At 71.5% G+C, this 47,202-nt stretch carries 45 protein-coding genes, 1 pseudogene and 1 riboswitch (1 of these 47 cut by a window edge); of the genes and pseudogenes, 34 read left to right on the top strand and 12 right to left on the bottom strand.

Going from position 1 to position 47,202, the window contains the following annotated elements:
* The 3 genes from glyA to gcvT form a co-directional block, all read right to left on the bottom strand.
* Window positions 1-201: the 5' end (the start) of a serine hydroxymethyltransferase gene (gene glyA / locus GTY47_RS38995; RefSeq protein WP_010041751.1), read on the bottom strand. Its footprint begins 1,074 nt before the window's first position; 201 of the gene's 1,275 nt are visible here — the first part of the coding sequence; its start codon is at window positions 199-201; its stop codon lies off the left edge, out of view.
* Between the two features lie 14 nt (window positions 202-215).
* A complete protein-coding gene (gene gcvH / locus GTY47_RS39000; RefSeq protein ID WP_010041753.1) occupies window positions 216-593 on the bottom strand; it encodes a glycine cleavage system protein GcvH in 378 nt (125 codons plus the stop codon).
* Window positions 594-695: 102 nt separating this feature from the next.
* Window positions 696-1,814 carry a glycine cleavage system aminomethyltransferase GcvT gene (gene gcvT, locus GTY47_RS39005; RefSeq protein WP_010041755.1) on the bottom strand — a complete coding sequence of 373 codons (1,119 nt, stop codon included), beginning with the start codon at window positions 1,812-1,814 and terminating at the stop codon, window positions 696-698.
* 167 nt (window positions 1,815-1,981) lie between these two features.
* Window positions 1,982-2,082, bottom strand: a riboswitch (glycine riboswitch).
* A gap of 182 nt (window positions 2,083-2,264) precedes the next feature.
* Here gcvT and GTY47_RS39010 point away from each other — a divergent pair.
* The 9 genes from GTY47_RS39010 (at window position 2,265) to GTY47_RS39050 (ending at window position 11,983) form a co-directional block, all read left to right on the top strand.
* A complete protein-coding gene (locus tag GTY47_RS39010) occupies window positions 2,265-2,927 on the top strand; it encodes an AAA family ATPase (RefSeq protein WP_010041758.1) in 663 nt (220 codons plus the stop codon).
* A gap of 67 nt (window positions 2,928-2,994) precedes the next feature.
* Complete coding sequence (locus tag GTY47_RS39015; RefSeq protein WP_010041760.1) at window positions 2,995-3,783, top strand: enhanced serine sensitivity protein SseB; 789 nt, start codon at window positions 2,995-2,997, stop codon at window positions 3,781-3,783.
* Window positions 3,784-3,863: 80 nt separating this feature from the next.
* Window positions 3,864-4,664, top strand: coding sequence for an enhanced serine sensitivity protein SseB C-terminal domain-containing protein (locus GTY47_RS39020; protein ID WP_010041761.1), 801 nt, complete (start codon window positions 3,864-3,866; stop codon window positions 4,662-4,664).
* Window positions 4,665-5,005: 341 nt separating this feature from the next.
* Window positions 5,006-6,004 (top strand): ABC transporter permease, encoded by a 999-nt coding sequence (locus GTY47_RS39025; protein WP_010041762.1) that lies wholly within the window; start codon window positions 5,006-5,008, stop codon window positions 6,002-6,004.
* 8 nt (window positions 6,005-6,012) lie between these two features.
* Complete coding sequence (locus GTY47_RS39030) at window positions 6,013-7,782, top strand: ABC transporter substrate-binding protein (RefSeq protein ID WP_173937241.1); 1,770 nt, start codon at window positions 6,013-6,015, stop codon at window positions 7,780-7,782.
* Between the two features lie 92 nt (window positions 7,783-7,874).
* The gene (locus GTY47_RS39035; protein ID WP_029181302.1) at window positions 7,875-8,885 is read left to right on the top strand and encodes an ABC transporter permease; all 1,011 of its coding nucleotides are present in this window, start codon (window positions 7,875-7,877) and stop codon (window positions 8,883-8,885) included.
* Window positions 8,882-9,964 carry an ABC transporter ATP-binding protein gene (locus GTY47_RS39040; protein WP_010041771.1) on the top strand — a complete coding sequence of 361 codons (1,083 nt, stop codon included), beginning with the start codon at window positions 8,882-8,884 and terminating at the stop codon, window positions 9,962-9,964. Before GTY47_RS39035 ends, GTY47_RS39040 begins: the two co-directional genes overlap by 4 nt.
* Before the next feature lie 14 nt (window positions 9,965-9,978).
* Window positions 9,979-11,100 carry a dipeptide ABC transporter ATP-binding protein gene (locus GTY47_RS39045; RefSeq protein WP_231911113.1) on the top strand — a complete coding sequence of 374 codons (1,122 nt, stop codon included), beginning with the start codon at window positions 9,979-9,981 and terminating at the stop codon, window positions 11,098-11,100.
* A 208-nt stretch (window positions 11,101-11,308) separates the two neighbouring features.
* A complete protein-coding gene (locus tag GTY47_RS39050) occupies window positions 11,309-11,983 on the top strand; it encodes a trimeric intracellular cation channel family protein (protein ID WP_010041776.1) in 675 nt (224 codons plus the stop codon).
* On the opposite strand, the gene GTY47_RS39055 is transcribed toward GTY47_RS39050, so the two are convergent.
* Entirely contained in the window at window positions 11,874-13,109 is a 1,236-nt protein-coding gene (locus tag GTY47_RS39055) for an alpha/beta hydrolase-fold protein (protein ID WP_010041778.1), read from the bottom strand. The genes GTY47_RS39050 and GTY47_RS39055 overlap by 110 nt on opposite strands.
* A 135-nt stretch (window positions 13,110-13,244) precedes the next feature.
* On the opposite strand from GTY47_RS39055, the gene GTY47_RS39060 reads away from it, so the two are divergent.
* The gene (locus tag GTY47_RS39060; protein WP_010041780.1) at window positions 13,245-14,105 is read left to right on the top strand and encodes a thioesterase family protein; all 861 of its coding nucleotides are present in this window, start codon (window positions 13,245-13,247) and stop codon (window positions 14,103-14,105) included.
* Here the strand turns inward: GTY47_RS39060 and GTY47_RS39065 are convergent.
* Window positions 14,092-14,676 carry a TIGR03086 family metal-binding protein gene (locus GTY47_RS39065; RefSeq protein ID WP_010041787.1) on the bottom strand — a complete coding sequence of 195 codons (585 nt, stop codon included), beginning with the start codon at window positions 14,674-14,676 and terminating at the stop codon, window positions 14,092-14,094. The two genes, GTY47_RS39060 and GTY47_RS39065, sit on opposite strands and share 14 nt — an antisense overlap.
* Window positions 14,677-14,777: 101 nt before the next feature.
* On the opposite strand from GTY47_RS39065, the gene GTY47_RS39070 reads away from it, so the two are divergent.
* Window positions 14,778-15,755, top strand: a complete 978-nt coding sequence (locus GTY47_RS39070; RefSeq protein ID WP_010041789.1) for a YafY family protein — start codon at window positions 14,778-14,780, stop codon at window positions 15,753-15,755.
* A gap of 117 nt (window positions 15,756-15,872) precedes the next feature.
* On the opposite strand, the gene GTY47_RS39075 is transcribed toward GTY47_RS39070, so the two are convergent.
* Complete coding sequence (locus GTY47_RS39075) at window positions 15,873-16,511, bottom strand: TetR family transcriptional regulator (RefSeq protein WP_010041791.1); 639 nt, start codon at window positions 16,509-16,511, stop codon at window positions 15,873-15,875.
* Window positions 16,512-16,627: 116 nt separating this feature from the next.
* Here GTY47_RS39075 and GTY47_RS40565 point away from each other — a divergent pair, with 116 nt between their 5' ends.
* From GTY47_RS40565 to GTY47_RS39085, 3 genes are all read left to right on the top strand, one after another.
* A complete protein-coding gene (locus tag GTY47_RS40565; RefSeq protein ID WP_010041793.1) occupies window positions 16,628-16,795 on the top strand; it encodes a hypothetical protein in 168 nt (55 codons plus the stop codon).
* A gap of 53 nt (window positions 16,796-16,848) precedes the next feature.
* Window positions 16,849-17,115, top strand: a complete 267-nt coding sequence (locus GTY47_RS39080) for a hypothetical protein (RefSeq protein ID WP_010041795.1) — start codon at window positions 16,849-16,851, stop codon at window positions 17,113-17,115.
* 149 nt (window positions 17,116-17,264) lie between these two features.
* On the top strand, window positions 17,265-18,434 hold the full coding sequence (locus tag GTY47_RS39085; RefSeq protein WP_010041797.1) for a cysteine desulfurase family protein: 1,170 nt from the start codon (window positions 17,265-17,267) through the stop codon (window positions 18,432-18,434).
* A gap of 28 nt (window positions 18,435-18,462) precedes the next feature.
* Here GTY47_RS39085 and GTY47_RS39090 read toward each other — a convergent pair whose 3' ends face one another.
* The gene (locus GTY47_RS39090) at window positions 18,463-19,128 is read right to left on the bottom strand and encodes a peptidoglycan recognition family protein (protein ID WP_010041799.1); all 666 of its coding nucleotides are present in this window, start codon (window positions 19,126-19,128) and stop codon (window positions 18,463-18,465) included.
* Window positions 19,129-19,187: 59 nt separating this feature from the next.
* On the opposite strand from GTY47_RS39090, the gene mnmA reads away from it, so the two are divergent.
* On the top strand, window positions 19,188-20,318 hold the full coding sequence (mnmA, locus tag GTY47_RS39095; protein ID WP_010041801.1) for a tRNA 2-thiouridine(34) synthase MnmA: 1,131 nt from the start codon (window positions 19,188-19,190) through the stop codon (window positions 20,316-20,318).
* Window positions 20,319-20,352: 34 nt separating this feature from the next.
* Here mnmA and GTY47_RS39100 read toward each other — a convergent pair whose 3' ends face one another.
* Entirely contained in the window at window positions 20,353-21,135 is a 783-nt protein-coding gene (locus GTY47_RS39100) for an alpha/beta hydrolase (RefSeq protein WP_010041804.1), read from the bottom strand.
* 61 nt (window positions 21,136-21,196) lie between these two features.
* Entirely contained in the window at window positions 21,197-21,520 is a 324-nt protein-coding gene (locus tag GTY47_RS39105) for a DUF427 domain-containing protein (protein WP_010041806.1), read from the bottom strand.
* An 81-nt stretch (window positions 21,521-21,601) separates the two neighbouring features.
* On the opposite strand from GTY47_RS39105, the gene GTY47_RS39110 reads away from it, so the two are divergent.
* The 10 genes from GTY47_RS39110 to gatB all read left to right on the top strand — a co-directional run bounded on the left by GTY47_RS39110 (window position 21,602) and on the right by gatB (window position 33,377).
* A complete protein-coding gene (locus GTY47_RS39110; RefSeq protein ID WP_010041807.1) occupies window positions 21,602-22,405 on the top strand; it encodes a class I SAM-dependent methyltransferase in 804 nt (267 codons plus the stop codon).
* The gene (locus GTY47_RS39115) at window positions 22,402-22,941 is read left to right on the top strand and encodes a TIGR00730 family Rossman fold protein (RefSeq protein WP_010041808.1); all 540 of its coding nucleotides are present in this window, start codon (window positions 22,402-22,404) and stop codon (window positions 22,939-22,941) included. Before GTY47_RS39110 ends, GTY47_RS39115 begins: the two co-directional genes overlap by 4 nt.
* Window positions 22,942-22,982: 41 nt before the next feature.
* Window positions 22,983-23,681: an SDR family oxidoreductase gene (locus GTY47_RS39120; RefSeq protein WP_029181303.1), complete on the top strand. Its 699-nt coding sequence runs from the start codon at window positions 22,983-22,985 to the stop codon at window positions 23,679-23,681.
* Window positions 23,682-23,710: 29 nt separating this feature from the next.
* Window positions 23,711-24,718, top strand: a complete 1,008-nt coding sequence (locus GTY47_RS39125) for a methionine synthase (RefSeq protein ID WP_010041810.1) — start codon at window positions 23,711-23,713, stop codon at window positions 24,716-24,718.
* A 15-nt stretch (window positions 24,719-24,733) separates the two neighbouring features.
* On the top strand, window positions 24,734-26,929 hold the full coding sequence (gene ligA / locus GTY47_RS39130) for an NAD-dependent DNA ligase LigA (RefSeq protein WP_010041811.1): 2,196 nt from the start codon (window positions 24,734-24,736) through the stop codon (window positions 26,927-26,929).
* A 256-nt stretch (window positions 26,930-27,185) separates the two neighbouring features.
* Complete coding sequence (locus GTY47_RS39135; protein WP_010041813.1) at window positions 27,186-29,483, top strand: bifunctional diguanylate cyclase/phosphodiesterase; 2,298 nt, start codon at window positions 27,186-27,188, stop codon at window positions 29,481-29,483.
* A gap of 325 nt (window positions 29,484-29,808) precedes the next feature.
* A complete protein-coding gene (gene gatC, locus GTY47_RS39140) occupies window positions 29,809-30,105 on the top strand; it encodes an Asp-tRNA(Asn)/Glu-tRNA(Gln) amidotransferase subunit GatC (RefSeq protein WP_004925108.1) in 297 nt (98 codons plus the stop codon).
* 6 nt (window positions 30,106-30,111) lie between these two features.
* Entirely contained in the window at window positions 30,112-31,611 is a 1,500-nt protein-coding gene (gene gatA, locus GTY47_RS39145) for an Asp-tRNA(Asn)/Glu-tRNA(Gln) amidotransferase subunit GatA (protein WP_010041820.1), read from the top strand.
* Window positions 31,608-31,847 (top strand): hypothetical protein, encoded by a 240-nt coding sequence (locus GTY47_RS39150; RefSeq protein ID WP_010041822.1) that lies wholly within the window; start codon window positions 31,608-31,610, stop codon window positions 31,845-31,847. The genes gatA and GTY47_RS39150 overlap by 4 nt, the downstream gene beginning before the upstream one ends.
* 15 nt (window positions 31,848-31,862) lie before the next feature.
* Window positions 31,863-33,377: an Asp-tRNA(Asn)/Glu-tRNA(Gln) amidotransferase subunit GatB gene (gatB, locus tag GTY47_RS39155; RefSeq protein WP_010041825.1), complete on the top strand. Its 1,515-nt coding sequence runs from the start codon at window positions 31,863-31,865 to the stop codon at window positions 33,375-33,377.
* A gap of 66 nt (window positions 33,378-33,443) precedes the next feature.
* On the opposite strand, the gene GTY47_RS39160 is transcribed toward gatB, so the two are convergent.
* Entirely contained in the window at window positions 33,444-34,253 is an 810-nt protein-coding gene (locus tag GTY47_RS39160) for a methyltransferase domain-containing protein (RefSeq protein ID WP_010041827.1), read from the bottom strand.
* 190 nt (window positions 34,254-34,443) lie between these two features.
* Between GTY47_RS39160 and GTY47_RS39165 the strand changes: the two genes are divergently transcribed.
* From GTY47_RS39165 to GTY47_RS39195, 7 genes are all read left to right on the top strand, one after another.
* The gene (locus GTY47_RS39165; protein ID WP_010041828.1) at window positions 34,444-34,854 is read left to right on the top strand and encodes a hypothetical protein; all 411 of its coding nucleotides are present in this window, start codon (window positions 34,444-34,446) and stop codon (window positions 34,852-34,854) included.
* Window positions 34,855-35,010: 156 nt separating this feature from the next.
* Window positions 35,011-37,257, top strand: coding sequence for an MMPL family transporter (locus GTY47_RS39170; protein ID WP_010041831.1), 2,247 nt, complete (start codon window positions 35,011-35,013; stop codon window positions 37,255-37,257).
* Window positions 37,235-37,810 (top strand): GNAT family protein, encoded by a 576-nt coding sequence (locus GTY47_RS39175; RefSeq protein WP_010041834.1) that lies wholly within the window; start codon window positions 37,235-37,237, stop codon window positions 37,808-37,810. The genes GTY47_RS39170 and GTY47_RS39175 overlap by 23 nt, the downstream gene beginning before the upstream one ends.
* A 35-nt stretch (window positions 37,811-37,845) precedes the next feature.
* Entirely contained in the window at window positions 37,846-38,376 is a 531-nt protein-coding gene (locus tag GTY47_RS39180; protein WP_040903413.1) for a hypothetical protein, read from the top strand.
* Between the two features lie 198 nt (window positions 38,377-38,574).
* Window positions 38,575-38,760, top strand: coding sequence for a hypothetical protein (locus GTY47_RS39185; RefSeq protein ID WP_010041838.1), 186 nt, complete (start codon window positions 38,575-38,577; stop codon window positions 38,758-38,760).
* 170 nt (window positions 38,761-38,930) lie between these two features.
* Window positions 38,931-41,999, top strand: a complete 3,069-nt coding sequence (locus GTY47_RS39190; protein ID WP_040903420.1) for a helix-turn-helix transcriptional regulator — start codon at window positions 38,931-38,933, stop codon at window positions 41,997-41,999.
* A gap of 58 nt (window positions 42,000-42,057) precedes the next feature.
* Window positions 42,058-42,237, top strand: coding sequence for a DUF6191 domain-containing protein (locus tag GTY47_RS39195; protein WP_202459186.1), 180 nt, complete (start codon window positions 42,058-42,060; stop codon window positions 42,235-42,237).
* Window positions 42,238-42,244: 7 nt separating this feature from the next.
* On the opposite strand, the gene GTY47_RS39200 is transcribed toward GTY47_RS39195, so the two are convergent.
* Window positions 42,245-43,417: a PQQ-dependent sugar dehydrogenase gene (locus GTY47_RS39200; protein ID WP_010041846.1), complete on the bottom strand. Its 1,173-nt coding sequence runs from the start codon at window positions 43,415-43,417 to the stop codon at window positions 42,245-42,247.
* A gap of 125 nt (window positions 43,418-43,542) precedes the next feature.
* On the bottom strand, window positions 43,543-44,541 hold the full coding sequence (locus GTY47_RS39205; protein ID WP_010041847.1) for an aldo/keto reductase: 999 nt from the start codon (window positions 44,539-44,541) through the stop codon (window positions 43,543-43,545).
* 77 nt (window positions 44,542-44,618) lie between these two features.
* On the opposite strand from GTY47_RS39205, the gene GTY47_RS39210 reads away from it, so the two are divergent.
* On the top strand, window positions 44,619-45,569 hold the full coding sequence (locus GTY47_RS39210; protein WP_029181304.1) for a 2-hydroxyacid dehydrogenase: 951 nt from the start codon (window positions 44,619-44,621) through the stop codon (window positions 45,567-45,569).
* Window positions 45,570-45,993: 424 nt separating this feature from the next.
* Window positions 45,994-47,202, top strand: a pseudogene (locus GTY47_RS39215) (phosphodiesterase); the annotation flags it as partial.

Consider the following 47,202-nt stretch of genomic DNA (forward strand, 5'->3'; position numbering starts at 1 on the left):
GCCGCCGTAGTAGCGGCGGCCCGGGTAACCCTCGGCGTACTTGTTGGTGAGGACCGAGCCCTGCGCCTCCATGACCGCGACCGGAGCGAAGTTCTCCGAGGCGATCATCTCCAGCGTGGACTGCTGCCGGTGCAGCTCGGCGTCGACCGCGGCGGCCACGGCCGGGTCGAGCTCGTGCAGGGGTGTGTTCAGGACGGACATACGGCTACGACTCCTCAGCCGGCGGAGAACGCGGTGTACTCGTCGGCGGAGAGCAGGTCGCCCGGCTCGTCCGTGACCCGCACCTTGAACAGCCAGCCGCCCTCGAAGGGGGCCGAGTTCACCAGCGACGGGTCGTTCACCACGTCCTCGTTGACCTCGGTGACCTCACCGGACACGGGGGAGTAGAGGTCGGACACCGACTTGGTCGACTCCAGCTCGCCGCAGGTCTCGCCGGCGGACACGGAGTCGCCGACCTCGGGAAGCTGGACGAACACGACATCGCCGAGCGCGTTGGCCGCGTGCTCCGTGATGCCGACCGTCGAGACGCCGTCCTCGGCGGCCGACAGCCACTCGTGCTCCTTGCTGTAACGCAGCTGCTGGGGGTTGCTCATGGCCTGGATTCTCCTGTACGCGCGGGAGTGCTGTGGAAGGGGGGACTGCTGGTGAGCTGGGACGACGGGCACGAGGCGGTGCCGCGGCCCTCCGGCCAGTGTCTACTTCTGACGCTTGTAGAACGGCAGCGCCACGACCTCGTACGGCTCGTGACTGCCCCGGATGTCCACACCGACACCGGCCGTGCCCGGCGTGGAGTACATGGCGTCGACGTAGGCCATCGCGATCGGCTTGCCCAGCGTGGGGGAGGGGGCCCCGGAGGTGACCTCGCCGATCACCTTGCCCTCGGCGACGACGGCGTACCCGGCGCGGGGGACCCGGCGGCCTTCGGCGATCAGGCCGACCAGGACGCGCGGCGGCTCGTGGTTCGCGTGCTCCGCGGCCTCACGCAGGGCCGCGCGGCCCACGAAGTCGCCTTCCTTCTCGAACTTCACCACCCGTCCGAGGCCCGCGTCGAAGGGGGTGAGGGAGGTCGACAGCTCGTGCCCGTACAGCGGCATGCCGGCCTCCAGCCGCAGCGTGTCCCGGCAGGACAGCCCGCAGGGGACCAGCCCGACGCCCTCGCCCGCCTTGGTCAGCGCCTGCCACAGCTCGACCGCGTGCTCCGGCTTCACGAACAGCTCGAAGCCGTCCTCGCCGGTGTACCCGGTCCGGGCGATCAGCGCCGGGACGCCCGCGACCGTACCGGGCAGCCCGGCGTAGTACTTCAGGCCGTCGAGGTCGGCGTCCGTGAGGGACTTCAGGATGCCGGGGGACTCCGGCCCCTGTACGGCGATCAGCGCGTAGGCGTCCCGGTCGTCGCGCACCTCGGCGTCGAAGCCGGCGGCGCGCTCGCTGAGCGCGTCCAGGACGACCTGGGCGTTGGAGGCGTTGGCGACGACCATGTACTCGGTCTCGCCCAGGCGATAGACGATCAGGTCGTCGAGGATGCCGCCGTCGGCCCGGCAGATCATGGTGTAGCGGGCGCGGCCCGGCTTCACGCCGCCGATGTTGCCCACCAGGGCGAAGTCGAGGAGGGCGGCGGCCTGCGGGCCGGTGACGGTGATCTCCCCCATGTGGGAGAGGTCGAAGAGCCCGGCCTTCGTGCGCACGGCGTTGTGCTCGTCGCGCTCGGAGCCGTAGCGCAGGGGCATGTCCCAGCCGGCGAAGTCGGTCATCGTCGCGCCGAGCGAACGATGCAGGGCATCGAGCGCGGTGTGGCGCAGTGGCGTACTGCTCATCGGGCGGTCGTCTCCAAGGGCATGACGGGCGAGGTCGTTCCTCCCCATCTGTCATCGGAACCTGAGAGGTTCGCCATGACCACAGGGGACACGGCTTGCACCTTGGGTGGAGCCACGCCACTTCCCGAAGCTGCGAGAGAAGGGTGCGGCCCGCTTTTCAGATGTGCCTCGCCCGCGCGGTAACGGGGCCTGAGAGATTCAAGGGAGGGACTTGCTCCTTCGGCGCCCCAGCGTCGGACGGTGCTGGGGACTCTCCCGCGCGGATTCAAACGGCCGGTATGCAGTTGGCGCGCACATCATTGCACGCATCGTCGCCGGGTGGCAGGGGGACCACCCTGTAGCAGGCCTGTTGCGGGAAGAGGACTAAAACCAGAGACATCGGGCATTACCTTCTCTTTACACTCGGCGGGGATGGGACTCCGTACCTGGCCCCAGGGGAGGACGATCACGGTGAACAGGACCACCGCCTACGCCACGACGTCGGGCATCGCGCTGCCCGAGCAGCCGGCCGCTCCGGCAGCCGCGGCCTGCGGCCCGCTGCCGGTCGTCCGCGATCTGCGCGAGCGCGCCGGCCGCGGCCCGCACGCGCTGCTCTTCGGCCCCCGCGACCTCGTCGTGGTCACGGGTCTGCCCGGCAGCGGCAAGTCCACGCTGATGCGGCGCACCGTGCCGGGCCGGCGCATCGACTCCCAGGACACCCGCGACCGCTGGGACAGCCGCATGCCGAGCTTCCTGCCGTACGGGTTCTACCGCCCGCTCGTCCGCCTCGCCCACTACGCCGGGCTGCGCCGCGCCCTGCGCACCGGCGAGGGCGTCGTCGTGCACGACTGCGGCACGCAGGCCTGGGTCCGCCGCTGGCTGGCCCGCGAAGCCCGCCGCCGGGGCGGCACCCTGCATCTGCTCATGCTCGACGTCACCCCCGAGGAGGCCCTGGCCGGCCAGCGCGACCGCGGCCGCGGTGTCTCGCGGTACGCGTTCCTGCGCCACCGCGCGGCGACCAACCGCCTGCTGCGCTCCGTGGAGCGGGGCGAACTGCCCGCGGGCTGCGGCTCGGCGATCCTCGTCGACCGGGACGCGGCGGGCACCCTGCGCCGGATCGGGTTCACGGGCTGACCGCCGCGGGCCGGTGAGCCGTTAGCCTTTTGAGCCTCAGCAGTGGTTCCAGGCAGGCGGTAGGCAGATGGACTTCCCGGCGGACTTCTCCGCGGACTTCCCGGCGCACACGCAGACCCACCCGCACGGCGGATGGCCCGGCAACGAACTGGAGGAGGTGCTCTCGGCCTCCCTCGGCGCCGGGCCGGCGGCCGGCGGGCGGATCGTCGAGGTGCTCGGCCGTAGTTTCGTCTGGGTCCCCCTGCCGAACGGCGGCGGCCCGCAGAGCGGCCCCCTGGATCTGCCCGGCATCGAGATCGAGGGCCAGGCGTATGTACCGGTGTTCAGCTCCGAGGAGCAGTTCCGCCAGGTCGTCGGCTCCCACATGTCGTACACGATCGCGCCCGCCGTGGAGTTCGCCCGCGGCCTGCCGCCGCACGCCGGAATAGCCGTCAACCCGGGCGGTGTGGTCGGCATACCGCTCCCGCCGCCCGCCGTGGCCGAGCTCTGCCGGGCCGGCCGGACCCCCTTGGACGGCCCCGCGAGCGGCGGCCGGGTCCGCCTCTTCGAGCCCGACTGGCAGGACGACCCGGTGGACTTCCTCGCCGCCGCCTCCGCCGAGTTCGAGGCGATCGGCGTCGTCCTCACCGCCCGCCGCTGCCTCGCCGCGATCGAGACCGCCGACCCGGTGATGTTCGTGGGCGTCGAACTCTCCCAGTGGGAAGGCGACCTGCGGGCCCTCCCCCTGGAAGCCCTCACCCGGGCCGTCACGACGTCCCCGGCTCCTTGGCCGGTCAACCTGGTGCTCCTGGACGTGACGGAGGACCCGGTGGGCAACTGGATGAGGGACCGGGTCCGGCCCTTCTACCAGCGGTAGCAAACCGGCACCAGGCCCCGAGCTCCCGGGCGGGCTTAAGCTAGGTCACGGTCGAGGCGTTGTACGAAGGGGCGGTAAAGGTGAGCGCGAGCGGCACGGCCGCGGCCGGACAGGTCGAGCACATGCTGCGCCAGGTCACGCCCGGGCGTTACGACGCCTACGAGGCACTCCTGCGCGCGCTCGCGACCCCGCACTCCGGCCAGATCTGGATGCTCCTCTGGCACGGCCAGGCGGGCTCCCCCGACGCCCAGTACGGGAACATGGAGGTCGACGGCTGCGGCTACGCCCCCTGTGTGACCTCCGCCCAGGAGCTCTCGGCCAGCGGCTGGAACCGCAGTTACGAGGTGATCGACGGAGTCGACGTCGCCCGGGCCCTCTACCCCGACCACTACGGCCTCTGGCTCAACCCGCACGCCCCCGGTGGCGGCGTCGGCATCCCCTGGCTCGACCTGCGCCGGATCGCCACGGGCCTGGACCGCCAGCCGGCCGGCCCGCTGCGGCTGTCCGAACCGGCCATCGAGATCCCGCAGTTCTACGCCCTGCTCGCGCAGAACGCCCACCGCACCCCGGCCGTCCGCTCGCTGCGCCGGGCCTGGGTGCAGCCCGCGCTGGGGGCGCCGTACCTCGCCATCGGACTGGATGTGTACGACACCTCGCCGCCGGCCGTGGATTCCGTGCGCGCGATGATGCAGCAGTCCCTCGGTGCCGTACCGGACGGGCTGCCCGTCTCGACCGTCGCCATGTCCGACGAGCACGACCCGGTCGCCATGTGGCTGCGCGCGAGCGCCCGCCCCTTCTACGACCGTGAGGCCCACGCCACCGCCCCAGTCCAGGCCCCGGCCTCGGGCTACGGCTACCCCCCGGTCCAGGGCCGGTACTGACCCACCTCCAGGCCGCCCCCACGGTCCCTGCTTCCCACCCTCAAACGCGACAGGCTCTCAGCTCTTCGCGCGTAGATAGGGGTGAAAAGCGCAGGTATGTCCTAAAATGCCCCTGTCTCAGCGCGTCCGACCCCCGCTACCCACTGTCCGGATAACGGAACCCCGCAGACAGCATCACGTTTACGCATCCTTTCACCGTCAAGTCTGGCAACAGATCGCCAAAGCGTTGAAGACTCCCCGCAAGACACGGGCCGGGTCGGTCTCGTGTACGAGACAAGCAAACCGCTACAGCGGCAGCCAGGGGCTCGGCGATCGCCGGCCCGAGAGGGGTCAATCGCACCGTGACCGCACCGATCGAGACCACCGGGGCGGAAGCCGGAGCACAGCCCGAGGCCGTGCTCTCCGGGGTCAAGAAGAGCCAGATCGAAGGGCGCTCGCTCACCCAGATCGCCTGGATGCGCTTCAAGCGGGACAAGGTGGCGATGGCGGGAGGCGTCGTCGTCATGCTGCTCGTGCTGATGGCGGTGCTCTCCAAGCCGATCCAGTGGATCTTCAACCTCGATCCCAACAAGTTCAACCAGGACCTCATCGACCCCGCGCTGCTCGCCCCCAAGGGCGGCTGGGGAGGCATGAGTTGGGACCACCCGCTCGGCGTGGACCCCCAGTACGGCCGGGACATGCTCGCCCGCATCATCGACGGCTCCTGGGTCTCCCTCCTGGTCGCGGGCGGCGCCACGCTGCTGTCCGTGTGCATCGGCACCGTGCTCGGTGTCGTCGCCGGGTACTACGGCGGCTGGGTGGACAGTGTCATCAGCAGGCTGATGGACACCTTCCTCGCCTTCCCGCTGCTCCTGTTCGCCATCTCGATCTCGGCCTCCGTGCAGGACGGGTTCTTCGGTCTCGACGGCCTGTCCCTGCGCATCTGCGTGCTGATCTTCGTGATCGGCTTCTTCAGCTGGCCGTACATCGGCCGCATCGTGCGCGCCCAGACGATGACCCTGCGCAAGCGGGAGTTCATCGAGGCCGCCACGAGCCTCGGGGCGCGCGGCCCGTACGTCCTGTTCCGGGAACTGCTCCCGAACCTCGTCGCGCCGATCCTCGTCTACTCGACGCTGATCATCCCGACGAACATCCTGTTCGAGGCCGCGCTGAGCTTCCTCGGTGTCGGTATCGCTCCGCCGCAGGCCTCCTGGGGCGGCATGCTCAGCAACGCTGTGGATCTCTACACGGCTGATCCGCAGTACATGTTCGTGCCCGGACTGGCGATCTTCATCACCGTCCTGGCCTTCAACCTGCTGGGTGACGGGCTGCGTGACGCCCTCGACCCTCGCAGCAAGTGATCCATCGAATGAGGGGGCTTCCTCAGGTGAAGACGAGAAGGGTGACCGCCGGCGTTGCGTCGGTCCTGGCACTGTCGCTGGGCGCTGCCGCATGTGGCGGCGGAGGCGACGACAACGACGGGAACGGAGGCAACGGCAAGAAGGACGCCGCGCTGACCTCGATCGTCAACCCGTCGAGCAAGAAGGGCGGGACGGTCACGTACGAGCACTCGGACGTGCCCGACTCCCTCGACCCCGGCAACACGTACTACGGCTGGGTGCAGAACTTCTCCCGCCTCTACGGCAGAACGCTCACCACGTTCAAACCGGCGGCGGGCAAGGAAGGTCTGGAGGTCGTCCCGGACCTCGCCGAGTCCCTCGGCAAGTCCAGCCCGGACGCCAAGACCTGGACGTACAAGCTGCGCGCCGGCGTGAAGTTCCAGGACGGCACCCCGGTGACGTCCAAGGACGTGAAGTACGCCATCGAGCGCTCCAACTTCGCGCCCGAGGCACTGTCCAACGGCCCGACGTACTTCAAGTCGTACCTTGAGGGCGGCGACAAGTACCAGGGTCCCTACAAGGACAAGTCCGCCGAGGGCATCAAGTCGATCGAGACGCCGGACGACCGGACGATCGTCTTCAAGCTGAAGCAGCCGTTCGCCGACTTCGACTACCTGGCGACGTTCTCGCAGACGGCGCCGGTGCCGAAGGCGAAGGACAACGGCGCGAAGTACGTGCAGAACATCGTGTCCTCCGGCCCGTACCAGTTCCAGTCCTACGAAGAGGGCCGCGGCGCCACCCTGGTGCGCAACCCGCAGTGGGACGCGAAGACGGACCCGATCCGCAAGGCGCTGCCGGACAAGGTCACGATCAAGTTCAAGGTCAACCAGGTCACGATCGACAACGACCTGCTCTCCAACAAGATCACGGCTGACGCGGCGGGCACCGGTGTGGCGCCGCAGACCCAGCCGAAGGTGCTGGCCGGCAAGAACGCGGGCCAGACGGACAGCTCGTACGCCGGCGCCACGCAGTACATCGCGCTGAACCTGAAGGTCGCCCCGTTCGACAACATCCACTGCCGCAAGGCCGTGCAGTGGGGCCTCGACAAGCAGTCGGTGCTGGACGCGATGGGCGGTACGCCGAAGGGTGACGTGGCGACCACGCTGCTGCCGCCGTCGGTCAACGGCTACACCAAGTTCGACACCTACGCGACCGAGGGTCACAAGGGCAACGCGGCCAAGGCCAAGGAAGAGCTGAAGGCGTGCGGCAAGCCGAACGGCTTCAACACGATCCTGACCGCCCGCTCCGACCGCCCCGCCGAGGTGGCGCAGGCCACGGCCGTCCAGGCGTCGCTGAAGAAGATCGGCATCAACGTCGAGATCAAGCAGTTCCCGGCCGGTAAGTACTTCTCCAACTTCGCCGGTGTCCCCAGCTACGTCCACGAGAACAAGCTCGGCATGCTCTCGATGGCGTGGGGTGCCGACTGGCCGACCGGCTACGGCTTCCTCGACCAGATCGTCAACGGCGCGGCCATCAAGCCCTCGGGCGGCAACAACCTGATGGAGCTGGACGACCCGAAGATCAACAAGGCCCTGACGGACGCGATCGCCAACACCGACGACGCGGCCCGGACCAAGGCCTGGGGCGAGATCGACAAGATGGTGCTCGACAACGCCTCGGTCGTGCCGGTCGTCTACCGCAAGAACCTGCTGCTCCGGCCGCAGTCCGCGACCAACGTCACGGTCACGCAGGCCTACCTCGGCATGTACGACTACCTGCTGATGAGCTCCTCGAAGTAACACCAGCAGGCCGGATCCTTTCGAAAGGCAGGTGAAGGCAACGGGTGGCCGCGGCGGATGATCCCGCCGCGGCCACCCGGGGCCGTACAGCTGTGGCTGCGTACATCCTCCGACGCGTCATGGGCGCGGTGCTGTTGCTGCTGGTGGTCAGCGCAGTCACCTTCGCCATCTTCTTCCTGGTGCCCCGCCTCGGGGGCCAGACGGCCGACCAGTTGGCCACCCAGTACGTCGGCAAGGACGCGAACCCCGAGTCCGTCGCCGCGATCAAGAAGAACCTGGGACTGGATCAGCCCGTCTACGAGCAGTTCTGGAACTTCCTGAAGGGCCTCGTGGCGGGTGCCGACTACCGGTTCGGCCCCGAGGCGACGCACTGCGGCGCACCCTGCTTCGGGTACTCCTTCAAGAGCCACATCGAGGTGTGGCCGCAGTTGGAGCAGCGGATCCCGGTCTCCTTCTCGCTGGCCGTCGGTGCGGCGGCGATCTGGCTGATCAGCGGTGTGACGACGGGCGTGATCTCGGCGCTGCGCAAGGGCAAGCCGATCGACCGCATCTCCATGTTCATCGCGCTCGCCGGCGTCTCGCTCCCGATCTTCTTCACCGGCCAGGTGCTGAACGCGCTCTTCGTCTACGAGATCCCCATCTGGGACAGCATCGACTACGTCCCCTTCACCCAGAACCCGGCCGAATGGGCCTGGCACCTGCTGCTGCCCTGGGTCAGCCTCGCCTTCCTGTTCTCCGCGCTGTACGCCCGGCTCACCCGGGCGGGCATGCTGGAGACGATGAGCGAGGACTACATCAGAACGGCCAGGGCCAAGGGCCTGAAGGAGACCACGGTCGTCACCAAGCACGGCCTGCGCTCCGCGCTCACGCCGATCGTCACCATCTTCGGCATGGACTTCGGCACCCTCGTCGGCACCGCGGTGCTCACCGAGACCGTGTTCTCCCTCCAGGGCATCGGCGCATACTCGGTACAGGCCATCAAGGACAACGACCTGCCCATCGTGATGGGCGTGACCCTGGTCGCCGCGTTCTTCATCGTCTTCTGCAATCTCGTCGTCGACCTGGTGTACGCCGCCATCGACCCCCGGGTGAGGTACTCGTGAGCAAGCTCGACAAAGCCGCGCTCGGCGAACCGGACACCGCCGCCCCGTCCGTCCCGGACGACGTGTTCCTGTCCGTCCGCGACCTGCGCATCCACTTCGACACGGACGACGGTCTGGTCAAGTCGGTGGACGGCGTCAGTTTCGACGTGCGCAAGGGCAAGACCCTGGGCATCGTGGGCGAGTCCGGCTCCGGCAAGTCCGTCACCTCGCTCGGCGTGATGGGCCTGCACCGCTCGGCGCGCGCTCACGTCTCCGGCGAGGTGTGGCTGGACGGCCAGGAGCTGATCGGGGCCGACCCCGACGACGTACGGCGGCTGCGCGGCCGGAAGATGGCCATGATCTTCCAGGACCCGCTGTCCGCGATGCACCCCTACTACTCGGTCGGGCACCAGATCGTCGAGGCGTACCGGGTCCACAACGACGTCAGCAAGAAGGTGGCCCGGCAGCGGGCGATCGAGATGCTGGACCGCGTCGGCATCCCCGAGCCCGCCAAGCGCGTGGACGGCTACCCGCACGAGTTCTCCGGCGGTATGCGCCAGCGCGCCATGATCGCCATGGCGCTGGTGAACAACCCCGAGCTGCTCATCGCCGACGAGCCGACCACCGCCCTGGACGTCACCGTGCAGGCGCAGATCCTCGACCTGATCCACGATCTGCAGAAGGAGTTCGGCTCCGCGGTCATCATGATCACGCACGATCTGGGTGTGGTCGCGGAGATGGCCGACGACCTGCTGGTCATGTACGGCGGCCGGTGTGTGGAGCGCGGTCCCGCCGAGGACGTGTTCTCCGAGCCCCGGCACCCCTACACCTGGGGCCTGCTCGGCTCGATGCCGCGCCTGGACCGCGAGGAGACCGACCGGCTCATCCCGATCAAGGGCGCGCCGCCCTCCCTCATCAACCTCCCGTCCGGCTGCGCCTTCAACCCGCGCTGCCCGTACGCGGACGTCCCGAAGGACAACGTCACCCGCACGGTCCGCCCCGAGCTGACCGAGGTCGGCGGCTCGCACTGGGCCGCCTGCCACATGACGCAGGAGCAGCGGGAGCGTATCTGGACCGAAGAGATTGCGCCGAAGCTGTGAGCGACGACAAAACGGTGAGCGAACCGGACACGAGCGGCAGCACCCTCACCCAGGACAGCGCCCCCGACGGCGAGGTCCTGCTGAAGGTGACCGGCCTGCAGAAGCACTTCCCGATCCGCAAGGGCCTGCTGCAGCGGCAGACCGGCGCGGTGCGCGCCGTCGACGGCATCGACTTCGAGGTCCGCAAGGGCGAGACGCTCGGTGTCGTCGGTGAGTCGGGCTGCGGCAAGTCCACCATGGGCCGGCTGATCACGCGGCTGCTCGAACCGACCGGCGGCTCGGTCGAGTTCGAGGGCAAGGACATCACGCACCTGAGGACCGGCGAGCTGCGCCCGATGCGCCGCGACGTGCAGATGATCTTCCAGGACCCGTACTCCTCGCTGAACCCCCGGCACACGATCGGCACGATCGTCGGCGCCCCCTTCCGGCTCCAGGGCGTCGAACCCGAGGGCGGGGTGAAGAAGGAGGTCCAGCGGCTGCTGTCGGTGGTCGGCCTCAACCCCGAGCACTACAACCGCTATCCGCACGAGTTCTCCGGCGGTCAGCGCCAGCGCATCGGCATCGCCCGCGCGCTCGCCCTCAACCCGAAGCTGGTCGTGGCGGACGAGCCGGTCTCCGCGCTGGACGTGTCGATCCAGGCGCAGGTGGTGAACCTGCTGGACGACCTCCAGGAGGAGCTGGGCCTGACCTACGTGATCATCGCGCACGACCTGTCGGTCGTCCGGCACGTCTCGGACCGGATCGCGGTGATGTACCTCGGCAAGATCGTGGAGCTGGCAGACCGCGACAAGCTGTACAAGTCGCCGATGCACCCGTACTCCAAGGCCCTGCTGTCGGCCGTGCCGATCCCGGACCCGAAGCGCCGGGGCGTCAAGAGCGAGCGCATCCTGCTCAAGGGCGACGTGCCCTCGCCGATCGCCCCGCCGAGCGGGTGCCGCTTCCACACCCGGTGCTGGAAGGCCACGGAGATCTGCAGGACGACCGAGCCGCCGCTGGTGGAGCTGCGGGCCGGACAGCGCGTCGCCTGCCACCACCCGGAGAACTTCGAGGACCAGCAGCCGCAGGACACCAAGCTGCTCTCGTCGGCGAAGGAGGTCGCCGCGGAGAACGGCGGCGCCGCCACCGTGGAGAAGTGACCCCGCCCGAGCCTCCGCCCCAGGGGGTGTCCGCAAAGTCCCGCCTGCCCCGCGACGTCCGGCACGCTCCCCCGAGCTCTTCGAGTAGGGGGTAACCCCAGAGCACGCACCGGACGTCGCGGGGCCCGCCCTCCGGGCGGACGACGGGACTTTGCGGACCCCCCTGGCACATCAGGGCGGGGACTCACCCGTGAGTAAAAATGTTCGGGTGCTCCAGCAACTCTTCAGTCCGTCCGTCCAGCACACGCTCGACCTGATCGGCATCTTCGTCTTCGCGATCTCCGGCGCCCTGCTGGCCGTGCGGAAGAACTTCGACGTGTTCGGCATCGCCGTGCTCGCCGAGGTCACCGCGCTGGGCGGCGGGCTCTTCCGTGACCTGGTCATCGGGGCCGTACCGCCCGCCGCCTTCACGGACCTGGGGTACTTCCTCACCCCGCTGCTCGCCACGCTCCTCGTCTTCTTCCTGCACCCGCAGGTGGAGCGCATCCAGGTCGCCGTGAACGTCTTCGACGCGGCCGGCCTCGGCCTGTTCTGCGTCGCCGGCACGATCAAGGCGTACGAGTACGGGCTCGGCCTGACCGCTTCCGCCGGCCTGGGGCTGACGACCGCGGTGGGCGGCGGTGTGCTGCGCGACGTCCTCGCCAACGAGGTCCCCTCCCTGCTGCGCTGGGACCGTGACCTGTACGCGGTCCCGGCGATCGTCGGCGCCGCCCTGGTCGCGCTGTGCATCCGCTACGACGCCCTGAACCCGCTCACCAGCGCCCTCGCGGTGATCACCGCCTTCGTACTGCGCCTGCTCGCGATGCGGTTCCACTGGCGAGCTCCGCGGGCCTGGCACCGCCGGTCGACGGTGAGCGAGGAGGAGCAGCCGGTCCTGCCGTGACGTGGCCGTGGCCCGTCACCTCCGTCAGCCAGCGGAACGCCGGGATCACCTGCGGCCGCCACAGCGCCATGGTGTGACCGCCCGCGCTCCTCGGGATGTACACCACGTGCACGGTCGTCGGGGCCTTCGCGGTCTGTTCCAGGGCGACGGCCGCCTCGTAGCCGTCGTGCGGCTGGCCGGAGAGGTACAGCGAGACGCGCGGCGGGACGGGCGCCTTGCGCAGCAGCAGGTAGGGGTTGTTCTCGGCCCGCAGCGCGGGGGTCTGCGCGGCGAGCGAGTCACGTTCGCCGATCGGGTCGTTGTAGCCGGACAGGCTGACGGCGGCCCGGTAGCGGTCCGGGTGGGCGACGGCGAGCTTGGCCGCGCAGTGCGCCCCGGCCGAGTAGCCGGCCACGGCCCAGCCCTGCGGGGCGGATTCGGCGCGGAAGTTGTCCATGACCATCATCGGCACGTCGACGCTCAGCCAGGTGTCTGCGTTGACCGTGCCCGGGATGTTGGCGCAGCCGGTGTCCACCCCGGCCAGCAGATTGGTGCGCGGCGCGACCAGGATGAACGGGGCGACCTGCCCGTCCCGCATCAGCGGCTCCAACTGCTCGTGCGCGTGCAGCGAGCCGAACCAGGCCTTCGCCGAGCCGGGGTAGCCGGGCAGCAGCTCCACCACCGGGAATCTGTGGTGCCGGTAGGCCGGTTCGTCGTACTGGGGCGGGAGCCAGACGTAGACCTCGGCGTTCACGCCCGACACCCGGCCCTTGAGCTGGGTGACCTGCACCCCGCCGGCCGCGCGCATGCCGGGCCCGGTGGCCGGCCGGAAGGTCTGGCGCACCTTGGGCAGCCGTTTCAGTGCGATGCCTCCGGTGCCGTCGGCGCCGAGGTCGGCCGCCTGCTGCACGTGGTTGCCGGTGCCGAGCAGGTCGGCCCAGTTGTCGTACAGGTTGTTGGCGTTGTTGACCAGCGTGAAGACCAGCGCCACGGCGGTCCCCTGGGCGAACAGCAGCATCAGCGTGCGCGTCGCCGTCCGCAGGGCGCGGGGACCGCGGACGCGCGACCACAGGGCGAGCGGCAGCGCGAGCGCGACGACCGACAGCGCGATCAGCGTGTAGAGGAACGGAGTCCCGGTGAGGCTCATGTCTCTTCAGAGGGACGGACGGCGTTCCGGGTTGACGGACGAGTGCGGACACTTACCGAGAAATTGCCCGGGCCTCACCCAAGCCGGAACCAACCAAAGCTACCGCTTAGTAGTTAGTTCTTGTACTGTTCAGCCATGCCAGAAGCAGCCTCCGCCCCGGCCGTCCGGGCCACGATCGGGGACAGCGAGTTCGACCGCGACACCGCGCTCAGCCGACGCGCGCCCGGCGTCTACGACATCGACCTCTCCGCCGGCTGGACGATCATCAGCGCCGTCAACGGCGGCTACCTGCTGGCCGTTCTGGGCCGCGCGCTCGCGGACACCCTGCCGCACGCCGACCCCTTCACCGTCTCGGCGCACTACCTGACCGCGTCCCAGCCCGGCCCCGCGGTCGTCCGCACGGAAGCCGTCCGCACCGGCCGGACCCTGTCGACCGGCCAGGCCTCCCTCTTCCAGTACGACGACGAGGGCCGCGAGGTGGAACGCATCCGCGTCCTCGCCTCCTACGGCGACCTGGACGCCCTGCCCGACGACGTCCGTACGACGGCCAGGCCGCCGGCGATCCCGCCGCTGGAGCACTGCTTCGGCCCGGAGGACGGGGCCGCCCCCTTCTCCGGCAGCTCGGCCATCACCGACCGGCTGATGCTCAAGCTGGACCCGGCGACCCTGGGCTGGGCCCTCGGCAAGCCGTCCGGCAAGGGCGAGATGCGGGCCTGGTTCGGGCTCGCGGACGGCCGAGACCACGACCCGCTCTCCCTCCTGCTGGCGGTGGACGCCCTGCCGCCCACCGCCTTCGAACTCGGGCTGAAGGGCTGGGTGCCCACCGTCGAGCTGACCGTGCACGTCCGCTGCCGCCCGGCGCCGGGCCCGCTGCGCGTGTCGATCACCACGCGCAACCTCGCCGGCGGCTTCCTGGAGGAGGACGCCGAGGTGTGGGACAGCGCCGACCGGCTGGTGGCGCAGTCCCGTCAGCTCGCGCGGGTCAGGCTCGGCTGAGCGGCTCGCGCCCCAGCCAGGCCGCCAGCCTGCCGTAGACGTCGGCGCCCTCGGGGGCCGGCCGGGCCGAGGCGAACGGCGTGTTCTCGTCCCGCTGTTCGTCCGGCAGCATGCGCTGGGCGACGGTCAGCGCGAACTCGGCGAGCTCCGGGTCCAGTTCGCGCGGGTGCCCCAGGGCCTCGGACAGGTCCCAGGCGTGGGTCACCGTCTCCAGGACGTAGGCCGACACGGCGGCGCGGCCGGGCATCTCGCCGAACGGCAGGCGCACCACCGTGTCCAGCAGGTCGTCGCCCGCCCAGGCCTTCACGGCCCGGGTCCTGGCCTCGTCGTACGCGGCCGTCCAGCCGTCGTCCGGCACGTCCTCGGCGAACGGCCGTACCGCGGCCGCGTCACCGCCCTCGGCGACGACGGCCACCCGGCGGGCCCCACCGGTGAGATGGCTCAGCAGGGTGCGCACGTCGAACTCGGTGCACGGCGTGGGGCCGTCCAGCTGCTCCGCGCGGACGGACGCGATGAGCTCGGCGGCCTGCTGCGCGGCCCGGGCGAACAGCGGACGGGGATCGTTGGTCATGAGACTCCTCCTGAGTGCGTGGACAGGGGGAGCATGGCCGGAAAACCTGACAGCCGCCGTCAACATTTGCCCGCGCCCTCGCCCGCCACGATGCTGATGCCGTGAAGTCCGACCGTCTGCTGTCGATCCTGCTGTTCCTCCAGACCCGCGGCCGGGTCCCCGCCCGCGAACTCGCCGAACGGCTGGAGGTGTCGGTCCGCACCGTCTACCGCGACGTCGAGTCCCTGTCCGCCGCCGGCGTCCCGGTCTACGCCGAACGCGGCCGGCACGGCGGCATCGAACTGCTCGCCGGATTCCGTACCGACGTCACCGGTCTGACCGCCGACGAGTCGCGCGCGCTGTTCGTCCTGGCCGCGCAGGGCGCGCACGCCGCGCTCGGTCTGGACGCGGCGTTCGGCTCGGCCCTGCGCAAGGTGATGGCCGCGCTGCCGGCCCCGCACCGCCCGGCCGCCGAGACGGCCTCCCGGCGCATCCTCGTCGACGCCACCCGCTGGCGCGGCGGGCCGCAGCCGACCGTCGACCTGGAGGTGCTGCGGGACGCGGTCTTCGCCGACCGCAGGCTGCGGCTGCGCTACCGGCACAGCGGGGAGCGCCAGGTGCGGACGTACACCGTCGACCCGTACGGCCTCGTCGCCAAGGCCGGCGTCTGGTATCTGGTCGCCGACCGGCGGGCCGAGCCCCGGCTCTTCCGGGCGGACCGGGTGCGCTCCGCCCGGCTCCTCGACGAGCCCGTGCGGCGGCGTCCGGGCGTCGAACTCGCCGGAGTCTGGGAGATCCTGCGCCGCCAGGTCGAGGAGCGGCCCAGCGGATTGAACGTCACCGTCCGGGTGCGGCGCGACCGGCTCGACATGTTCCTGCGGCTGACGGCCTTCCTCCCGTCGGAATTCCTCGACGACGACGGCGAGAGCGAGTGGGCGACCGTGCGGCTGACGTACGGACTGCTCGGGGAGACCCGCCAACTGCTCGTGTTCGCCGACCAGGTGGAGGTCCTCTCACCCCCTCAGGTGCGCGAGGAACTGGCCCGGGCGGCCGCTTCCGTCGCGGAGCTGTACCAGCGCTCCGGCGAGGAGCAGGGGTGAAACGCCTGGTCGGCGGGGTGTCCTGAGGCGCGCGGTGGGGGCCAGGTCGCCGGCGGGCAGGGGCGGCAGGACGGACAGCCGCGCCCGCCGTCGCCCCGCCGCGTCCTGTTCGTGCGGTCAGTCCAGCCAGTGGTGCCGGCCCAGGCCGATCAGCCGCATCTGCCGGGTCGCCACCTGCGCGACGTGCCGGGTCCGCTCCTCGCGCTCCCGCTCCGGCCCCTCCAGTGCCTCCAGGAACAGCGACGCGGTGATCAGCATCTGGTCGACGTAGAGGTGCGCGAGCATCAGCAGGTCGTCCTCGGTCCAGCCCGCGGACACCGGGTCCTTGGCCAGTTCGTCCTTGACCTCCTGGGCGAACCGGGCCAGCTGGTCCCGTATGGCCTCCCGGACCGGCTGGACTCCGCCATGTCGTTCACGGGCGATGAACCGGACATGTGCGGGGTACCCGTCGACGTGACGGGCGATCAGCTCGATGGTGCGCGTGATGCGTTCCTCACTGTCGCCCGTCGTGGACACCGTCGTCCGGATCATCGGGTGCAGGCTGCCCAGCGCCTCCTCGACCAGGGCCACGCCCAGATCCGCCGTGGAGCGGAAGTGGCGGTAGAAGGCGGTCGGGGCGACACCGACGGCGCGGGTGACCTCGCGCAGGCCGAGGCTGCTCAGGCTCTGCTCCTCCAGCAGCCCGAGGGCCGCGTCCAGGAGCGCCTGCCGCGTCTTCAGCTTCTGGGCCTGCCGGATGCCGAGAGTGTGACTCATACCATGCAGTTAACAACTGTTCTCTGTAATTGGAAAGTCGTGAGGCAGGCTAGACTGGGAAGTCAGTGAACAACTGTAACTACAAACGTTCACCGAAACCCTGGGGGTTGTTTCCCGTGCTGTTCATCGTCGCCGCACTCCTGCTGCTGGGCTTCGTCCTGGGCACCGTGGCCCACGCGCCGCTCACCTTCTCCGTGGCCACGGGCGTCGTCATCGCCGTCTGGCTCGGCATCTTCGCGCTCCGCGAGCGCCACGGCCGCCGGCGCCACACCCAGGCCCACTGACGCCGCACCCGCTCACCGACCACCCACCGACCCGACACCGGGAGTCGATCACCATGCAGCTCACCGCTCCGGCCACGCGCCGCACCGGTATCCGTGACACCGACGGCATGGCTGTCGCGTCCTTCATCCTGGGCCTGCTCGGCCTCCTCGTCCTCAACATCTTCCTCGGCCCGATCGCCATCGTGCTGGCGAGCGTCGCCCTGTGGCGCGGCACCCAGCGCCGCGGCCGTGCGTTGCTGGGTCTGGGCCTCGGCGTCGCCGACCTGCTGGTCCTGGCCGCGTTCGTGCAGGCCGACAGCACGATCTCGTGGAGCTTCTGAGCCGCCGTCGGACCGTCCTTCGTCGACGAGCCGCGGTCGGCCCGGGGGCGACGGGCCGCAGCCGCGCCGGAAAGCGGTTCACTTCCCTTCAGGTTCGGCCAACCTTGATCTGAGGACCGCCGCGGCGGAGCCGTAGAATCGGGCTCACCATGGCTTACCTCGACCACGCCGCGACCACCCCGATGCTCCCGGAGGCGGCAGAGGCGCTCACCGCCCACCTGGGTGCCACCGGCAACGCGTCCTCCCTCCACGCATCCGGCAGGCAGGCCCGCCGCACCGTCGAGGAGGCCCGCGAGACCCTCGCCGAAGCCCTCGGCGCCCGCCCCAGCGAGGTCGTCTTCACCTCGGGCGGCACGGAGGCCGACAACCTCGCCGTCAAGGGCCTTTACTGGTCACGCCGGGACGCCGACCCGGCCCGCACCCGCGTCCTCGCCAGCCCCGTCGAACACCACGCGGTCCTCGACGCCGTGCACTGGCTCGGCGAACACGAGGGCGCCACCATCGAGTACCTGCCCGTCGACGCCCACGGCCGCGTCCACCCGGACGCCCTGCGCGAGGCGATCGCCCGCAACCCCGACGACGTGGCCCTCGCCACCGTCATGTGGGCGAACAACGAGATCGGGACGATCCTGCCGATCCGCGAACTCGCCGACGCGGCCGCCGAGTTCGGTGTCCCGCTGCACTCGGACGCCGTCCAGGCCTTCGGCCAGACCCCCGTGGACTTCGCCGCCTCCGGCCTCGCCGCGATGACGGTGTCCGGCCACAAGATCGGCGGGCCGTACGGCATCGGTGCCCTGATCCTCGGCCGTGAGCACACCCCCGTCCCCGTCCTGCACGGCGGCGGCCAGGAGCGGCACGTGCGCTCCGGCACGCTCGACGTGCCGGCCATCGCCTCGTTCGCGGTCGCCGGGCGGCTGGCCGCCGAGCAGCGCGAGTGGTTCGCCCGCGAGATCGGCGCCCTGCGCGACGCCCTCGTCGCCGCCGTCCGCGAGGCCGTGCCGGACGCGATCCTCGGCGGCGACCCGGACCCGGAGGGGCGGCTCCCGGCCAACGCGCACTTCACCTTCCCCGGCTGCGAGGGCGACTCCCTGCTGCTGCTGCTCGACGCCCAGGGCATCGAGTGCTCCACCGGCTCCGCCTGCACCGCCGGCGTCGCCCAGCCCAGCCACGTCCTCCTCGCCACCGGCACCGACCCGGACCTGGCCCGCGGCACCCTCCGCTTCTCCCTCGGCCACACCTCCACGGAGGCCGACATCGAGGCCCTGGCGAAGGCCATCGGCCCGGCGGTGGAACGGGCGCGGGCGGCGGGGCTGACGTAGTTCCCGCCGTCCCGCCCCGCTCGACCGGTCAGGCCGGTGTCGTACGCGCCGCACGCACCAGCCGCATGTACCTGTCCCAGTCCCAGTGCGGCCCCGGGTCCGTGTGGTCCGTGCCCGGGACCTCCACATGGCCGATGATGTGCTCGCGGTCGACGGGTATGTCGTAGCGCGCGCAGATCCGGGCCGTGAGGCGGGCCGAGGCCTCGTACATCTCGTCCGTGAAGTCCTGCGGCCGGTCCACGAAACCCGCGTGCTCGATGCCGACACTGCGCTCGTTGTAGTCGCGGTTGCCCGCGTGGTATGCCACGTCGAGCTCGCGGATCATCTGGGCGATGTGCCCGTCCTTGCGGACGATGTAGTGCGAGGCAGCCTTGTGCGCCGGGTCCTGGAACGCCTTCACCGCGCTGTCGAAGCTGCCCTGGGTGACATGGACGACCACCATGTCTATGCCGTAGTCGTCGGGCCGGTCCGCACGGCGCCAGTTCGCGTCCGACGCGGCCACCCAGCGCGCGCCCGCGTAGTCGACCTCGCCCTCCTTGCGGGGCTTCTCCACGCCCGGCACGCGCCACCACAGCCGGCCCAGCTCGTCCCGGGCCAGCACCGCGGAACCCGCGGCGGCCGCCGCCCCGCCGACGATCAGGGCCCGCCGCCCGATGCGCCGGTCCGTGTCCTTGGATGCTCGTCTCGCCCCCATGTGATCGCCAACGGATACCCGGCCGCCCTGGTTCCCGCGCCCCGTACCCTGGAAGCGTTATGACTCACACCCCGCAGCGCTCCCGTCCCCTCCGCGTCCTGGCCGCCATGTCCGGCGGAGTCGATTCCGCCGTCGCCGCCGCCCGCGCGGCCGAGGCGGGCCACGACGTGACCGGCGTCCACCTCGCGCTCTCCGCCAACCCGCAATCCTTCCGGACGGGCGCGCGGGGCTGCTGCACCATCGAGGACTCGCGCGACGCCCGCCGCGCGGCGGACGTCATCGGCATCCCCTTCTACGTGTGGGACCTCGCCGACCGCTTCCGTGAGGACGTCGTCGAGGACTTCGTCGCCGAGTACGAGGCCGGCCGCACCCCCAACCCCTGCCTGCGCTGCAACGAGAAGATCAAGTTCGCGGCGCTGCTGGACAAGGCGCTCGCGCTGGGCTTCGACGCGGTCTGCACGGGCCACTACGCCAAGGTGATCGTGCACGAGGACGGCACCCGCGAGCTGCACCGCGCCTCCGACATGGCCAAGGACCAGAGCTACGTCCTCGGCGTCCTGGACGACAAGCAGCTCGCCCACGCGATGTTCCCGCTCGGGGACACGCTCACCACCAAGGACGAGATCCGCGCCGAGGCCGAGCGCAGGGGCCTGGCGGTGGCCAAGAAGCCCGACTCGCACGACATCTGCTTCATCGCCGACGGCGACACCCAGGGCTTCCTCGCGAACCGGCTCGGCCGCTCCGAGGGCGACATCGTCGACGAGTCCGGCAACCGGCTCGGCACGCACGAGGGCGCGTACGGCTTCACCATCGGCCAGCGCAAGGGCCTGCGCATCGGCACCCCGGCGCCCGACGGCAAGCCGCGCTACGTCCTCGACATCTCCCCGGTCACCAACACGGTCACCGTCGGCCCGGCCGACGCCCTGGACGTCAGCGCCCTGACCGCGATCAAGCCGCGCTGGTGCGGCGCCGCCCCCACCGGCCCGGGCACCTACACGGCCCAGCTCCGCGCACACGGCGGCGAGACCGAGGTCACCGCCGAGCTGGTCGACGGCCGGCTGGAGGTGTCCTTCGCCGAGCCGGTCCGCGGCGTCGCCCCCGGCCAGGCGATCGTCCTGTACGACGGCACGCGCGTGGTGGGCTCCGCGACGATCGCGTCGACCAGGCGAGCGGCGGCGGGCGTGGCCTGACGCTGCGGACGTGCGGGCAGGCCCCCCGTCCCTGTCACCCCCGTGAGAAGAACTCCACCAGCACCGGCGCCAGCACATTCGGCTCCACCATGTGCGTCTGGCCCTGGAGCGTCCGGTACGACCCCTGGGGGACGGATTCCGCGATCGCCCGGGCCGCCTCGCGCAGCCAGTCGGGGCTCGCGTCGCCCGCGACCGCCAGGACGGGAACGCCGATCGACGCCAGCCGGTCCCGGGGGACCCGCCCGTCGCGCATGACGGCGTCGTCGTAGGCGAGGCTCGGGGCGATCGTCTCCATGCCGGCCCACATGGGGGACTGGCGGGCGCCCTGGATCACCCCCTCGGCCAGGCCGGTCAGCCGCAGGAACAGCTCGACCGCGTCCCCGCGCCGCCCCTCACCGAGCGCCTCCGTCAGCCGCCGGGTGTACTCGGCGCGCTCCTCGGCACCCTCCTCCGACATCGCGAACGGCGTCTCGTACACCGCGGCCCGCCGCACCGGCAGACCGCTCGCCGCCGCCTCCAGCACCAGCGCCCCGCCCGACGAGATGCCGTACAGGAACGCCTCGCCGCCCACCGCCTCGATCACCGCCGCGAGGTCCTCGACCTCGCGCTCCACGGCGTACGGCGGCGTGTCCCCGCTGGCACCGCGGCCCCGGCGGTCGTACACGACGGCCTGGAAACGCTCCGAGAGCGACACGGCGAGCGGCGCCAGGGTGCCGCCCGTCGACATCGCACCGCTCACCAGGACGACGGCGGGGCCCCGGCCGGTGCTCTCGTAGGCGATGCGGGTGCCGTCGCGCGAAAGGATCCTCTTGTCCATGTCAGTGCAGACTGCCGCACGGCACGGTGTTCATGGGTGAGGCGGGCCGTGCGTCAGCCGATCACAGCACGTCGACTTCGTAGAAGCACAGGTGGTCCTTGATCTCCGCGACGCCCGGCTCGGGCTCCGGGTACGCCCAGACGAGGTCCGCGGCGTCCGGCAGCGACCAGTAGGACGCGGTGCCCTTGAACGGGCAGTACGTGCGCGTGCCGGACGGGGTCAGCAGGTCCAGGCGGACGTCCTCGGCCGGGATGTAGTAGCGGTCGGGACAGCCCGTCTCGCGCAGGACCAGCGGCCGGTCGCTCTCGGCCAGGACCTGCCCGGCGTGCGCCACGCGCACGGGCCGGTCGCTCCGCTCGATGGTGATGCGATGCCCGGTGGTCACGATCGCCCTCCTTGGGTAGCCGACTTCCCGGATACAGCGCACGCTGAAGCGGAGTTCTTCCCTCGCCGCAGGAGGCCACCCATGCGAGCCACGGAACCGGCCGGAAACCGCAGCGCCCTGGTCCACCAGATCCGGTACGCCCTGCGCCACCCGGAGCGCGTTCCCGCGCACGCCCGGCGCGCGGTGCGGGACGCCTGGCTGCGGCTGCGGTACCGCGACCACATCGCCTACTACCGCGCCGTGATGGCCTCCGACGCGGCGCGCAGCGCGGAGGCGGCGGTGGGGCACAACCCCTCGCGCGAGGCGTGGGCGCGGATCGGGCGCATGCAGTTCGACTACCTCGTGGGACACGGCCTCCAGCCGCACCACCGCATGCTGGAGATCGGCTGCGGCAACCTGCGCGCCGGGCGGCTGTTCATCGACCACCTCGACGCCGGGCACTACTACGGCATCGACATCTCGCCGCACATCCTGCTGGCCGCCCAGGACACCCTCGTGGCCGAGGGCCTCCAGTCCAAACTGCCCTACCTGGCGCTCGCGGACGACCTCACCTTCGCCTTTCTGCCCGACGGGCACTTCGACGTCGTGCACGCGCACAGCGTCTTCTCGCATTCGCCGCTGCACGTCATCGAGGAGTGCTTCGCCCACGTCGGCCGGATCCTCGCGCCCGGCGGGTTCTTCGACTTCACGTTCGACCGCACCGAGGGCGAGGAGCACCAGGTGCTGCACGAGGACTTCTACTACCGGACCGCGACGCTGACCGAACTCGCCGCCCGGTACGGCCTGGACGCCCGGTTCATGGACGACTGGGAACAACTGCCGCACCGGCAGTCCAAAATGCGGATCACCACGACGGCGGACCGGGCCCGTACGGTGGGCTCATGAACATCTGTGTCTTCCTCTCCGCCGCCGACCTCGACGAGCGCTACACCCGTCCCGCGCGGGAGTTCGCCAAGCTGCTGGGCAAGGGCGGCCACACCCTCGTGTGGGGCGGCTCCGACGTCGGCCTCATGAAGGTGGTCGCCGACGGGGTGCAGGAGGCGGGCGGCCGGCTCGTCGGCGTCTCCGTGCAGTTCCTCTCGGCCAAGGCCCGCCCCGGTGTCGACGAGATGGTCGTCGCCCGTGACCTCGCCGAGCGCAAGAAGCTGCTCCTGGAGAAGGCCGACGCCGTGGTGATCATGGTCGGCGGGACCGGCACGCTCGACGAGGCGACGGAGATCCTGGAACTGAAGAAGCACGGCCACACGGACAAGCCCGTGGTCCTGCTGAACACCGCGGGCTTCTACGACGGCCTGAAGGAGCAGTTCCGCCGCATGGAGGACGAAGGCTTCCTGCCCCGCCCCCTCACCGACCTGGTGTTCTTCGCCGAGGAGCCGGTGGGTGCGCTGGCGTACCTGGAGGAGAGCCGGGGCGTGGAGTGAGCCCGGGCCGATGCCCCGGGTGACTCCCGTGTGATGCGAGCATGGCGGGCATGGCTACTCATGTGATCACCGGAGCCGGTTCCGGCATCGGCGCGGCCGTGGCCCGCCGTCTGCACGCACGCGGGGACGACCTCGTGCTGCACGCGCGCGACGCGGGCCGCGCGAAGGAGCTGGCGGCCGAGTTCCCCGGGGCGAGGACCCTGGTCGGTGACCTCGCCGACCCCGACAGGCTCTCCTGGGCCTTCTCCCACCAGTCGCTGCCCGACCGCGTGGACTCGCTGCTGCACATCGCCGGGGTCGTCGACCTCGGTCCGGTCGGCGAGCTCACCCCCAAGACCTGGCGCCACCAGCTCAACGTCAACCTCGTCGCCCCGGCCGAGCTGACCCGCCACTTCCTGCCCCAGCTGCGCGCCGCCCGCGGCCACGTGGTCTTCGCCAACTCCGGCGCCGGGCTGAGCGCCCACGCCGGCTGGTCCGCGTACGCGGCCTCCAAGCACGGTCTGAAGGCCCTCGCCGACTCCCTGCGCCACGAGGAGCACGCGGGCGGTGTCCGCGTCACCTCGGTCTACCCCGGCCGCACGGCCAGCCCCATGCAGGCCAAGGTCCACCAGCAGGAGGGCAAGGAGTACGACGCGTCGAAGTGGATCGACCCCGAGTCGGTCGCCACGACGATCCTGATGGCCCTGGACCTGCCGAGGGACGCCGAGGTCAACGACCTGACGGTACGTCCGGGGAACTGACCGGCCGGGCCGCTGCGTAGGCTGCTCCGGTGAGCGAAAACAGCCAGTTCAGGTTCGGTGCCGCCACAGGTGTCGGCTCCCTGCCCGGGGGCGACGCCCGGGAGGCCGTCAGAACCGTCACCGGAACCTTCGAGGACTTCCCCTTCCTGCCGGAACTGCCCGCCCGCGGACCCGGCGCGGACATGATCGGGCGGACCGCAGGCATGCTCGTCGAGCTGTACGCGCGCGTGGAGCCCAGCGGCTGGCGACTCGGCGACCGCCCGGGGCGGGACACCAGACGGGCCCGCTCCTGGCTCGGCGAGGACCTCGACGCGCTGGAGGAATTCACGCAGGAGTACGCGGGGCCGCTGAAGGTGCAGGTCGTGGGGCCCTGGACCCTCGCCGCCCATCTGGAGCTGCGCAACGGCGAGGCCGCCCTCTCCGACCCCGGCGCCTGCCGCGACCTCGCCGCCTCGCTCGCCGAGGGGCTCCGCCTGCACCTCGCCGAGGTCCAGCGGCGTGTCCCCGGCGCGCGGCTCGTCCTCCAGCTCGACGAGCCGTCCCTCACCGCCGTCCTGCGCGGCCAGGTGAAGACGGCCAGCGGCTACCGCACCCACCGGGCCGTCGACCGGCAGGTCGTCGAGCAGACGCTGCGCGACCTCGTCGGGGTGCACACCGGCGGGCCGGTCGTCGTCCACTCCTGCGCCCCCGACGTCCCGTTCGCCCTGCTGCGCCGGGCGGGCGCCGCGGCCGTCTCCTTCGACTTCTCCCTGCTCACCGAGCGTGACGACGAGGTGATCGGCGAGGCGGTGGAGGCCGGCACCCGGCTCTTCACCGGTGTCGTCCCGTCCGCGGAGGGACCATTGTCAGACCCTGCCGGTAGCGTCATGGGTGTCAGGACGCTGTGGCGCAGGCTGGGGCTGTCACCGGGGCTTCTCGCGGAGGCGGTCACGGTCACGCCGGCGTGCGGACTCGCGGGGGCCTCCCCGGGGTACGCGCGCACGGCTCTCGCCCACTGCGTCCGGGCGGCGAGATCCCTCGCGGACAACCCAGAGTAACGGGAGGACGACACGGTGGCCGGCGACAAGCAAGCGGAGACGACGACGGTGCCCGCCGAGGCACGGGAGAAGCACGCGCGCCTCGCGGAGCAGATCGAGGAGCACCGCTTCCGCTACTACGTGAAGGACGCTCCCGTCGTCAGTGACGCGGAGTTCGACCAACTGCTGCGTTCCCTGGAGGCGCTGGAGGAGGAGTTCCCGGAGCTGCGCACCCCGGACTCACCGACCCAGAAGGTCGCCGGCGCGTACGAGACGGAGTTCACGGCGGTCGAGCACCGCCAGCGCATGCTCTCCCTCGACAACACCTTCAACGACGAGGAGCTCGCCGCCTGGTCGGAGCGCATCGCCAGGGAACTGGGCGAGCAGGACTACCACTTCCTGTGCGAGCTCAAGGTCGACGGCCTCGCCGTGAACCTCACCTACGAGCACGGCCGTCTCACGCGCGCGGCGACCCGCGGTGACGGCCGCACCGGCGAGGACATCACCCCGAACGTCCGGACGATCGCGGAGATCCCGGAGCGCCTCAAGGGCGACTTTGTCCCCGACCTCGTGGAGATCCGCGGCGAGGTCTACTTCCCGATGGAGAAGTTCCAGGAGCTCAACGCCCGTCTGGTCGCGGCAGGTGACAAGCCCTTCGCCAACCCGCGCAACGCGGCGGCCGGTTCGCTGCGCCAGAAGGACCCGCGCGTCACGGCCACCCGCCCGCTGCACATGGTGGTCCACGGCATCGGCGCCCTGGAGGGCTTCACCGGCCTCACCCGCCTCTCCCAGGCCTACGACCTGCTGGGGACCTGGGGCCTGCCCACCTCCCGGCACAACAAGGTGGTCGACGGCCTCGACGGCGTACGGGAGTTCATCGCGTACTTCGGCGAGAACCGCCACTCCGTGGAGCACGAGATCGACGGCGTGGTCGTCAAGCTGGACGAGATCCCCCTCCAGGGCCGCCTCGGCTCCACCTCGCGCGCCCCGCGCTGGGCGATCGCGTACAAGTACGCGCCGGAGGAGGTCAACACCAAGCTCATCAACATCCGCGTGGGCGTGGGCCGCACGGGCCGGGTCACGCCGTACGCCCAGGTCGAGCCGGTCACGGTCGCGGGCTCCGAGGTCGAGTTCGCCACGCTGCACAACCAGGACGTGGTCAAGGCCAAGGGCGTCCTCATCGGTGACACGGTGGTGCTGCGCAAGGCCGGTGACGTCATCCCGGAGATCCTCGGGCCCGTCGCCGACCTGCGCGACGGCACCGAGCGCGAGTTCGTGATGCCGAGCGAGTGCCCCGAGTGTGGTACGGCGCTCAGGCCGATGAAGGAGGGCGATGTCGACCTGCGCTGTCCGAACGCCCGCACCTGCCCGGCCCAGTTGCGCGAGCGCCTGTTCTACCTCGCGGGCCGCAAGGCGCTGGACATCGAGCACTTCGGCTACGTCGCCGCCGCCGCCCTCACCAAGCCGCTGGAGCCCGAGGACCCGCCGCTGGTGGACGAGGGCGACCTCTTCGACCTCACCGTCGACCGGCTGCTGCCCATCAAGGCGTACGTCCTCGACCCGGACAGCGGCCTGCCCAAGCGCGACCCGAAGACCGGTGAGGAGAAGGTCGCCACGATCTTCGCCAACCAGGAGGGCAAGCCCCGTAAGAACGCGCTCGCCATGCTGGAGAACATCGCTGCGGCCAAGCAGCGCCCGCTCGCCCGGATCATCACCAGTCTGTCGATCCGTCATGTCGGACCGGTCGCCGCCGAGGCACTGGCTCGCGAGTTCCGCTCGATCGAGCGCATCGACCAGGCCACGGAGGAGGAACTGGCGGTCACCGAGGGCGTCGGCCCGACCATCGCCGCCTCCCTCAAGCAGTGGTTCGCCGAGGACTGGCACCGCGAGATCATCCGAAAGTGGAAGGCCGCCGGTGTCCGCATGGAGGAGGAGAGCACCGGCGAGGGCGAGGGACCGCGCCCCCTCGAAGGGCTCACGGTCGTCGTCACCGGCACTCTCGAACACTTCACGCGGGACGGCGCCAAGGAGGCGTTGCAGAGCCGCGGAGCGAAGGTGACCGGATCGGTTTCGAAGAAGACGTCGTTCGTCGTTGTGGGTGACAACCCTGGCTCGAAATACGACAAGGCGATGCAGCTGAAGGTCCCGGTCCTGAACGAGGAGGGTTTCGGCGTCCTGCTGGAACAAGGACCGGACGCGGCGGCCGAAGTCGCTCTTTCGGCCGAGGAGTAGCGGTTGAAGGCCACCCGTTCGGCGCATACCAGATGCATACGGGTGGCCGGGGCGCATTCGGGCAACCGTCGGCGACCGCTGCCCGTGGATGCCTTCTGCGGCCTACTGTTGAGATGTGCGCCTGCCGTGCCCAGCTGCGGTCGGGGCATCTTCGTGCTCGCGGAGCACGGGGAAGGTTTTCCCAACGCGGGCCGTTGAGGGTTGTCGGGCACCGGGCCGCGGGGCGTGGGCACCGCCGGCTGTGAGAGGGACGGGAATGGAACCGACCGAGAGCGCCGTGCCGGGCTCACGGCTGCGCCTGCGCCGCATGGCGGTCGTCTGGCGTGCAGTACGTGGGACGGGCCGGCCGGCGGGGCGTCCGGGCGCGCAAGTGCGCGCCGTCGGACAGTACACGGCGGACGGGCACACCTCCGGGGGGCGCGCCGCGGCGGACGGCCGCGGTGCCGCACAGCCGGCCACCGAGCACACGTCCGGCCTGACCGGTGCGGACGCGGACCCCGAACGGCACCTGTCCTGGCCCGCGCTGCCCGCGGCGGTCGTCGCGGCGGCCGGGTTCGTCCTGGGCGCCGGCTTCTACCGCGCCTTCACCGGCGGCCACGCGCTCTTCCCGTCCGGCACGGCCGGCTGGGCGCTGGCCGTGCTGACCGGCATCATCGTCGGCCACCTCGTCATGCTGGGCCGCTCCCGCTGGTGGGGTGGCACCGGCTCGGGCGCCGCCCTCACGCTCGCCGTGCTGCTGCTGTACGGCTGGCTGCCGGCCGGCATGGTCAGCCTCACGGTCGTGGTACTGGTCGGCATAGCCCGCCGCAACCGCTGGCGCCAGGGCATCCTGCACGGGGCGGTCGACCTCCTCGGCATCGGCGCCGGCGCCCTGGTGCTGGGCGTCTTCGGATCCGTACCGTCCGTCGAGTCCCCCTCGGATCCCGACAGCTGGACGCTCTACACCGCGCCCGAGGTCGTCATGGTCGCCGTCTCCTACCTGGCGGTCACCCGCGTCCTGCTCTGGTTCCTGCACGCCCCGCGCCCCGGTCTGCCCACCGTCGCCCGCACCGCCCTGGTCAGACAGGGCCTGGTCGCGGTCGCGCTGCTGGGGATCGCGCCGCTGGTCTGCGTGGTGGCCATGGCCAAGCCGATCCTGCTGCCGCTGTTCTCCATTCCCCTCATCGCCCTGGACTCCACGCTCTGGATAGCCCGGGCCCGGGCCGAGGAGCAGCTGCGCGACCCGCTGACCGGGCTGCCCAACCGCCAGTGGCTGCTGGAGCGCATCTGGACCGCGCTGGACGACGCCGAGCGGATCAACGCGCGCGCCGCCCTGATGCTGATCGACCTCGACCGTTTCCGGTCCGTCAACGACACGCTCGGTCATCTGGCCGGTGACCGGCTGCTCCTCCAGATCGCCGACCGGCTGCGGGTGGCGCTGCCGCGCGGGGCGGAGGCCGCGCGGCTCGGCGGGGACGAGTTCGCCGTCTTACTGCCCGTCGCCGACTCCACCACCTCCGCGACCCGGGTCGCCCGCAACCTGGTCTCCGCGCTCAGCTCCCCGCTCGACCTCGACGGCCTCACCCTCGTCCTGGAGGCCAGCGCCGGGGTCGCCGTCTTCCCCGACCACGCGCTGGACGCCGAGGGGCTGCTGCGGCGGGCGGACGTGGCGATGTACCAGGCGAAGCGCGACCGCACGGGCGTGGAGGTCTACGAGTCGAAGCGCGACTCGAACACCCCGGACCGGCTCGGTCTGCTGGGAGATCTCCGCAGGGCGCTGGACGCGCACGAGGTCGAGCTGCACTACCAGCCCAAGGTCCGCTTCGACGGACAGGTCGCGGGCCTGGAGGCCCTGGTCCGCTGGGTGCACCCCGAGCGGGGCAAGGTGCCGCCGGACGAGTTCATAGCGATCGCCGAGTCCTCGGGCCTGATGCCCCATCTCACCGAGTACGTCCTGGAGAGCGCGCTCGGCCAGGTCGCGCGGTGGCGGGCCCAGGGGCTGTTCGTCCCGGTCGCGGTCAACGTCTCCCCGCGTGACGTGCACACCCCCGGCTTCGCCGGCTCGGTCGCCGCGCGGCTCGCCCGGCACGGCGTCCCGGCGGGAGCGCTCCAACTGGAGATAACGGAACACGTCCTCCTGGAGGACCCGCAGCGCGCCGCCGACACCCTCAACGGACTGACCGGGCACGGCGTGAAGATGTCCCTGGACGACTTCGGCACGGGCTACTCGTCGCTGGTGCACCTGCGCAAGCTCCCGGTCAGCGAGCTGAAGATCGACCGCTCCTTCGTCGCCCGGCTCGCCGTCGACACGGAGGACGCGGAGATCGTGCGCTGCACGGTCGACCTGGCGCACTCCCTCGGTCTGCTCGTCGTCGCCGAGGGCGTCGAGGACGACGAGACCTGGGAGCGCCTGCGCGACCTCGGCTGCGACGCCGTCCAGGGCTGGCTGGTCGCCGCCGCGATGCCCCCCGAGGAGACCACGGCCTGGCTCCGCGCCCGGGGCTCCCGCGGCTGGCAGCGTCCCCGGGCCGCCCTCCCGGCGGCGACGGCGGACGACTCGGGCCGCATCGCCTGAGGCCCCGGCCCGGACCGGTTCGGTCTCCGGTCCTGAACGACTCCGGCGGGGCCGGGCCGCCGGGGCCGGGCAAACCGTTTCACGCTCACACCTGCCCGCCCCATAGGATTAGGGCCTGGCGCCACATTCCCGCCTGCCGTGCGACGCCTGGCACGCACGCTCGCCGCGTTGCCGAACCGCCCACGTGGCCCCGCCACGAGGACGCTCCGGCGCCTTGCGATCGCTCGCGCCGGAGGCCGCACGGCCCGCCCTCCGGGCGGACGACGGGAATGTGACGCCAGGCCCTAGGCCCCAACCACACACACTCACCCCAGAGGATCGCTGCATGCCTGGCATCACGCGCGAGGAGGTCGCCCACCTCGCCCGGCTGGCGCGTCTGGAGCTGAAGCCCGAAGAGCTTGACCACTTCGCGGGCCAGCTGGACGACATCATCGGCGCGGTGGCCCGCGTCAGCGAGGTCGCCGACCAAGACGTACCGCCGACCTCGCACCCGCTCCCGCTGACGAACGTCATGCGCCCGGACGAGGTCCGTCCCTCGCTCACCCCCGAGCAGGCGCTCTCCGGAGCCCCGGCCCAGGAGCAGCAGCGTTTCAAGGTGCCGCAGATCCTGGGGGAGGAGTAACCCGCCATGACGGACAGCCCCATCATCAAGCTCACGGCCGCCGAGACCGCCGCGAAGATCGCCTCCGGCGAGCTCACGGCCGTCGAGGTCACCGAGGCCCACCTCGCCCGGATCGAGGCCGTCGATGAGAAGGTGCACGCCTTCCTGCACGTCGACCGCGAGGGCGCGCTCGCCCAGGCCCGTGCCGTCGACGAGAAGCGCGCCAAGGGGGAGAAGCTCGGCCCGCTGGCCGGCGTTCCCCTGGCGCTCAAGGACATCTTCACCACCGAGGGGATCCCGACCACCGTCGGTTCGAAGATCCTCGAAGGCTGGCTCCCGCCGTACGACGCGACCGTCACCAAGCGGCTCAAGGCCGCCGACGTGGTCATCCTCGGCAAGACCAACATGGACGAGTTCGCCATGGGGTCCTCCACCGAGAACAGCGCCTACGGGCCGACCGGCAACCCCTGGGACCTGACCAAGATCCCCGGCGGCTCCGGCGGCGGTTCCTCCGCCGCGCTCGCCTCCTTCCAGGCCCCGCTCGCCATCGGCACCGACACCGGCGGCTCCATCCGCCAGCCCGCCGCCGTCACCGGCACGGTCGGCGTGAAGCCGACGTACGGCGGGGTGTCGCGGTACGGCATGGTCGCCTTCTCCTCCTCCCTGGACCAGGGCGGCCCCTGCGCCCGCACGGTCCTGGACGCGGCCCTGCTGCACGAGGTGATCGCCGGTCACGACCCGATGGACTCCACCTCGATCGACGCCCCGGTCCCGCCGGTCGTCGAGGCCGCCCGCAACGGCAGCGTCGAGGGCATGCGCGTCGGCGTCGTCAAGCAGTTCCGCGGCGAGGGCTACCAGGCCGGTGTCATCCAGCGGTTCGACGAGTCCGTCGCGCTGCTGAAGGAACTGGGCGCCGAGATCGTCGAGCTGGACTGCCCGTCCTTCGACCTCGCGCTGTCGGCGTACTACCTGATCGCGCCGTCCGAGTGCTCCTCCAACCTCGCCCGCTTCGACGGCCTGCGCTACGGCCTGCGTACCGGCGACGACGGCACGCACTCCGCCGAGGAGGTCACCTCCCTGACCCGCGAGGCCGGCTTCGGCCCCGAGGTCAAGCGCCGCATCATGCTCGGCACGTACGCGCTGTCCAGCGGCTACTACGACGCGTACTACGGCAGCGCCCAGAAGGTCCGCACGCTCATCAAGCAGGACTTCGACAAGGCGTTCGAGCAGGTCGACGTGATCGTCTCCCCGACGACCCCGACCACCGCCTTCCCGATCGGCGAGCGCGCCGACGACCCGATGGCGATGTACCTCGCCGACCTGTGCACCATCCCGACCAACCTGGCGGGCAACGCGGCCATGTCGCTGCCGTGCGGTCTCGCCCCGGAGGACAACCTCCCGGTCGGTCTTCAGATCATCGCCCCGGTCATGAAGGACGACCGCCTCTACAAGGTCGGCGCCGCCGTCGAGGCCGCCTTCGTGGAAAAGTGGGGCCACCCGCTGATCGAGGAGGCTCCGTCGCTGTGAGTGCACTGACCAAGGCCAAGGGCTTCAAGAAGTCCAGGTCCGGCACGTACCTGTCCATGGCCGGTACCGCGTTCGGCGCGATCGGCGTCGCCAAGCGGCTGAAGAAGGCCCGCGCCGAGAAGGACACCCTGGTCCTGATCGACGCCACCGTGTCCGCCGTCGCCATCGTCACCGGTCTCGCGATCCTGTACCGCGAGCTGAAGCGGCTGGGCGACGACGACGTCCTGCTGGGCTGAGAGGGAAGTTTCACCGTGACCACCACGACCGACCTGGTGTCGTACGAGGAAGCACTCGCGTCGTACGACCCCGTCATGGGCCTCGAGGTCCATGTCGAACTCGGCACCAAGACCAAGATGTTCTGCGGTTGCTCGACCGCCCTCGGCCAGGACGCCAACGCGCAGACCTGCCCCGTGTGCCTCGGCCTGCCCGGCGCGCTCCCGGTCGTCAACGCGACCGGCGTCGAGTCCGCGATCAAGATCGGCCTCGCGCTGAACTGCGAGATCGCCGAGTGGTGCCGCTTCGCCCGGAAGAACTACTTCTATCCGGACATGCCGAAGAACTTCCAGACCTCCCAGTACGACGAGCCGATCGCCTTCAACGGTTACCTCGACGTACAGCTGGAGGACGGCGAGACCTTCCGCGTGGAGATCGAGCGCGCCCACATGGAGGAGGACACCGGCAAGTCCACGCACGTGGGCGGTGCGACGGGGCGCATCCACGGCGCCTCGCACTCGCTCCTGGACTACAACCGCGCCGGCATCCCGCTCATCGAGATCGTCACCAAGCCGATCGTCGGCGCGGGCGAGCGCGCCCCCGAGGTGGCGAAGGCGTACGTCCGTGAGCTGCGCGAGGTCATCAAGGCGCTCGGCGTCTCCGAGGCCCGTATGGAGATGGGCCAGATGCGCTGCGACGTGAACCTGTCGCTGCGCCCGAACGGCACCGAGAAGTTCGGCACGCGTTCCGAGACGAAGAACGTCAACTCGCTGCGGTCCGTGGAGCGCGCGGCCCGCTTCGAGATCCAGCGGCACGCGGCCGTGCTGAGCAGCGGCGGGACGATCATCCAGGAGACCCGGCACTTCCACGAGGACACGGGGTCGACGACCTCGGGCCGGGTGAAGGAGGAGGCCGAGGACTACCGGTACTTCCCGGAGCCCGATCTCGTCCCGGTGGCCCCGTCCCGGGAGTGGGTCGAGGAGCTGCGGGCCGCGCTGCCCGAGCTGCCGCTGGTCCGCCGCAACCGGCTCCGCGAGGAGTGGGGCGTCTCGGCCACCGACATGCAGGCGATCCTCAACGCCGGTGCGCTGGAGCCCATCGTCGCCACCATCGAGGCCGGGGCCGACGCCGCCTCCGCCCGCAAGTGGTGGATGGGCGAGCTGGCCCGCAGCGCCAACGAGTCGGGCAAGGCGCTCGACGAGCTGGCGATCACGCCGCAGCAGGTGGCGCGGGTCACCGAGCTGGTCGCGAAGGGCGACCTGAACGACAAGCTGGCCCGTCAGGTCATCGAAGGCGTCCTCGCGGGCGAAGGCACCCCGGACGAGGTCGTCGACAAGCGCGGTCTGAAGGTCGTCTCCGACGAGGGCGCGCTCACGGCCGCCGTCGACGAGGCGATCGCCGGCAACCCGGCCATCGCGGACAAGATCCGCGGCGGCAAGGTGGCGGCGGCCGGCGCGCTGGTCGGCGCGGTCATGAAGGCGACCCGGGGCCAGGCCGACGCGGCCCGCGTCAAGGAGCTGATCCTTCAGAAGCTGGGCGTCAGCGAGGGCTGAGCCCGGCGTTTTCCACAGCCCTGGGGGGATGCATCGGGACCGGTGCATCCCCCCAGGTGTGCCGCATCAGAGGCGGCGCCCCACGACGCGTGCGAAACCGAGGACGTGCTCCTCGTCGGCGTGCATCAGCTCCACCGACCAGCGAGCCATGTCCGCCATGAACTCGCTCGGGCTCTCCTCGGCGCACACCTCGCTCCACAGGAGCCAGTCGCGCCAGCCGTCCTCCAGCCAGTCGGCCGTCTCGACCTCCACGGCCCCGGTGCGCGTCCACTGCCGCCGCCACCAGGCGGGGGAGTGGAACGCCCAGAAGCCCGGGTCCTTCCGCCAGTACTCCTTCAGGTGCTCCGGCGGCTCGACGCCGTCGATCTCCTCGCGCAGCGCCGGTACGACGACGCCGATCCGCCCGCCGGGCTTCAGCAGCCGGGTCACGGTGGGCAGATACAGATCGTTGGTGCCGAAGTACTGGTAGGCGTCGACGGAGACGATCGCGTCGAAGCTGCCCGCGCCGAACGGCAGGTCGTGCGCCTCCGCGAACACGGGCAGGACGCGGTCCGCGACGCCGGCCTCGGCGATCCGCGCCGCATTCTCGTCGGGCTTGATCCACAGGTCGGCGGCGACGACCTGGACGTCGTACTCCTTCGCGAGGAACACGGACGTCATGGCGCGTCCGCAGCCCAGGTCGAGCACGCGCGCGCCGGGGGGCAGCTGCTCCAGGCCCAGCGCCGGGGCCAGCCACTCCAGCAGCCACAGAGCGTTCGGGCCCATCTGGTTCTCGATGGTCCAGCGGGCGTCGTAGGCGTTGCTGCGGGGGTAGCGGGGGTGGGTCAGACGGTCAGTGAGATGGTCGTTCGAGGTCCTGGAAGCGATGTCGGACATCGGTGAACGGGCTCCTTGAGTCCTTGAGGAAGAAGGGGGATGCGTAGGAGCTCGGTCGGACCGTCAAACAATGCACCTGCTTCGGCCGGGCGGCGACGTGCCGCGGGCGTTCCTCGGACCCGCGGACGCTAGCAGCCGGCCCGTCGGCCCCGCACCCGGTTTTCCCGCCCGACGCGCTACCGTCTCGGCCATGAGTGGACGCGCTGATTCCGACACCGATCCTGAGATAACGGACCCGGAGGCAGCCGCCGCGCAGGACACCGAGCCGGATGCCGCGCCGGACGAGCCCGATGACGAACCGGCCGAGCCGGACGACGAGCCGGACGACGAGCCGGACGACGCCGACGATCCGGCGGAGGGCGCGCGGCGGGCCCGCTGGACGGCGGCGGGTACCGGCGCCGCGCTCACCCTGGCAGGGCTGTCCGCGGCACTGCTCCGCCTCACCCGCTCCGCACCGGCATTCGTCCCGGCGGCGTACGCCTGCGGCGCGGCCGTCTGCGCGGGCGCCGCCGTGCTGGGCGCCCGCGGACGCACCCGACGGGCGCTGTGGCTGCTGATCGCCGGCGTGATGGTGATGGCGCTGGGGGATCAGTTCGACTGACCGCATCGCTGTGAATAAGCCCACGAAACCGACAAATGATCTCGTTCGCCTGTAAGAGTGATTCCGCATTGCTCATGCGTTCTTTGCGGGCTGTTCAGTTCATGGACAACTGTTCCCGGTCAAAGATCCAAAAAAGTCACCCTGGGAGCACGTTTCGTGGCAGCCCTCGCACGCTGGTGTGTCCAACGCCGTCTGGTCACCGTTCTGCTGTGGCTCCTCGCCTTCGCGGGGGTGGCCGCGGGGGCCGCCGTCGCCGGCTCCGCGTACTCGAACGACTACCAGGTCCCGGGCACCGAGTCGGGCCGCGCCACCCAGCTGCTGCACGAGGGCTTCCCGCGACTCGGCGGCGACAGCGACACCGTCGTCTGGCACACCAGCTCCGGCAGCGTCCGCGCCGCCGACGTCGAGCAGACGATGACCCGCGCCCTGGAACGCGTCGAGAACCTGCCCGGCGTGGCCTCCGTGACCAGCCCCTACGACGGGCCGGGCACGGGACGCGTCAGCGAGGACGGCCGTACGGCGTACGCCACGGTAACCTTCGACGACCCGGCGCAGGACATCAGCAAGAGCGAGGCGCAGGCCGTCGTCGACACCGCGAAGAGCGCGGAGACCGACGGGCTCCAGGTGGAGCTGGGCGGCAGCGCCGTCGGGCTCACCCAGTCCTCCGGCGGGCACCTCGCCGAGGTCATCGGCGTGGTGGTCGCAGCGGTCGTGCTGTTCCTCGCCTTCGGCTCGCTCGCCGCCTCACTGCTGCCCATCGCCACCGCCCTGGTCGGCGTCGGCACCGCCTACGCCGGGATCGTGCTGCTCGGGCACGCCATGACCGTCGCCGACTTCGCCCCCATGCTCGGCATGCTGATCGGGCTCGGCGTCGGCATCGACTACGCGCTGTTCATCGTCACCAGACACCGGCGCGGGCTGAAACGCGGGCTGTCCGTCACCGAGGCGGCCACCAACGCCGTCGCGACCACGGGACGGGCGGTCGTCTTCGCGGGTGCCACCGTTTGCATCGCCCTGCTGGGCATGTTGATCCTGCGGCTGAGCTTCCTCAACGGCGTCGCCTTCGCCGCCAGTCTGACCGTGATCCTCACCGTCGCGGCCTCCGTGACGCTGCTGCCCGCCCTGCTGTCCCTCATCGGCATGCGGGCGCTCAGCCGCCGCGAGCGCCGCCGCCTGGCGGAGCACGGGCCCGAACCCGAACTGCCCACGGGCTTCGCCGCCCGCTGGTCGGCATTCGTCGAGCGCCACCCCAAGGTGCTCGGCGTGGTCGCCCTGGTGGTCATGGCCGTCCTCGCGCTGCCCACGTTCTCCCTGCACCTGGGCACCTCCGACCAGGGCAACGACCCGAAGACATCCACCACCCGCCAGGCCTACGACCTCCTCGCCGAGGGCTTCGGCCCGGGCGTCAACGGCCCGCTCACCCTCGTCACGAAGGTCGACGGAGCGGACGACAAGCTCGCCCTGGACAACCTCGACGCCACGCTCCGGAGCACCGAGGGCGTCGCCTCGGTGACGCCGGTGACGTTCGGCTCCGGCGGCGACACCGCGTACCTCACCGTCGTACCGGAGTCCTCGCCGCAGTCGAAGCAGACCAGCGACCTCGTCGACCGGCTGCGCGACCAGGTGCTGCCCCGGGCGGAGGCGGGCACCTCGCTCGACGTGCAGGTCGGCGGCATGACGGCCGGCTACGACGACTTCGCCGACGTCATCGTCGCCAAGCTGCCGGTCTTCGTCGGGGTCGTGATCGGCCTGGGCTGTCTGCTGCTCCTGCTCGCCTTCCGCTCGATCGGCATCCCGCTGAAGGCCGCCGCGATGAACGTCGCCGCCGTGGCCTCCGCCTTCGGGGTGGTCGTCGCGATGTTCCAGTGGGGCTGGGGCAGCGAACTGCTCGGCCTCGGCAGCGCCGGTCCCATCGAGCCCTTCCTGCCCGTGATCATGGTGTCGGTGCTCTTCGGCCTGTCCATGGACTACCAGGTCTTCCTGGTGAGCCGGATGTACGAGGAGTGGCTGGAGACCGGCGACAACCGGCGTGCCGTCCGGGTCGGCCTCGCCGAGACCAGCCGCGTGATCAACTCGGCGGCGGTCATCATGATCTCCGTCTTCCTCGCCTTCGTGCTCAGCGGCGACCGCGTGATCGCCATGTTCGGCATCGCCCTGGCCGCCGCCGTCGCCCTGGACGCCTTCGTCCTGCGCACGCTCCTCGTGCCCGCCCTGATGCACCTGCTCGGCGGCGCCAACTGGTGGCTGCCCCGCTGGCTCGACACGCGCATGCCCCGCATCAGCATCGAACCGCCCGAGAGCCGTGCCGCCCATGAGAGGCTGGCCGCCGCGACGGACGCCGAGGTGGCGGACGTCCTGGCGGAGGAGGAGCGGCAGCGGGATGTACGCGATATCCCTGGGTGACGACGGCGCCGAACTGCGCCCCCTGGAGCCCTGGCACGCGGAGGAGTTCTTCGCGCACCTGGAGCGGGGCAGGGACTTCATCGGGCGGTTCATCGGCTTCGGGTCACAGGAGACGGACGTGGAGTCCGCGCGGGCCCTGCTCCAGCGGTACGCCGACATGCGCGCCGCCGACACCCGCTCGCTGCACGGACTGTGGCTGAACGGCAAGCTCGTGGGCGGCGTGCTGTTCCTGAACTTCGACGCCGCGAGCGGCAACTGCGAGGTCGGCTGCTGGCTGGAGCCCGCCGGGACCGGGCGGGGACTGGTCACCCGGGCGATGCGCGTCCTCATCGACTGGGCGGTCGAAGAGCGCGGCATTCACCGGATCGAGTGGATCGCCGCTTCGGGCAATCAGGCGAGTCTGAACGTGGCGCGGCGCCTCGGCATGACCCGTGACGGTGTGCGGCGCGAGGCCCACCCCTATGGTGGCGTACGGCACGATCTCGAAGTCTGGTCGGTGCTGGCGCCCGAGTGGCGTGCCGCACGCGCGCGTGCCGCTCACGACGATCATTAAGAGACTTCTCAGACAGCGACCCTACGGTGCGACACATGGCAACGAACGCAGTGGACGAGACCGAGGCCACCGAGGCCACGACCGACGAGAAGGCGGTGGACACCACCAAGTCCGACGAGGTGACCCGGACCGAGGTCCCGGCCGAGGCCGCCGAGACCAAGGAGGAGGGCGCCTCCGGCGTCGGCCAGGGCGCTGCCGCCGTGGTCTCCGCCGCACTGGGCGTCGTCTCGCTCACCGGCAGCTGGATCGGCACGGTGGCTGCCGCACGGCAGAACCTCGTCGGTCAGCTGGAGACCGCGCAGAACGCGGGCGTGGCCAAGCAGATCCAGGCGGTCTACGGCGACGCCTGGCAGACCACCGCCCTGTGGGGCGGCCTGTTCGCGGTGACGGCGCTGATCGTCGGCGTCTTCGTGCTGGCCCGGCCGGCCTTCGGCACCCCTGGCAGGGTCCAGGCCCCCTGGATCAAGTCGGTCGCCTGGGCGGGTGTCGCGCTCGGCGTGATCGGCCTGTTCCTGGCCGTCCTCAAGTACACCGGCATCCTCCTCGGACTGCCGTCGGCCAGCTGAGGTTCCGCAGCTCCTGAGGGGTCTTAGGGCATCCGTGAGCACCTTACGGAGGCCCTGAGGCCCCTCAGCCGTGTCTAAGGCCCCGCCCGCCCCCGAAGATGCGGAACTCTCCCGATGTGGCAGCCCCGCCTGGGAGACGAAGGTGGAGGCATCGCAGAAAGCGAAGCCCTCGACCCGACCTCTCACCAAGGACACGCCATGTACGAGTACGAGTTCCAGCAGTTGCGCGCCGCCGACCTCATCCGCCGCGCCGACCACGAGCGCCAGGTCCGCGAGGCCGCCCGGGCCCGCCGCGCCGCCCGCCGCGAAGCCGCCGAAGGCTCCGCCGAGCACGAGAGCCATAGCCGCCGCTTCCGCCGGCCACGGTCCGCCCGGGCCGCGTGAACACGGGGGCGGGACCGGCCGCCTCCGTGATCGTCGGTGGGGAAGCGGCCGCTGACGCTGTGGCGGTCCGCCCGGAGGCGGCGGCCGGTTCGGTCGTCCGGGCGGCAGCGGCCGGCGGTCCGGTGGTCCGTCGTGGCCGAACCGGTGCCGCGCCGCCGGACCCGCATGCGATGCTCGGGTCCGTGGAGACCAGGTCCGTCAGCCCCGTGTTCGTCGGCCGCGCGGCCGAGTTGGGCTTGCTCGACGAAGTGCTCGCCGGTGCCGCCGCGGGCGACCCGCAGGCGTTGCTCATCGGCGGCGAGGCCGGAGTCGGCAAGACCCGCCTCGTCGAGGAGTTCGCCGTCGCGGCACGCAGGCGGGGCGCGGTCGTCGCGCTCGGCGGCTGCGTCGAGATCGGCGCCGACGGGCTGCCGTTCGCGCCGTTCTCCACCGCCCTGCGCGCCCTGCGCCGCGAGCTGCCCGGGCAACTCGCCGCCGCGGCCGCCGGACAGGAGGAGGAGCTGGCCCGGCTGCTCCCCGAGATCGGCACGGCCGCCGCACGCGAGGCGGCCCGGCACGACGAGGACGGCATGGCCCGCCTCTTCGAACTCACCGCTCGCCTGCTGGAGCGCGTCACCGCCGAGCACACCGTCGTCCTCGCCCTGGAGGACCTGCACTGGGCCGACGCCTCCACCCGGCACCTGCTCTCCTACCTCTTCCGCACCCTGCGCACCGGCCGCCTCGTCGTCCTCGCCACCTACCGCTCCGACGACATCCACCGCCGCCACCCGCTCCGGCCCCTGCTCGCCGAACTCGACCGGCTCCGCACCGTCCGCCGCCTCGAACTCGCCCGCTTCAACCGCGAGGAGGTGTGCCGCCAGGTCGCGGGCATCCTCGCCCAGGAACCCGACCCCGACCAGGTCGACGCGATCTTCGAACGCTCCGACGGCAACGCCTTCTTCGTCGAGGAACTCGCCGTCGCCGCCCACGAGGGCTGCCGCACGGGCCTGACCGACTCCCTGCGCGACCTGCTGCTCGTCCGGGTGGAAGGGCTGCCGGAGACCGCCCAGCAGGTCGCCCGGATCGTGGCCGAGGGCGGCTCCACCGTCGAGTACCGGCTGCTGGCCGCCGTCGCCCGGCTCGCCGAGGACGACCTCATCGAGGCGCTGCGGGCCGCCGTGAACGCCAGCATCCTCACCCCCGCGCCCGGCGGCGACGGCTACCGCTTCCGCCACTCCCTGGTCCGCGAGGCCGTCAGCGACGACCTGCTCCCCGGCGAGCGCTCCCGCCTCAACCGCCGCTACGCCGAAGCCCTGGAGACCGATCCGACCCTCGTCCCGGCCGACCAGCACGCGACGCGCCTGGCCAGCTACTGGTACCACGCCCACGACGCGGCCAAGGCCCTGCCCGCCGTGCTCGACGCCGCCGTCGAGGCCCGCCACCGCCACGCCTACGCCGAGCAACTGCGGCTGCTGGAACGGGCGATGGAACTGTGGGACGCCGCCCCCGAAGCCGTACGCCGGACCCTGCGCCCCGTCGACTACGCCGAGGTCTATCCGACCTGCGGCGGCCCGGAGACCACCGCGCTGCGCCACCTCGACCTGCTGGCCGAGGCGGCCGTCGCCGGACGGCTCTGCGGCGAGCGCGAACGCGCCCTGAAGATCACCAAGCGGGCGCTGCGCCAGCTGGACGAGGAAGACGACCCCCTGCGCGCCGCCTGGTTCTGGATCCAGCGCTCCCGGCTGGTGCAGCGGCTCGCCCGCGGCGACGGCTGGAAGGAGATCGCCACCGCGCAGGACCTGGTCCGCGGCCTGCCGCCGTCCGAGGTGCACGCCGAGGTGCTCGCCACGGTCGCCCACTGGTCGATGCTCCACCAGCCGGGCCCGGAGGCCCTGACGGCCGCCGAGCGGGCGGTGGAGTACGCGCGCATGGTGGGCGCCGACGACATCGAGGCCAACGCCCGGCTCACCCTCGGCGGACTCATGATCGACGCCGGGCAGATCGAGGCCGGGCTGGCCCACATGCACGAGGTCAGGGACGAGGTCGTCGCCCGGGGTCTCCCGGCGGTCGTGGGCCGCAGCCATGTGAACCTGCCCTCCGCCCTGGAAGGCATCGGGCGCTCCGAAGAGGCCGTGCGCGTCCTCCACGAGGGCCTGCGCCTCACCGGCAGGATGGGCCTGCGGGACGCCGAGGGCTGGGTCTGGGGCAACCTCGCCGAGTCGCTCATCTCCCTGGGCCGCTGGGACGAGGCGGCCGAGGCGGCCGTCAACGCCCAGCGGCGCGGGCAGACGGCCGCGCCGTACGGGTCGGGCGCCAACAGCCTGGCGTTCCTCGCCCTCGCCCGCGGCCGGGTGCCCGAGGCGGCTCGGCATCTCGCCGAGAGCCGCGCCTCCTACGGCCCCCACGACCCCATGCCGCAGCACGACCTGCCGATCGCCTGCCTCACCATCCAGGTCGCCGTCGCCGAGGGCCGCCTGGCCGACGCCCGTGCCGAACTGGCCCGCACCCTGGAGTCCGGTTTCCCGCCCGGCACCCAGCGCTACGCCTGGCCCCTGCTGCTCGAAGCCGCCACGGCCGAGGCCGACGCCCGGGCGCTGCCGACCGCGCGGGACGGCCGCGAAGGGGCCCTGGAGAGCATCTTCGAGGCCGTCAAACGCCTCACCACGAACGCCCCCGTCTGGCTCGCCCACGAGAGGTGGGTCCGCGCCGAACTCCACCGCGCCGAATTCCATGGCGCCGGAAGCCGGAGCGCCCCGGACACCTGGTCGGAGGTGGTCACGGCCTTCGAACCCCTGGACCGCCCCTACGACCTCGCCCGCGTCCGGTACCGACTGGCCGAGTCGCTGCTGACGGACGGCGGCGAGGCCGACGAGCGCGACCGGGCCACGGAACTGCTCCGCCTCGTCCATGCCGCGGCCCGCCACCTGGGGGCCCGGCCGCTCGCCGACGCCGCCACCGCGCTCGCCCGGCGCGCCCGCCTGCCGCTCACACCCGCCACGGAACCGGAGTCCGCCCCCGCGGACCCCGCCGAGGCGCTCGGCCTGACCAGCAGGGAGCGGGACGTGCTGCGCCTGGTCGCCGCCGGTCACACCAACCGCCGGATAGCCGAGGAACTTTTCATCTCCCCGAAGACCGCGAGCGTCCACGTCTCCAACATCCTGGCGAAGCTCGGCGTCTCCGGGCGCGGCGAGGCGGCGGCGGTGGCGCACCGGCTGGGGCTGTTCCCGGCCGAATCCGTCACGCCGGGCCCGGCAGGCTGAGGTATACGCTGTAAAGGACGTCGGGGGACTCGCGGCCCTGGGAGGCTCCGTGTTCAACATGTTCGAGGAACTGTTCGCACCCGGCCGCAAACACACCCGTGACGAACAGAACCGCCTGGAGCTGACCCGGCAGGACACCGGGGACGGCGATCCCGGACGCGGGCCGATAGACCTCTCGTCCGGGAAGGTCGTCGTACGCCCGCCACGGGAGCCGGAGGCCGAAGACCCCGAGGAGTGAGCCCGGGTCAGGTCACCCGCAGTTCCAGGATCCGGTCGTCCCCGTCCTTCGGACTGCCCCGGCCGTCCGTGTTGCTGGTCACCAGCCACAGCCGGTCGCCGCCGGCCGGGACCACCGTGCGCAGCCGGCCGTACTCGCCCTCCAGGAACGCCTGCGGTTCGGCAGAGGCCTCGGTGCCGTTCAGCGGGATGCGCCACAGCCGCTTGCCGCGCAGGCCCGCCATCCAGACCGACCCCTCGGCGTAGGCGATGCCGCTGGGCGAGGCCTCGGCCGTGGTCCACTGCTCGACCGGGTTGTGGAACCCGGAGTCGTCGGACCTGCCCTCGGCCTCCGGCCAGCCGTAGTTGTCGCCGGGCTTGATCGCGTTGAGCTCGTCCCAGGTGTCCTGGCCGAACTCCGAGGCGAACAGGCGCTGCTTGGCGTCCCAGGCGAGGCCCTGCACATTGCGGTGGCCGTACGAGTACACCGGCGAGTTCCGGAACGGGTTGCCCGGCGCCGGCTCGCCCTCCGGGGTCAGCCGCAGGATCTTGCCGCCCACGGAGTCCTTGTCCTGGGACAGGCCCGTGTCACCGCTCTCGCCCGTGCCGACGTACAGCATCTTGTCCGGGCCGAACTCGATCCGGCCGCCGTTGTGGATGAAGCCCTTGGGGATGCCCTTGAAGACCGTGTCGGGAGCGCCGAGCTGCTCGCCGGAGGGCTTCTTCTCGTCGTACAGCATGCGGACGATGCGGTTGTCGGAGGCCGAGGTGAAGTATGCGTAGACCATGTGGTCCGAGGCGTAGTCGGGCGACAGGGCGATGCCGAGCAGGCCGCCCTCACCGGCGGCCGATACGCCCGGCACCTCGCCCAGCTCGGTCTTCCTGCCGGTCTTCTCGTCGACCCGGACGATCGTCCCGTCGTCCCGCGAGGAGACGAGCAGGCCGCCGCCCGGCAGCGGGGCGAGGCCCCAGGGGGAGTCCAGGCCCTCGGCGACGGTCCGCACCACCTTCACCGAGCCCTTGGCGGGCGGTGTCTCCTGCCCGGCCTGTCCCGTCGGTGCGGACGACCCCGGTGCGCTACTGCTCGGGGAGGCGCTCTTGTCCGTGCCGGACGCTCCTCCGCCGTCGGAGGAGCAGCCGGCCGTCAGCAGGAGCGCGGCGGCGGCCAACACGGTCGGCACGGCTCGACGTTGCACGATCATGGTCCCTTCGACGGGGCAGGTCTTCTCCCTGTCATACACCGCCCGCGCCTCGCAAGTTCCCGATCACGGAACGCGCAGCCGCGAACACGGGGTTTGCCCGAAACGCCCCCGGCGCGGGACGGGGCTCAGTCCCACGACCCCTGTGCCGGCGGCAGTTCCGCCACCTCGCGCAGATCCTCGGCCGTCAGGCGCAGGGCCGCCGCGGCGGCGTTCTCCGTGACCCAGCGCTCCTGCTTCGTGCCGGGGACCGGGACCACGTGCCGGCCCTGGGCGAGGACCCAGGCGAGGGCGACCTGGGCGGGGGTGACGTGCTCACCGTGGCGCCGGGCCACCCGGCGCAGGCCCGCGACGATCGGCTGGTTCGCGGCCATCATCTCGGCCGTGAAGCGAGGGTGCCGGGCCCGGAGGTCGTCCGCCTCGAAGCCCGCGCCGGGCCGCAGCCGGCCGGTCAGGAAGCCGTTGCCGAGCGGCATCGCCGCCAGGAACCCGATGCCCCGCGTCTCGCACCACGGCAGCAGCGTCTCGAGCGCCTCCGGCGACCACACCGACAGCTCGGCCTCCACCGCGCTCACCGGGAACACCTGCTGCACCCGCTCCAGCTGCCGGATCGTCGCGTCGTGCAGCCGGGCCCCCGAGCGGCGGCCGGCCCGCGCGCCCACCGCGCACAGGCCCAACGCCCTGACCTTCCCGGCCCTGACGAGCTCCGCCATCGCGCCCCACGTCTCCTCGACGGGCACTTCGGGGTCGGCCCGGTGCAGCTGGTAGAGGTCTATGACGTCCGTCTGGAGGCGCCGCAGCGACGCGTCGCAGGCCCGTTTCACATACCCGGGGCGGCCGTTGGCGACGATGTGCTGGTCGCCCACGAGCAGACCGACCTTCGTCGACACGAACGCGTCCGACCGCCGCTCCTTCAACGCCCGCCCCACCAGGAGTTCGTTGGTGAAGGGGCCGTACATGTCGGCCGTGTCCAGCAGGGACGAACCCAGGTCGAGCGCCCGGTGCACCGCCCTGAGCGACTCGTCGCCGCGCTGCCGCGACGCGCTGTACGCCCAGCTCATCGGCATGCACCCGAGTCCGACGGCCCCCACCGCGAGCGCCGCCGCGCCGATCGTCCTGCGCTCCACCTGGTCGTGACCCTCCCTGTTCCGGCCACCCCAACCTAACCTCTGGCGTCGCACCCTCCTGACATAGCCTCCAGAGCATGACTGCTGATGTGTGGCTGCCCATCCCGCCGGACGAGATCGAGGGACTCCCCGGGGGCCCCGCCTACCGCTTCTGGAACGGTGAGGAGGACTTCCCGGCGGACCCGGCGGACTGCGCCTTCTATGTCGTCCCCTACATGAAGCCCAGCCCGCTCTGCGTGCGTCCGATGCCGGAGATGAGCCACGTACAGGTCGTGCAGACCCTCTCGGCCGGGATCGACCACGTGGAGCCGGGGCTGCGGCACCTGCGTCCGGGGGTGCGGCTGTGCAACGCGCGCGGAGTGCACGAGGCCAGCACCGGAGAGCTCACCCTCGCGCTGATCCTGGCCTCGCTGCGTGGTGTCCCCGACTTCGTCCGTGCGCAGGACCGCGGGGAGTGGCTCGCCGGCTTCCGGCCCGCGCTCGCCGACAAGAACGTCCTCATCGTCGGATACGGATCGATCGGCGAGGCCATCGAGGACCGGCTCGTTCCGTTCGAGGTGGCGCGGGTGGCGCGCGTCGCGCGCTCCGAGCGCACCACGGCGCGCGGGCCGGTGCATCCGCTCACCGAACTCCCCGCGCTGCTCCCGGAAGCGGACGTCGTCATCCTGTCCACGCCGCTCACCGAAGCGACCCGTGGCCTGGCCGGGGCCGACTTCATGTCCCGGATGAAGGACGGGGCGCTCCTCGTCAACGTCGCCCGCGGCCCCGTCGTCGACACCAAGGCGCTGCTCGCGGAACTGGAGAGCGGCCGCATCACCGCCGCCCTCGACGTCACCGACCCGGAGCCCTTGCCGCGCGAACACCCGCTGTGGCGTGCGCCGGGGGTACTCATCAGCCCGCACGTCGGCGGTCCCACCTCCGCGTTCCTGCCGCGCGCCAAGCGGCTCCTGGTGGACCAGTTGAACCGTTATGTGAACCGGGAGCCGCTGCGCAACGTGATCCTTACGACGGGTGCATCAACCGGCTGATCCGAACTCGAGTACCGTCCGCAATCCTTCGGGCGCGGTGGGTACTCATATATCTGTTGATCGTCACGGAGAGTAGAGAACCTATGTCCCTGAGTGACGAGACTGGTGTATCGTCCCGACAGGGGCTGCGCCGCGGACCGTTCGGCGCCGGGGATGGACACTTCGGACTGTGAGGGGGGCGACAGGCGATGCACGGCCTATGGACGAGCGATCCGACGGGGCGGGGCTGCCGGCGGCGACCCTGGCGGACGGCCGCGGGCAGACGCGGTCACCACGCCGATCACGGCGGGCACCACACCCACCACAGCGACCAGCGCACCGACCACAGCCATCGCCGCCGCAGGCCCGGCAGCCGCGGAAGGCATGGCCAGCCGGCGCACCGGGGCCCAGGGGACCCGGGGGCGGCTCGGACCGGGAGGGCCCGGTGAGCGCGCCGCCGACCCCCGCACCCACGCTCGACGGAGCGCTGCGGGCACAGCCTCCGTCCCCGGGGGCGCTGCTGCCCCGCACACCGGCCCCCGGCCCCCGGCCGGGCCCGGCCCTCCAACTCGTCCTCGCCCTGGTCTGCGCGGGATACGCCGTCGGTTCCGCGCTCGGCTGGGGTTCGAGCGAACTGGCTCTGATCATGGGCGACTTCGGGCTGAGCGCCGCGGCGGCCACCGCCGCCGTGTCGTGCTTCCTCTACGCCCGCAGCCGCCACACCCGCTTTCGACCCGCCTGGCTGCTGTTCGGCCTCTCCTCGGCCATGGCGTCCCTGGGCAACCTGGTCTGGGGGTGGTACGAGGTCGTCCTCGGACAGCCCGTGCCCAGTCCCAGCTACGCCGACCTGTTCTTCCTCTGCTTCGCCCCGCCCGCGATCGTCGGGCTGCTCGTGCTCGCCAAGCGGCCGGTCACCAAGGCCGGCTGGGTCTGCCTCGGGCTGGACGCCTGGCTGATCGGCGGCTCGCTGCTCACCCTGGCCTGGAGCCTCGCCCTCGCCCAGGCCGCGAAGTCCGAAGGGCCCGGCGTGGCGCACACCGCGCTGTCGCTGGCCTACCCGCTGCTCGACATCGCGCTGGTCAGCATGGTCCTCGCGCTGCACTTCAGGCGGTCGGCGGTGAACCGCTCCGCCGTCAACACCGCGATCGGCGCGCTCGCGCTGACCGTGATGTGCGACGCCCTGTTCACCTCACCGCTGATGCACCACGACTACCACTCGGGCCAGCTGCTCGACGCGGGCTGGTTCGCCGGCTCGCTGCTCCTGGCCTACGCCCCGTGGGCCGGGCCCCGCACGCCGGACACCGACCGGCAGGGCCCGGCGGGGCGCACGCGCGTGGTGCACGAGCACATGCCCGGGCAGCGCGGCGGCCCGCACCCCCCTCTGCCCCTGCCCGGAGGCGAGCTCGGCCGGTATCCGGCCGCCCGGCCCATCGCCGGTTCCCTCGCCGCCCTCACGCCGTATCTCGCGGCGGCCGTGTGCACCCTGGGGATCCTCTACAACGTCCTCAACGGCCGCAGCGTCGACCGCGTGGTCCTGCTCACCGGCGGCACGGTCGTGCTCGCGCTCGTCGTGCGCCAGGGCATCATGCTGCTCGACAACATCACCCTCACCCAGGAGCTGGCGCAGCAGGAGAACCACTTCCGCTCCCTGGTG

Source organism: Streptomyces sp. SID5464 (assembly GCF_009862985.1).
Classification (GTDB): Bacteria; Actinomycetota; Actinomycetes; order Streptomycetales; family Streptomycetaceae; genus Streptomyces; species Streptomyces chartreusis_D.

Excerpts from the sequence above, each read along its gene's own strand:
- gcvH (WP_010041753.1), bottom strand. The coding sequence starts at position 593 with ATGAGCAACCCCCAGCAGCTGCGTTACAGCAAGGAGCACGAGTGGCTG.
- gcvT (WP_010041755.1), bottom strand. The coding sequence starts at position 1,814 with ATGAGCAGTACGCCACTGCGCCACACCGCGCTCGATGCCCTGCATCGT.
- GTY47_RS39015 (WP_010041760.1), top strand. The coding sequence starts at position 2,995 with ATGGACTTCCCGGCGGACTTCTCCGCGGACTTCCCGGCGCACACGCAG.
- GTY47_RS39030 (WP_173937241.1), top strand. The coding sequence starts at position 6,013 with ATGAGGGGGCTTCCTCAGGTGAAGACGAGAAGGGTGACCGCCGGCGTT.
- GTY47_RS39055 (WP_010041778.1), bottom strand. The coding sequence starts at position 13,109 with ATGAGCCTCACCGGGACTCCGTTCCTCTACACGCTGATCGCGCTGTCG.
- GTY47_RS39060 (WP_010041780.1), top strand. The coding sequence starts at position 13,245 with ATGCCAGAAGCAGCCTCCGCCCCGGCCGTCCGGGCCACGATCGGGGAC.
- GTY47_RS39065 (WP_010041787.1), bottom strand. The coding sequence starts at position 14,676 with ATGACCAACGATCCCCGTCCGCTGTTCGCCCGGGCCGCGCAGCAGGCC.
- GTY47_RS39075 (WP_010041791.1), bottom strand. The coding sequence starts at position 16,511 with ATGAGTCACACTCTCGGCATCCGGCAGGCCCAGAAGCTGAAGACGCGG.
- GTY47_RS39080 (WP_010041795.1), top strand. The coding sequence starts at position 16,849 with ATGCAGCTCACCGCTCCGGCCACGCGCCGCACCGGTATCCGTGACACC.
- GTY47_RS39085 (WP_010041797.1), top strand. The coding sequence starts at position 17,265 with ATGGCTTACCTCGACCACGCCGCGACCACCCCGATGCTCCCGGAGGCG.
- GTY47_RS39090 (WP_010041799.1), bottom strand. The coding sequence starts at position 19,128 with ATGGGGGCGAGACGAGCATCCAAGGACACGGACCGGCGCATCGGGCGG.
- mnmA (WP_010041801.1), top strand. The coding sequence starts at position 19,188 with ATGACTCACACCCCGCAGCGCTCCCGTCCCCTCCGCGTCCTGGCCGCC.
- GTY47_RS39100 (WP_010041804.1), bottom strand. The coding sequence starts at position 21,135 with ATGGACAAGAGGATCCTTTCGCGCGACGGCACCCGCATCGCCTACGAG.
- GTY47_RS39110 (WP_010041807.1), top strand. The coding sequence starts at position 21,602 with ATGCGAGCCACGGAACCGGCCGGAAACCGCAGCGCCCTGGTCCACCAG.
- GTY47_RS39115 (WP_010041808.1), top strand. The coding sequence starts at position 22,402 with ATGAACATCTGTGTCTTCCTCTCCGCCGCCGACCTCGACGAGCGCTAC.
- GTY47_RS39120 (WP_029181303.1), top strand. The coding sequence starts at position 22,983 with ATGGCGGGCATGGCTACTCATGTGATCACCGGAGCCGGTTCCGGCATC.
- GTY47_RS39135 (WP_010041813.1), top strand. The coding sequence starts at position 27,186 with ATGGAACCGACCGAGAGCGCCGTGCCGGGCTCACGGCTGCGCCTGCGC.
- gatC (WP_004925108.1), top strand. The coding sequence starts at position 29,809 with ATGCCTGGCATCACGCGCGAGGAGGTCGCCCACCTCGCCCGGCTGGCG.
- gatA (WP_010041820.1), top strand. The coding sequence starts at position 30,112 with ATGACGGACAGCCCCATCATCAAGCTCACGGCCGCCGAGACCGCCGCG.
- GTY47_RS39160 (WP_010041827.1), bottom strand. The coding sequence starts at position 34,253 with ATGTCCGACATCGCTTCCAGGACCTCGAACGACCATCTCACTGACCGT.
- GTY47_RS39165 (WP_010041828.1), top strand. The coding sequence starts at position 34,444 with ATGAGTGGACGCGCTGATTCCGACACCGATCCTGAGATAACGGACCCG.
- GTY47_RS39175 (WP_010041834.1), top strand. The coding sequence starts at position 37,235 with ATGTACGCGATATCCCTGGGTGACGACGGCGCCGAACTGCGCCCCCTG.
- GTY47_RS39180 (WP_040903413.1), top strand. The coding sequence starts at position 37,846 with ATGGCAACGAACGCAGTGGACGAGACCGAGGCCACCGAGGCCACGACC.
- GTY47_RS39185 (WP_010041838.1), top strand. The coding sequence starts at position 38,575 with ATGTACGAGTACGAGTTCCAGCAGTTGCGCGCCGCCGACCTCATCCGC.
- GTY47_RS39190 (WP_040903420.1), top strand. The coding sequence starts at position 38,931 with ATGCTCGGGTCCGTGGAGACCAGGTCCGTCAGCCCCGTGTTCGTCGGC.
- GTY47_RS39195 (WP_202459186.1), top strand. The coding sequence starts at position 42,058 with ATGTTCGAGGAACTGTTCGCACCCGGCCGCAAACACACCCGTGACGAA.
- GTY47_RS39200 (WP_010041846.1), bottom strand. The coding sequence starts at position 43,417 with ATGATCGTGCAACGTCGAGCCGTGCCGACCGTGTTGGCCGCCGCCGCG.
- GTY47_RS39210 (WP_029181304.1), top strand. The coding sequence starts at position 44,619 with ATGACTGCTGATGTGTGGCTGCCCATCCCGCCGGACGAGATCGAGGGA.